We start from the raw sequence: 57,671 nt of genomic DNA, 5'->3' as shown, positions 1-57,671 counted from the left end.
GGCGACGTCAATTAAGTTGATACCCTGACTGACGGCGTAATCGAGCTGTGCGTGGGCGTCGGCTTCACTATTTTGTTCACCAAACGTCATAGTGCCCAGCCCAAGAGTACTTATCTCAAGTGAGCTGTGGGGGATACGGTGGTAGTGCATAGCCAGCTTCCTTTTTCTTAACAACGTCAGGAATATCCCGACAAAGGAATATAAAAATGGCAGAGGGAGAGGGAAAGTGGAAGCAAAAAGATCAAAAAAGGCCAGCAGGCGGCTGACCTCATTTTCTTAGCGTTTAATGATTTGCGAAACGTCGTCGCGATTAATCTGCATTCTGTTGCCCTGCTGATCTTCGTAGCTAATCAGCCCGGTGTCGTCATCGACCTCCGGTTTTCCGTCCGTCAGGATCATCCTGCCATCCTTGGTTGCCATCACGTAATCACTGCTGCAACCCGATACAGCAAAAGCCAAACCCACTGCGGAAATCAACACTGCCCATTTTTTCATCCTTAATCCCCTTTTATGGCCGCACGTTTATCATTGTAGTAATAACTCAATATTTTGAGAGGATAAAGCAGTAAAGTCTTAAAAAAATAAGACTCAGCCCTCAAAAGAGGGCTGAAGAGAGGGATTAAAGCGGATTCTTTTTATTGCGGATGAGGTTCAGGCTTTCTACGGCGATTGAGAAGAACATCGCGAAGTAGATGTAACCTTTCGGCACGTGAACGTCGAAACTTTCCAGAATCAGGGTGAAACCCACCAGAATCAGGAACGACAGCGCCAGCATTTTGACCGACGGATGGCGGTCAACAAAATCGCCAATTGGACGCGCGGCAAACATCATCACACCGACTGCAATCACCACGGCGGCCATCATAATAAACAGGTGATCGGACAGCCCCACCGCCGTAATCACCGAATCAAGGCTGAAAATAATGTCCAGCAGCATAATCTGCACAATGGCGCCCATGAAGGAGTGAACGTTGGTTTTCAGCCCCTCTTCATCGCCTTCAATAGACTCGTGGATCTCTTTACTGGCTTTCCAGATGAGGAATAGCCCACCGACCAGCAAGATGAGATCGCGCAGCGAAATTTCCTGTCCCATCACGGAGAACAGTGGGTTTGTCAGTTTGACGACCCAGGCGATGGAAGCCAGCAGGCCCAGACGCATAATCATTGCGCCCAGCAACCCTAAGCGACGGGCGTGGGCACGTTGTGCGGTGGGAAGTTTCGCGACAACCAAAGAGAGGAAGATAATATTGTCGATCCCAAGGACGATTTCCAGAAGCGTCAGTGTTCCAAGCGCCAGCCAGGCGTTGGGATCGGTTATCCATGCAAATAACATCTATAAAGTCCTGCCAAAAACGAAAGCGTTAATTATAAGCTTGTGCGGCGGCGGGGTAAAAAGATTAATACGTTTGTAGCATGAAGTGACGGGCCAGCAGGGCGGAGGTGAAGTTTTTCTTCAGATAAAAACCGCGCGGAAGCGTCAGAATGGGTTCGCCGTGTGCGCCAATGGCTTCGGTCAGCGCTTTACTGTTGGCGGCTTTGGGGCGCAGTTGCAGCACTTCGCCGTGGCGGGCGGTGATCTTCTCGACCTGTCCGAGCACGATAAGATCCATCAGTTCCTCCCAGTCCATCTGCAACTGTCTCTCTTCTTCAGCGCTCGGCGTCCACAGCAGCGGCGATCCCACCCGGCGTTCGGCCAGCGGAATGGAACGCTCGCCTTCAACCGGGATCCACAAAACGCATTTCAGTTTATGCCGAACGTGACTGTTCTCCCAGGTCACCCCGGTATTGCCGGTGAGCGGTGCAACACAGACAAACGTGGTTTCCAGTGGGCGGCCCAGACTATCAATCGGAATCGTTTTAAGCTCGACGCCGAGCGCAGCGAAATCTTGCTCAGGTTTACTGCCGGCGCTAGCCCCCAGCCAAAGCTCCAGAAGAATGCCAATCCAGCCTTTATCGCGTTTCAAATCTTTCGGAATGGGTAGCCCTGCCATCGCCGCCAGTTCCCCCAGTGAATACCCGGCAAGACGTTGCGCTTGTGTTAACAACTCAAGCTGAGTTTGCGGGGAAGTGGTCAATGGAATCAGGGCGGACATGGGGTTAAACCTTTTGGTCAAAAAATGAACGAGAGTTTTGCACACTGTGGATAGAGTTTAACTTTTTCTGAGTAAATATACCAATACCATGATTAATATGGTTTTTTTCTCAGTCTTTGCTCATGAAAAAGTTGTAGGAAAAAGGTTTTCCAATTCTGGTCACTGGCAATGAACAGGATCTTACACCATGTTATCCACAGAAAAGTGGGATAACTGGGGAAAAGCCCCACTACTGTTTCGATTTACAGCCTTGACGTGCGACGAAAATCGAATTTTCGCACAAAAGATGCCTAAGATATTGGCACAATCTGTGGATAAAACCTACGTTGCTCGATCTTTCATCAATCAAAGGATCGGTGATGTGATGATCATCACGTTATGCTGTAATAACTGATAAATGATGATAATAACTTTATGAAAAATAGCGTTTTCCTGAGATGCTCTCATCCCTGTTGATTAGGACTACTCCGGGTTTTCCCTGGTTAATTCCATACTTCTTCACAACTCTATCCACAGAAAAAGTGAATAAAATCGCCTTTGTGCTCGCGCCTCTGTTTATAACTCGGGTCATTACTGTGAGTTATTCAAATGTTATTCGTTGTGAGCGGGGTGATAGAGTGGTTTACCGTTTCCGGGGAGTATGAAACAATCATTCACATTGAAGCTTATTTTGAGGTAGTCCGGTGATTGATGACGATGGCTACCGCCCAAATGTTGGTATTGTAATTTGCAACCGTCAGGGCCAGGTCATGTGGGCTCGGCGCTATGGTCAGCACTCCTGGCAATTCCCGCAGGGCGGGATAAATCCAGGAGAAACCGCAGAGCAGGCGATGTATCGGGAACTGTTTGAAGAAGTAGGATTAAGCCGCAAGGATGTGCGGATCCTCGCTTCAACCCGAAACTGGTTGCGTTACAAGTTGCCGAAACGTTTGGTGCGTTGGGACACAAAGCCGGTTTGTATCGGCCAGAAGCAGAAGTGGTTTCTCTTGCAGTTGATTGGCAATGACGCAGATATCAATATGCAAACTAGCAGCACGCCGGAATTTGATGGCTGGCGCTGGGTGAGTTACTGGTATCCGGTGCGTCAGGTCGTCTCGTTTAAGCGCGATGTATACCGCCGGGTGATGAAAGAGTTCGCCAGTGTTGTGATGGCGCTTGCGGAAAGCAATTCCAGACCGCAAAGCGCACCAGCTTATCGACGTAAAAGAGGTTAAGCCACGCACATTATGCTCACTCGCTTACGCGAAATTGTCGAGAAGGTTGCCAGTGCGCCGCGTTTAAACGAGGCGCTGGATATCCTGGTTACGGATATATGCCTGGCGATGGAAACCGAGGTGTGCTCGGTTTACCTGGCCGACCACGACCGACGCAGCTATTACCTGATGGCGACGCGCGGCTTAAAAAAACCGCGCGGTCGTACGGTCACGCTCGCCTTTGATGAAGGTATTGTCGGCCTGGTTGGCCGACTTGCCGAACCCATCAACCTGGCCGATGCGCAGAAACACCCCAGTTTTAAATATATTCCCTCCGTAAAAGAAGAGCGTTTCCGCGCCTTCCTTGGCGTGCCGATTATTCAGCGGCGACAGCTGCTTGGCGTGCTGGTCGTTCAGCAGCGCGAGCTGCGTCAGTACGATGAAAGTGAAGAGTCTTTCCTGGTCACCCTCGCGACGCAAATGGCGGCGATACTTTCGCAGTCGCAGCTGACGGCGCTGTTTGGCCAGTATCGCCAGACGCGTATTCGCGCGCTTCCGGCGTCGTCCGGGGTGGCGATTGCCGAAGGCTGGATGGATGCCACGCTGCCATTAATGGAGCAGGTCTACGAAGCCTCGACGCTCGACACCGCGCAAGAGCGCGAACGCCTGACCGGCGCGCTGGAGGAGGCGGCCAATGAGTTCCGTCGCTACAGCAAGCGTTATGCCGCTGGCGCACAGAAAGAAACAGCGGCGATTTTCGACCTTTACTCACACCTGCTTTCCGATGCCAGCCTGCGCCGGGCGCTGTTTGCCGAAGTGGATAAAGGCTCGGTCGCTGAGTGGGCGGTCAAAAAAGTTATAGAGAAGTTTGCCGAACAGTTTGCAGCGCTGAGTGACGGCTATCTGAAAGAGCGCGCGGGCGATCTGCGTACGCTGGGCCAGCGTCTGCTGTTCCATCTCGACGATACCATTCAGGGCGCAAATGCCTGGCCGGAACGTTTCGTGCTGGTGGCGGATGAACTCTCGGCCACCACGCTTGCGGAAGTGCCGCAAGACAGACTGGTGGGCGTGGTCGTTCGCGATGGCGCAGCAAACTCGCATGCGGCGATCATGGTGCGCGCACTCGGCATTCCTACCGTCATGGGCGCGGATATTCAGCCGTCGGTGCTGCATGGTCGCAACCTGGTGGTGGATGGCTATCGCGGTGAATTGCTGGTTGACCCTGAACCGATCCTGATTCAGGAATATCAACGCCTTATCAGCGAAGAGCATGAACTCAGCCGCATCGCCGAAGATGATGTGGAACGCCCGGCGCAGCTTAAAAGCGGCGAACGGGTAAAAGTCATGCTCAACGCCGGTCTTAGCCCGGAACATGAAGAGAAACAGGGGCGGCGCATTGACGGCATTGGCCTCTACCGCACCGAAATTCCGTTTATGCTGCAAAGCGGCTTCCCGTCGGAAGAGGAACAGGTCGCCCAGTATCAGGGCATGTTGCAGATGTTCAACGACAAACCGGTAACCTTGCGTACGCTTGATGTTGGTGCGGATAAACAGCTGCCGTACATGCCCATCAGCGAAGAGAACCCGTGCCTGGGCTGGCGTGGGATCCGCATAACGCTCGATCAGCCGGAGATCTTTCTGATCCAGGTGCGCGCCATGCTGCGTGCCAACGCCGCGACCGGCAACCTCAGCATTTTGCTGCCGATGGTCACCAGCCTTGAAGAGGTTGATGAAGCGCGAAGGCTTATCGACCGCGCCGGGCGGGAAGTGGAAGAGATGATCGGCTACGCGATCCCGAAACCGCGTATCGGCATCATGCTGGAAGTGCCGTCGATGGTCTTTATGCTGCCGCATCTGGCGAATCGCATTGACTTTATTTCCGTCGGGACCAACGATCTTACCCAGTACATTCTGGCGGTCGATCGTAACAATACACGCGTGGCGAGCATCTACGATAGCCTGCATCCGGCCATGCTGCGCGTGCTGTCGATGGTGGCGCAGGAAGCGGAGCGCTACGATATCGATCTTCGTCTGTGTGGTGAAATGGCGGGCGACCCAATGTGTGTGACGATTCTGGTTGGGCTGGGTTTCCGGCATTTGTCGATGAATGGCCGCTCCGTAGCGCGCGTGAAGTATTTGCTTCGCAACGTTGAGCTTGAAGAGGCGCAAACGCTGGCGCAGCGTAGCCTGGAAGCACAACTCACCACAGAAGTACGCCATCAGGTGGCGGCGTTTATGGAACGTCGCGGGCTGGGTGGGTTAATTCGCGGCGGGCGGTAAATCGGGGGAGTGGGCACGCTTTTGCCCGCTCCCTATACACATCTTTTACATCTTCCCGGCATCCTCTCCTGCAAGCCTTGTGCTATCATTCTGCCCTTTGGCGCGCTCGTTTCACGTAGGCGCACATCCATACCGCTGACCACTTTCGGCGGAATAACAAGAACTTGTGGTGACAGATGAATAGTGGGTATCTGCGTTTCCCGGAATTTGACCCGGTAATTTTTTCGATTGGACCGGTCTCGCTGCACTGGTATGGCGTGATGTATCTGGTCGGCTTCGTCTTTGCGATGTGGCTGGCGGGCCGCCGGGCGAATCGCCCTGGCAGTGGTTGGACGAAAAACGAAGTTGAAAATCTGCTGTATGCGGGCTTCCTCGGGGTATTCCTCGGCGGGCGTATCGGTTACGTGTTGTTCTATAACTTTGACCTCTTCCTGAGCGATCCGCTGTATCTGTTCCGCGTCTGGGATGGCGGCATGTCCTTCCACGGCGGCCTGATTGGCGTGATTATCGTGATGATCGTCTTCGCGAAACGCACCAAACGTACCTTCTTCCAGGTTTCTGACTTTATTGCTCCGCTGATTCCGTTTGGTTTGGGTGCCGGGCGTCTGGGCAACTTTATCAACGGCGAACTGTGGGGGCGCGTAGACCCCGGCTTCAAGTACACCATGCTCTTCCCGAATTCACGCGCGGAAGACCTGGCGCTGCTGCCATCACACCCGGAATGGCAATCGCTGTTTGATACTTATGGTTCGCTGCCGCGTCATATGTCTCAGCTGTATGAAATGGCGCTGGAAGGTGTGGTGCTGTTCCTGATCCTCAACTGGTTTATCCGCAAACCGCGCCCGGCGGGGTCGGTCTCCGGTTTATTCCTGATCGGCTATGGCCTTTTCCGTATCATCGTCGAATTCTTCCGCCAGCCGGATCAGCAGTTCACCGGCGCGTGGGTACAGTACATCAGCATGGGACAGATCCTTTCCATTCCAATGGTGCTTGCGGGTATCATTATGATGGTTTGGGCATTCCGCCGTCCGCAGCAACACGTCTCCTGAGGAATCATGAAACAGTATCTTGAACTGATGCAGAAGGTGCTTGATGAAGGCACCCAGAAAAATGACCGTACCGGCACGGGCACGACCTCTATTTTTGGCCACCAGATGCGCTTTAATCTGCAGGATGGCTTCCCGCTGGTGACGACGAAACGTTGTCATTTACGCTCCATCATCCACGAACTGTTGTGGTTCCTGCAGGGCGACACCAACGTGGCGTATCTGCGTGAAAATAACGTCACCATCTGGGACGAATGGGCCGATGAAAACGGCGATTTAGGCCCGGTTTACGGCAAACAGTGGCGCGCCTGGCCGACGCCGGATGGCCGTCACATCGACCAGATCGCAACAGTAATGAATCAGCTGAAAAACGACCCGGATTCCCGCCGCATTATTGTGTCGGCATGGAATGTCGGCGAGCTGGATAAAATGGCGCTGGCGCCGTGCCACGCGTTTTTCCAGTTCTATGTTGCAGATGGCAAACTCTCCTGCCAGCTCTATCAGCGCTCCTGCGATGTGTTCCTCGGCCTGCCGTTTAACATCGCCAGCTATGCGCTGCTGGTACATATGATGGCGCAGCAGTGCGATCTTGAAGTGGGCGATTTTGTCTGGACGGGGGGCGACACGCACCTGTACAGCAACCATATGGAGCAGACCGCGTTGCAGCTGACGCGTGAACCACGCGCGTTGCCGAAGCTGGTCATTAAACGTAAGCCAGAATCTATCTTTGATTACCGTTTCGACGATTTCGAGATTGAAGGCTACGACCCGCATCCGGGAATTAAAGCGCCTGTGGCGATTTAATCGCAGTGCATGAAAAACCGGCACCTTTTGCGTGCCGGTTTTTTTATGTCTGGAATTCGTCTTCCCATTTTTTTGCAAGCCGCTGCAATCACGTAAATTCACTGGAAAGCGCCTCGTAGAAATGCAATCTGCCCCTCGCAACGCATCTCCGGTTTGCTGATACTCCCCGTCATGAACAAGCAAACGGGTTATACCCTGATTGAAACATTGGTGGCGGTCTCGCTGGTTATCATCCTTAGCGCGGGTGGACTATACGGCTGGCAACGCTGGCAGCAGCAACAGCGGCTATGGCAAACCGCGATGCAGCTGCGGGATTACCTGCTATTTCTGCGTAATGACGCTAACTGGCATAACCGCGATCGGATGATTAAAGCCCATTATGTTGATACGCGATGGTGTCTGGTGGCGGATGACATCGTGATGGAAGGTTGCCCATCGGCTAATCCGCTGGTTTTTCTGCCACCGTGGGCTGAGGTGCAACTGGCGAGCATCACACCGTCTTTTGGCTTTTTTGGATTACGTAATACCGCGTGGGCCGGGAGTATTTCAGTTCAAAGCGCAGCCGGACACTGGGAGGTGATTCTCTCAAGTTTTGGGCGATTACGTTTGTGCGAGCGTGAAGGAGGCAACGAGTGCCAGTGATGATGCGCGGTTTTTCGCTGCTGGAAGTACTGATTTCAATGGCTATCAGCAGCGTATTGCTGCTGGGGGCATCGCGTTTTCTACCCGCGCTACAGCGAGGCATTTTACAACAGACCCGCCAGCAGGCGCTGGACGATGAGGTCTGGCAGCGGCTTTACACAGTGGCGAAGCATCTTCAGCGCGCCGGATACTGCTACGGCGAATGTCAGGGCGAAGCGCTGGAACTTGCACAGCAGGGGCAATGCGTCATTATTCGCTGGGATGCTAACAGCGACGGTATCTGGCAGGCGTCACCGATGACCGATGCCGACAGCATCGGGTTTCGCCTGCAAAAGGGCGTGCTGGAAACCTTACGCGGCGCATCGAGCTGCGAGGGAAAAGGCTGGGATAAAATGACCGACCCGGCGACGGTAACCATCACCCACTTTCAGGTTACGCGGCAAAACAGCGCCGGTTTTCCACCGGAGTTAACGGTCGCGCTAAGTGCGTCCGGTATACATGGCGCGGGTAACGTTAACGCGTTGTATAGCGTGACGGGATATAACCTGTGAATCGCCAACGGGGGGCATCGTCACTGGCGCTGGTTCTGTTACTGCTGGTGTTAGGCAGTTTGATGTTACAGGGGCTAAATCAGTCCCAGCGTCGGCAAGTCGCAATGGTGAATGATGAAACGCTGGCCTTGCGCGATACGGCGCGGGCACACTCAGCACTTCAGTGGGGGAAAACCTTATCATGGCAGATGGCGATGAGAGTCCAGTGCCGGATAAACAGCGACGGCGCTCGCGCGTGTCTGCGGCAGCTTAATGATGACGCCATACTGCTGATGGCGGAGAGTAACGGCATTCAGCTTTGGCTATCCGGCACCTGGCAGGATAACGGCGTGGTGTTTTCACCTCACGGCTGGAGCGACTTTTGCCCCTTACAGGAGAAAACCCTATGCCAGATGCCTTAGCCAAAATGCGCGGCTTTAGCCTGCCAGAAGTGTTACTGGCGATGCTGCTGATGGTCAGCGTCATTACGGCGTTGGGCGGATATTATCGTAGCCTGGCGCTGAGCAACCATCAGCTTAATCAGTATCGCCAGCTTTGGCGCTATGCATGGCTGCAAACGCAGCGGCAGGCTCAACCCCTGCCGGAAGGCTGGAGTAGCCAGCGTGTGCAGACAACAAGCCAACGTTGTGTCAGCATCAATGTTACTATTACTGCCCCGCTGGGTAAGCAAGGTCACATGACGCGGCTGCATTGCCCCGTCAATCTGTAGTCAGGAGCGAATATGTTACGGGTCTACCACTCCAACCGTCTGGATGTGCTGGAAGCATTAATGGAGTTCATTGTTGAGCAACAGCGGCTCGATGACCCCTTCGAGTCTGAAATGGTGCTGGTGCAAAGCACCGGGATGGCGCAATGGCTACAGATGACCCTGTCGCAACGCTTTGGCATTGCCGCGAATATCGACTTCCCGCTGCCCGCCAGCTTTATCTGGGATATGTTCACCCGCGTGCTGCCGGATATTCCCGGCGAAAGCGCCTTCAACAAGCAGAGCATGAGCTGGAAGCTGATGACCCTGCTGCCGCAAATGCTGGATGACGACGCATTTACCCCGCTGCGTCACTATCTGCACGATGATGCTGACAAGCGCAAACTGTTCCAGCTTGCCTCACGGGTGGCGGATCTCTACGACCAGTATCTGGTGTATCGCCCGCAGTGGCTAACTGACTGGGAAAATGACAAGCTGGTGGATGGCCTCGGTGAGGCGCAGCTCTGGCAGGCACCGTTGTGGAAATCGCTGGTGGCGCACACCGAAGCGCTAGGCCAGCCGCTGTGGCACCGCGCCAATTTGTATCAACGGTTTATCGATATCCTTGAACACAGCGAGACGTGCCCGGAAGGCCTGCCGTCGCGTGTATTCATCTGCGGTATTTCGGCGCTGCCGCCGGTTTATCTCCACGCCTTACAGGCGCTGGGCAAGCACATTGATATTTACGTGCTGTTCACCAACCCTTGCCGTTACTACTGGGGCGATATTCAGGACCCGGCGTTTCTGGCGCGGTTGCAGGCGCGTCAGCGTCGGCATTTCCGTGAAGAACGCGAGTTGCCGCTGTTTCGTGACGCCGACGCCGCACCGGGTTTGTTTAATGACGACGGCGAGCAGAACGTCACTAACCCGATGCTGGCTTCCTGGGGCAAGCTGGGGCGCGATTATATTTACCTGCTTGCTGGCCTGGAGCGTTATCAGGAGCTGGAAGCGTTTGTGGATATCGACCCGGATAACCTGCTGCACAACCTGCAACATGACGTTCTCGAATTAAAAAATTCCGCCATCGCCGGGCGCACGGCGCAAGAGTTTGCCCACAGTGGTGCCAAACGCGTGTTGAAGCCCGACGATCGCAGCCTGACGGTTCATGTCTGCCACAGCCCCCAGCGTGAAGTGGAAATATTGCACGATCGCCTGCTGGCGATGCTGGAAGCAGACCCGACCCTGACGCCGCGCGATATCATTGTAATGGTGGCAGACATCGACAGCTACAGCCCCTTTATTCAGGCGGTGTTTGGCAGCGCCACCGGCGAGCGCTATCTGCCGTATGCAATTTCAGACCGTCGCGCACGCCAGGCACATCCGGCGATGCAGGCCTTTATCACGCTGCTCTCGCTGCCTGATAGCCGCTTTGTCAGTGAAGACGTGCTGGCGCTACTGGACGTACCGGTGCTTGCTGCCCGCTTCAATATTGATGAAGAGGGGCTGCGTTACCTGCGTCAGTGGGTAAATGAGTCTGGTATTCGCTGGGGCCTCGATGACGATAACGTGCGAGAGCTCGACCTTCCTGCCACCGGGCAACATACCTGGCGCTTTGGCCTGACGCGTATGCTGCTTGGCTACGCGATGGAAAGCCAGCAGGGCGAGTGGCAATCTGTCTTACCTTATGATGAGTCCAGCGGTCTGATTGCCGAACTGGTGGGGCATCTGGCCTCGCTGTTAATGCAACTTAACCACTGGCGGCAGGGCTTGTCGCAGGATCGTCCGCTGGAAGAGTGGCTACCGGTGTGTCGCGATATGCTTAACGACTTCTTCCTTCCGGATCAGGATACGGAAGCCGCGCTGGCACTGATTGAGCAGCAGTGGCAGGCGATTATTGCGCAGGGAACACAGTCTCAATACGAGGGCATGGTCCCGCTGTCACTGCTGCGCGACGAGTTAGCTTCGCGGCTCGATCAGGAGCGTATCAGCCAGCGCTTCCTGGCGGGGCCGGTGAACATTTGTACCCTGATGCCGATGCGTTCAATACCGTTCAAAGTAGTGTGCCTGCTGGGCATGAACGACGGTGTGTATCCACGTGCGCTACCGCCACTGGGGTTCGATTTGATGAGCCAGAAACCGGTGCGCGGCGACCGCAGCCGTCGCGATGACGACCGCTATCTTTTCCTCGAAGCGTTGATGTCTGCCGGGCAGACGCTCTATATCAGCTACATTGGCCGCTCTATTCAGGATAACAGCGAACGCTATCCGTCAGTATTGGTACAGGAACTGCTGGATTACATCGGGCAAAGCCATTGTCTGGAAGGCGATGAAGCGCTGAACTGCGACGAGAGCGATAAGCGCGTGAAAGCGCACATCATGCACCAGCATACGCGCATGCCGTTTGATGCCGAGAACTTCACGTTCAATGAACGACAAAGCTACGCCCGCGAATGGCTGGCGGCGGCCAGCCAGCAAGGCGAGGCGCATTCGCCGTTTATCCAGCCACTCGCTCCACTCGATATCACGCATCTCCCGCTGGAGCAGCTTCAGCGCTTCTGGCAGCACCCGGTACGCGCCTTCTTCCAGATGCGCTTACAGGTGAATTTCCGTTCCGAAGAGAGTGAAATCCCTGAAACCGAACCGTTTACCCTGGAAGGACTAACCCGTTATCAGCTCAATCAACAGCTACTGAATACGTTGATTGAAGAGCAGGACGCCGGGCAGATGTATCGCCGTTATCGGGCAGCGGGGACGCTACCTTACGGTCCTTATGGGGAAATCGCCTGGGAGGTGCAGCGTCAGGAAATGGAGGCGCTGGCCTCGCGCGTTATCGAGCTGCGCGAGCCTGCGCAAAGCATGGAGATCGACCTTGATTGTGCGGGCGTTAACATTACCGGCTGGCTGGCGCAAGTGCAGTCGAGCGGATTGTTGCGCTGGCGCCCATCTTTACTTAGCGTTTCACAGGGAATGCAACTTTGGCTGGAACACCTTGTCTACTGTGCCAGTGGCGGAACCGGCGAGAGCCGTCTGCTGCTGCGCAAAGAGGGGGAGTGGCGCTTCCCGCCGCTGTCGGTCACACAGGCGAATGGCTATCTTGCTGAACTGGTTGAAGGTTACCGACTTGGCATGACGCAGCCGCTACTGTTCCTGCCAGAAAGTGGCGGTGCCTGGCTTAAAGCCTGCTTTGACGCCGAGAGCAACACGCTCCTGATGGACGACGAAACGCAGCAAAAAGCGCGAAGTAAGTTCCTTCAGGCGTATGAAGGGAATATGGTAGTCAATGGCGAAGGCAGTGATTTATGGTATCAACGCCTGTGGCGCACGCTCGAAAATGAGCAATATGAAGCCATTATCGAACAGACGCAGCGCTACCTGTTGCCCGTTTTTCGTTATCACCAGTCATAATGACTGTATAAAAATTGCGCAATTAAAACCCTTCGTTTACTATGCGCAAGAAGTCACGGACTGATGCGCATACGATACACCGGCTGACATGTTCAGCCGCCGGTTTGTTAATGATGAGGTCCGTGAATGCCCCGTAGTATCTGGTTGAGTGTTGTTGTTTTGATTACCGCCCTTTGGGCACCCATTAGTCAGGCAGACACAGGATGGCAACCCATACAGGAGACCATCCGCAAAAGTGAAAAAGATCCTCGTCACTATCAGGCTATCAAGCTCGATAACGGCATGGTGGTACTGCTGGTTTCCGATCCTCAGGCGGTGAAATCCCTGTCGGCACTGGTTGTGCCTGTAGGCTCATTGCAGGATCCCGAATCTCACCCGGGCCTTGCGCACTTCCTCGAACATATGACGCTGATGGGCTCGAAAATGTATCCGCAGCCTGACAGCCTCGCTGAATATCTGAAAATGCACGGTGGCAGCCACAACGCCAGTACCGCGCCTTACCGCACGGCTTTTTATCTGGAAGTTGAAAACGATGCGTTGCAGGGCGCGGTTGACCGTCTTGCCGACGCGATCGCATCACCTAAACTCGATAAAAAATATGTTGAGCGTGAGCGCAATGCGGTGAACGCCGAGCTGACCATGGCCCGCTCTCGTGACGGCATGCGCATGGCGCAGGTGAGCGCCGAAACTATTAACCCGGCACACCCTGGTTCACGTTTCTCCGGCGGTAACCTTGAAACGCTGAGCGATAAACCTGGCAGCCCGGTACACCAGGCGCTGCTCGCCTTTCGCGATCAATACTACTCTGCCAACCTGATGAAAGCGGTTATCTACAGCAATAAACCGCTGCCGGAGCTGGCGCAGATGGCGGCGCAAACCTATGGTCGCGTGCCCAACAAATCCATTACCGTGCCGCAAATTGATGTGCCCGTGGTGACCGACGCGCAAAAGGGCGTATTGATTCACTACGTCCCGGCGCTGCCGCGTAAAGTGCTGCGCGTGGAATTTCGCATCGACAACAACACCCCCCAGTTCCGCAGTAAAACCGATGAGCTGGTTACCTACATGATTGGCAACCGTAGCCCGGGTACGCTGTCCGACTGGCTGCAAAATCAGGGGCTGGTGGAAGGCATTCGCGCCGACTCTGACCCGGTGGTGAACGGCAACAGCGGCGTGCTGGCGATTTCCGCGACCTTAACCGATAAAGGCCTCGCGCATCGCGATGAGGTTGTCGCCGCTATCTTTAGCTATCTCAATTTGTTACGTGAAAAAGGCATCGATAAACGTTACTTCGATGAGCTGGCCCACGTGCTGGATCTCGACTTCCGTTATCCGTCAATCAACCGCGATATGGGCTATGTCGAATGGCTGGCGGATACCATGATCCGCGTGCCGGTCCAGCATACGCTGGATGCGGTGAATATCGCCGACCAGTTTGATGCACAGGCGGTAAAAGCGCGTCTGGCGATGATGACGCCGCAGAATGCGCGCGTCTGGTATATCAGCGAGAAAGAGCCGCATAACAAAACGGCTTACTTTGTGAATGCGCCGTATCAGGTCGATAAAATCAGCGCACAGACGTTTAGCGAGTGGAAGCAAAAAGCAGAAAAAATTTCGCTGAAGCTGCCGGAACTGAACCCCTATATCCCGGATGATTTCACCCTGATTAAGCCGGAAAAAAGCTATACGCACCCCGAACTTGTCATTGATGAGCCGACGCTGCGTCTGGTGTATATGCCGAGCCACTACTTTGCCAGCGAACCGAAGGCCGATGTCACGCTGATTCTGCGTAATCCGAAAGCGATGGATAGTGCCCGCAATCAGGTAATGTTTGCGCTTAATGATTATCTGGCAGGTATCTCGCTGGACCAGCTCAGCAATCAGGCGGCGGTAGGCGGCATCAGCTTCTCAACCGGCGCAAATAATGGCCTGATGCTGAACGCTAACGGGTATACCCAGCGTTTGCCGCAGCTGTTTGATGCGCTGTTGCAGGGCTATTTCAGCTATCAGACAACGGAAGAACAACTGGCTCAGGCGAAATCCTGGTACGCGCAGATGATGGATTCCGCCGATAAAGGCAAAGCCTACGAACAGGCGATTATGCCGGTGCAGATGCTTTCTCAGGTGCCGTACTTCCAGCGTGAAGAGCGTCGCGCATTGTTGCCGTCCATTACATTGCAAGAAGTGATGGCCTATCGCGATCGCCTGAAAACCAACGCCCGCCCGGAATTTATGGTGATTGGTAACCTGAGTAAAGAGGCCTCCAGCACGCTGGCGCACAATATCCAGACGCAGCTTGGCGCAAAAGGGACCGAATGGTGTCGTAACAAAGATGTGCTGATTGATAAAAAACAGTCGGCGATTTTTGAAAAAGCGGGCCCGAGTACGGACTCCGCCCTGGCGGCCGTTTTCGCACCGGTGAATGCCGATGAGGCCAGCACCTCCGCGACCAGTGCCGTCCTGGCGCAAATTGTTCAACCGTGGTTCTACACGCAGTTGCGCACGGAAGAGCAGTTGGGTTACGCGGTATTTGCCTTCTCGATGAACGTGGGTCGGCAGTGGGGTATGGGCTTCCTGCTGCAGAGCAGCGACAAGCAACCGGCCTTCCTGTGGGAGCGTTTTAAAGCGTTCTTCCCAACGGCGGAAGCGAAGCTGCGTGCCATGAAACCGGAAGAGTTTGCCCAAATTCAGCAGGCCGTGATTGCACAAATGCTGCAGGCCCCGCAAACCCTGAGCGAAGAAGCATCACAGCTCAGTAAAGATTTCGACAGGGGTAATATGGCGTTCGATTCACGTGATAAAGTAGTGGCCCAGATTAAGTTACTGACGCCGCTTAAGGTTGCCGACTTCTTCCATCAAACGGTGGTTGAGCCGCAGGGTATGACCGTACTGTCGCAGGTTTCCGGGAGTGATAACGGAAAACAGGACTATGCGCATCCTGAAGGCTGGAAAGTATGGCAAAGCATCAGTGAATTGCAGCAAACCTTACCGTTGAGACGAGAGAACGAATGACCGATACCGCCGAGTCCCTTGATCCCCTGCGCTTGCCCCTTTATGGCGAGCGTCTGATTGAAGCCTCTGCGGGCACCGGAAAAACCTTCACCATCGCCGCACTCTATCTGCGGCTCTTATTAGGCCTGGGCGAAAGCGCCGCTTTCCCCCGGCCTGTCAACGTCGAAGAACTGCTGGTTGTGACCTTCACCGAAGCGGCGACAGAAGAGCTTCGCGGGCGTATCCGCAGCAACATTCATGAGCTGCGTATTGCTTGTCTGCGCTATAACCCCGATGAACCTGAAACCACCGTTGACCCCCTGTACGCCCGGCTGCTGAATGAAATCGCCGATAAACAGCAGGCGGCAGAAGTGCTGCTGCTGGCCGAGCGGCAGATGGACGATGCGGCGGTCTTTACCATTCACGGCTTCTGTCAGCGCATGCTTAGCCTAAACGCTTTTGAGTCAGGCATGCTGTTTGAACAACAGCTCATTGAAGATGAATCTCAGCTTCGCTACCAGGCCTGTGCCGATTTCTGGCGACGTCACTGCTACCCGTTGAAGCGCGAAATCGCGCAGGTGATTTTTGATACCTGGAAAGGGCCGCAGGATCTCCTGAAGTCCATTGACCGATACTTACAGGGCGAAGCGCCAAATATCAAGCGCCCGCCGGACGACAGCGAGACGCTGGAGTCGCGGCATGAAAAAATCGTCGCCCACATTGATGCGGTTAAAAGCCAGTGGCTGGCCGCGGTTAGCGAACTGAATGATGTGCTGGAAAACTCCGGTATTGACCGGCGCAAATTTAATCGCGGCAACCAGGGAAAATGGATTGATAAAGTCAGCGCCTGGGCGAGCGAGGAAACCCGGGGCTATCAGCTTCCGGATGCGCTGGAAAAGTTCTCGCAGGCCTTTTTAGCCGAACGAACCAAAGCAGGCGGTGAGGTGCCGACGCATCCGCTGTTCAGTGCCATTGAGGCACTGCTTGCCGCGCCGCTCAGCCTGAACGACCTGGTGATCACTCAGGCGATGGTAGAAATTCGTGATGCGGTGGCGCAGGAGAAACGCCGCCGCGGCGAACTGGGTTTTGACGACATGCTTAGCCGTCTGGACACCGCGCTGCAAAGCGAAAGCGGCGACGCGCTGGCCGCGGCGATTCGTCAGCGTTTTCCGGTGGCAATGATTGATGAATTCCAGGATACCGACCCCCAGCAGTACCGTATTTTCCGCCGTATCTGGCGACAGCAACCAGAGACAGCGCTGCTGCTGATTGGCGACCCGAAACAGGCGATTTACGCGTTTCGCGGTGCGGATATTTTTACCTATATGCGCGCGCGCAGCGACGTGGCGGCGCACTATACGCTGGACACCAACTGGCGTTCCGCGCCGGGCTTAGTAGCAAGCATCAACAAGCTCTTCACCACGGTTGATAACCCCTTCATGTTCCGCGACATCCCGTTTTTGCCGGTAAAATCCGCCGCGAAAAACCAGTCGCTGAAATTTGAAATTAATGGCGAAACGCAACCGGCGATGAACGTCTGCCTGATGCCAGGGCAGGGTGTTGGCGCGGGCGATTATCAGGCCTTTATGGCACGCCAGTGCGCGGCGCAAATTCGTGACTGGCTGACTGGCGGGCAACGGGGCACGGCGCTGCTATGGCGCGGTGAAAAAGCCCGTCCGGTACAGGCGTCCGACATCACGGTGCTGGTGCGTAATCGCCAGGAAGCATCATTGATTCGCGATGCGCTCAATGCGCTGGCGATCCCTTCGGTTTATCTCTCCAACCGTGACAGCGTGTTTGAAACGCCGGAAGCGCAGGAATTGCTTTGGGTACTGCAGGCAGCATTAAGCCCTGAGCGTGAAACCACGCTGCGCAGCGCACTGGCGACGGCGATGTTTGGTCAAAACGCGCAGGATATCGAGCGCCTGAATCAGGATGAAAATGCCTGGGATGCGCTGGTGGAAGAGTTCAGCCAGTACCGCGATATCTGGCAAAAGCGCGGCGTGATGCCGATGCTCCGCGCTCTGATGAGCGCGCGAAACATTGCCGAAAACCTGCTGGCGACCCACGGCGGCGAGCGCCGATTAACTGACATTCTGCATTTAAGCGAACTGTTGCAGGAAGCGGCGACTCAGCTTGAGAGTGAGCACGCGCTGGTGCGATGGCTAAATCAACAAATCGCCGAGCCCAACACCAACGCCTCGAATCAACAGATGCGTCTGGAAAGTGACAAGCACCTGGTGCAAATCGTCACCATCCACAAATCGAAAGGGCTGGAGTATCCGCTGGTCTGGCTGCCGTTTATTGCCCGTTTTCGCAAACAGGATCAGGCGTTTTACCACGATCGTGAATCCTTCTCGGCGGTGCTGGATCTCCAGCAGGGCGAAGAGAGCCTGGAACTGGCAGAAGCGGAACGGCTGGCGGAAGATTTGCGACTGCTCTACGTGGCGCTAACCCGCGCTGTCTGGCACTGTAGTCTTGGCATGGCACCGCTCACTTCGCGGCGCAGCGACAAAGCGACCGAAACCGATATCCACCACAGTGCGCCGGGCCGCCTGTTGCAAAAAGGCGAGCCGCTTGACGCCGCCGGGCTGGAAGCTGCACTGCGCGCGCTGTGTGATGAACATATTGCGCTGACGATTGCCAGCGAACCCGACGACACCCGCTGGCAGGCGTTACAGCCAGAGGTGCCTGAACTGACGGCGCGCCAGGTTATGCGCCGGATGGTCGATGACTGGCGTGTTACCAGCTACTCCGGCCTGCAACAGCGCGGCCATAGCATGGCGCAGGATCTGCTGCCGCGTCTGGATATCGACGCCGCAGGCGTAGGGGAGGCGATGGAAGAGGAGGCGCTCACGCCGCATCATTTCCCGCGCGGCGCATCGCCGGGCACTTTCCTGCACAGCCTGTTTGAAGATCTCGATTTTACGCAGCCGGTTGCTGCCGAATGGATGCGCGAAAAACTGCTGATTAATGGCTTTGAAGCGCACTGGGAACCGGTGCTGACGCGCTGGATTTCCCAGGTGCTGGCAACGCCGCTTACGCCAGATGGTATGGCGCTGAATCAACTGGATGCACGGCAAAAACAGGTGGAGATGGAGTTCTATCTTCCTATTGAAAAGTCGCTCGATCCGGTGGCGCTGGATGCCGTGGTGCGCCGCTACGACTCTCTTTCGGCGGGCTGTCCGCCCCTTGATTTCCGCCAGGTGCGCGGGATGCTGAAGGGCTTTATCGACCTGGTCTTTCGCCACAACGGGCGCTATTACCTGCTTGACTACAAATCGAACTGGCTGGGCGCGAACAGCGATGCCTACACCCAGCAGGCGATGGCACAGGCGATGCAGTCGCATCGCTACGATTTGCAGTACCAGCTCTATACGCTGGCGCTGCACCGCTATTTGCGCCACCGTTTAGTCGATTACGATTATGAGCAACATTTTGGCGGCGTGATTTATCTCTTCCTGCGCGGCGTGGACGGTGAGCCGGGTCAGCAGGGGATTTTCAGCACTCGTCCTCAACGGGAACTGATTGATGCAATGGACGCCCTGTTTGCCGGGCAGACGCAGGAGATGGCATCGTGAGCCTGGAAAATTTACTGATTGAAGCCGCAGAGCTAAAGCTGCTGCGCCCGCTGGATGTGCAGTTTGCGCTGACAATCGCCCGCAATGAGCATCCCGCCGTAATGCTGGCGGCGGCGATTCTGAGCCGTGACGCCGGAGAGGGGCACGTTTGCCTGCCGCTCAGCCATTTGCAGCACGCGCCGACGCTGAATGGTCGGGCAAAAGTCTTGTGGACGCAACTGCTGGACGCGGTCGAAATACCCGACGACTGGGCGGCTCTGCTATTGGTCTCGCAGGCGGTGAGCCAGGGCGAACGCCCGACGCCGCTGATTCTCTGCGGGGACCGTCTTTACCTGAACCGCATGTGGGGCAATGAACGTAGCGTGGCGCGTTTCTTCCGCGATGCACAGCTTGCAGAGAATATTGACGAATCGCTGATTACCGAGACGCTCACCGATCTTTTCCCGCCATCCGACACCATCGACTGGCAAAAAGTCGCTGCCGCCGTCGCGCTTACCCGACGTATTTCGGTGATCTCAGGCGGGCCTGGCACCGGGAAAACCACCACCGTCGCAAAACTGCTGGCGGCGCTGGTGCGCATTGCGGGCGAAAACAAATGCCGTATTCGCCTGGCCGCGCCGACCGGGAAAGCCGCGGCGCGACTTACTGAATCGCTGGGTGCTGCGCTGCGCAAATTGCCGCTGAGCGAAAGTCAGAAAGCGATGCTGCCAACCGATGCCAGTACGCTGCATCGTCTGTTAGGCGCGCAGCCGGGCAGCCAGCGCATGCGATATCATGGCGGAAACCCGCTGCATCTGGATGTGCTGGTGGTGGACGAAGCGTCCATGATTGACCTGCCGATGATGGCGCGCTTGATTGACGCGCTGCCGCGTCACGGGCGGGTGATTTTCCTTGGTGACCGCGACCAGTTAGCATCGGTGGAAGCCGGCGCGGTACTGGGCGATATTTGCGCGTGGGTTAACAGCGGCTATACACCAGAACGTGCGCTGCAGCTTAGTCGCCTGACGGGCACGACGGTGCCGGCAGGAGAAGGTGAGACGGCTGGCGCATTGCGTGATAGCCTCTGTCTGCTGCGTACCAGCTATCGCTTCGGCAGTGATTCCGGAATTGGGCAACTGGCACGCGCGGTGAATCAGGGCGATCGCGCGGCTGTGCGTGAGGTCTTTGCACGCGGCTTTACGGATATTGAACTGAAATCCCTGCGCACCAGCGACGAGTATGAAACGATGCTCGACGATGCGCGCGCGGGCTATGGGCGTTATCTGCAATGCCTGCGCCAGCAGGCCGAGCCGGCTGAAATTTTGCAGGCTTTTGGTGAGTATCAACTCTTGTGCGCGCTGCGCGAAGGGCCGTGGGGCGTTAGCGGACTGAATCAGCAGCTTGAACTGTCGCTGGTGCGCCATCGCATGATTGCGCCGCAGCGGCATTCTCGCTGGTATGAAGGGCGTCCGGTGATGATCGCCCGAAACGACAGTGCGTTGGGGCTGTTTAATGGTGACATTGGCGTGGCGCTCGATCGTGGACAGGGGTTGCGCGTCTGGTTCCCGATGCCGGACGGAACCATTAAGTCGGTGCAGCCGAGTCGTTTGCCTGAGCACGATACGGCATGGGCGATGACGGTGCATAAATCGCAGGGTTCTGAATTTGACCACGCTGCGCTGGTCTTGCCAACGCAGCCCGTGCCGATTGTGACGCGGGAGCTGGTGTATACGGCGATTACGCGTGCGAAATCACGTTTGTCGATGTATGCCGATGCTGCGTTGTTAGGTCAGGCGATCGTCGCCAGAACCGAGCGTCGCAGCGGGCTTGCGGCGATTTTCGCCGAGGATTAATGGGGTTGTCGGATGGCGCTAACGCTTATCCGACCTACATCGTGAAGTCTTGTAGGCCGGATAAGCGTTAGCGCCATCCGGCGTAAAACGTTACCCCAAATCCGCCATCAGCACTTTTGAGCGTCGCTGGTAGTTATACATCTGCTTTTTGCTTTCCGGCAGCAGCTCAACGTCCACCGGCTGGAACCCACGTTCCTGGAACCAGTGAATGCTGCGGGTGGTCAGCACAAACAGTTTGCTCAGCCCCATCTGCTTTGCCTGCGTAGAGATACGCTGCAACAGCACTTCCCCGCGCGATGAACTTTGATAATCCGGATGTACCGCCACGCAGGCCATCTCGCCGATTTTCTCTTCCGGGAACGGATAAAGCGCCGCACAGGCGATGGTGGTGTTATCGCGCTGAATAATGGTGAATTTGTCGATTTCCATCTCCAGTTGTTCGCGGGAGCGGCGCACCAGAATACCCTGCTGTTCCAGCGGATGGATGAGATCGAGGATGCCGCCAATATCGTTGATGGTGGCGCGGCGGATCTGCTCGGCGCTCTCCATGACAATTTGAGTACCAATACCGTCGCGGGAGAACAGTTCCTGTAACAGCGCGCCATCTTCCTGATAGCTGATTAAGTGGCTACGGCGCACGCCGCTGCGGCAGGCTTTGACCGCTCCGCGCAGGAAACGCACGGTGCCAGATAAGTAATCGCCTTCTTGCTCAAGCTCCTCTACGCGGGCCTGAGCTTCGTTAGGGAACAGCTCTGGTACGATGTTACCCTCACGGTCAAAAACCCCCTGAGAAGAGCAGAAGCCAATCATCTTTTCCGCTTTCAGTTTGATAGCCAGCTGGGTAGCAATCTCTTCAGAGGTCAGGTTGAAGCTTTCGCCGGTGACGGAAACGGCGACCGGCCCCATCAGAACGATTGCGCCGCTGTCGAGCTGACGATGAATCGCTTCTTCATCGATACGACGAATGCGCCCGCTGTGGCAGTAATCGACGCCATCATCAACGCCCAGCGGCTGGGCAATGATAAAGTTACCGCTAACCACGTTGATATGCGCACCCTGCAACGGTGTGTTGTTGAGGCTCATGGATAAACGCGCGGTGATATCGAGCTGTAACAACCCCGCTGCCTGTTTAACCAGTTCCAGACTTTTCGCGTCGGTCACGCGAATTTGTTTATGGTAGAGAGGCTCATGATGATGCGCTTCAAGATTGGCATCGATTTGCGGACGCGCACCATAGACCAGCACCAGGCGAATGCCCAGGCTATGCAGCAGGCCAATGTCATTGACAATGCTGGAGAAATTGTCATGTTCGATGGCTTCTCCGCCCAGCATGATGACAAACGTTTTTCCCCGATGGGCATTGATATAGGGAACTGAATGACGAAACCCTTCGACCAGTTCGGTTTTACGTTCCTTCACCACGGCATAACCTCTCAGTGCATTTTTATTCGCAATAAATGTATTTTTATTCTGTTTTGGCCGCGAGTGCAAGCGCGAATTTTCCGCGAAAGGGCAAAATGAATTCCGAAAAAGGGCTTAGCAAAAGAATGTTTACCCTTTTATAGATGACAGTTTATGCGCCTTTGGTTAAAGTTTTTGGTCAAACTTATTATGCGTAATACCAAAGTAAACATTATTGGCTCGGGAGAAGCATGTCGGGAAGTCAGTCATTTAGCCGCCGCCGCTTGTTAAAAGGGGCGGGCGCCATGTGGTTATTAAGCGTCAGTCAGGTAGGTATGGCTGCCACAAGCCAGGTGGTGGCCGTGCGCGTCTGGCCTGCGTCCAGCTATACGCGTGTGACGGTTGAGTCGAATCGGGAACTGAAATACCGACAGTTTGCGCTGAGCAACCCGGAACGTCTTGTCGTCGACCTTGAAGGCGTGAATCTGAACTCGGTGTTAAAACGCATGACGGCGCAAATCCGCGCTGACGATCCCTTTATTAAATCCGCACGTGTCGGGCAGTTCGATCCGCAAACCGTGCGGATGGTCTTCGAACTCAAGCAGAATGTCACGCCGCAGCTGTTTGCGCTGGCGCCTGTTGCCGGATTTAAAGAGCGTCTGGTCATGGACCTGTACCCGGCGAATGCGCAGGATGTGCAGGATCCGCTGCTGGCGCTGCTGGAAGATTACAACCGTGGCGATCTCGATAAGCAGGTGCCGCCTGCTCAGAGTGGGCCGCAACCGGGTAAGGCCGGGCGCGATCGTCCTATCGTTATCATGCTCGATCCGGGGCACGGTGGGGAAGACTCCGGCGCGGTGGGTAAATATAAAACACGTGAAAAAGATGTCGTGCTGCAAATTGCCCGACGCCTGCGCTCTCTTATAGAGAAAGAAGGCAACATGAAGGTCTACATGACGCGAAATGAAGATATCTTTATTCCGCTGAAGGTGCGTGTGGCAAAAGCTCAGAAGCAGCGCGCAGATCTGTTTGTCTCGATTCACGCCGATGCTTTCACCAGCCGTCAGCCGAGCGGATCATCGGTTTTTGCGCTCTCAACCAAAGGCGCAACCAGTACCGCCGCGAAATACCTTGCTCAAACCCAGAACGCCGCCGACTTAATTGGTGGGGTGAGTAAAAGCGGCGATCGTTACGTCGACCACACCATGTTTGACATGGTGCAGTCCCTGACCATCGCCGATAGCCTGAAATTCGGCAAAGCGGTGCTTAAACACATGGGCAAGGTGAATAAGCTGCATAAGAATCAGGTTGAGCAGGCGGGCTTTGCCGTGCTGAAGGCACCGGATATTCCGTCGATCCTCGTCGAAACAGCGTTCATCAGTAACGTTGAAGAGGAGAGAAAACTTAAGACGGCAGTATTCCAGCAGGAAGTTGCGGAGTCGATTCTGGCGGGAATAAAAGCCTATTTTGCCGATGGCGCGACGCTGGCGAGGCGATAAAGTACAGGAAGAGGGCGCTACGGCGCTCTTTTTTATGGCTGGGCTAAATGACAGGCAAAAAAAAACACCCAAATGGGTGCTTGATTTTGTTGGTTGCGGGGGCCGGATTTGAACCGACGACCTTCGGGTTATGAGCCCGACGAGCTACCAGGCTGCTCCACCCCGCGTCCGTCTGTTACTCTCTTTCAAGTAACTCTTTTCACATTGTAATTGGTTGCGGGGGCCAGATTTGAACTGACGACCTTCGGGTTATGAGCCCGACGAGCTACCAGGCTGCTCCACCCCGCGTCCGTGGATGCGCACTATACTCTGCTCGCTTATTGATGCAACTATTTTTTGATTTAAATGGTTATTTTTTCCGAAAACGCGTTAAAAAGCGTCAGTTTGGTTCGTTTTTTATACGAAATTGCGCTCAGGGGACGTTATCACGTTTCAATAGGCCTGGCGGTTTGTTATCTTCTTCGGGCATTCACGATTTACGTAGAAGACGAGATACCATGAAAGGACGTTGGGCAAAGTATGTGGTGACGGGCGCAATGCTGGCGATGCTGGCTGCCTGTTCTTCCAAACCGACCGATCGCGGTCAACAGTATAAAGACGGGAAATTTACCCAGCCTTTCTCACTGGTCAATCAACCTGAAGCCGTCGGCGCGCCAATCAACGCCGGTGATTTTGCAGAACAGATTAATCAAATTCGCAGCGCGTCGCCGCGCCTGTACGGCAACCAGAGCAACGTGTATAACGCCGTACAGCAGTGGCTACGTGCCGGAGGCGATACGCGCAACATGCGCCAGTTCGGCCTCGACGCCTGGCAAATGGAAGGTGCCGATAACTACGGTAACGTCCAGTTTACCGGTTACTACACGCCGGTGATTCAGGCGCGTCATACCCGTCAGGGCGAGTTCCAGTATCCGATTTACCGTATGCCGCCGAAGCGCGGAAAACTGCCGTCGCGCGCCAGCATTTATGCCGGTGGCCTGAGCGACAGTTACATCCTGGCCTACAGCAACTCGCTGATGGATAACTTCATTATGGATGTGCAGGGTAGCGGCTATATCGATTTTGGCGACGGTTCGCCGCTCAACTTCTTTAGCTACTCCGGCAAAAACGGCTGGCCGTATCGCAGCATTGGTAAAGTGCTGATCGATCGTGGGGAAGTGAAACGCGAAGATATGTCGATGCAGGCGATCCGTGAGTGGGGCGAAAAACATAGCGAAGCCGAAGTGCGTGAGTTGCTGGAACAGAACCCGTCGTTCGTCTTCTTTAAACCTCAATCGTTTGCGCCGGTGAAAGGGGCAAGCGCGGTGCCGCTGATTGGTCGCGCTTCTGTGGCATCGGACCGTAGCATCGTTCCGGCAGGCACCACGCTGCTGGCGGAAGTGCCGCTGCTGGACAACAACGGCAAGTTTAACGGTCAGTACGAGCTGCGTCTGATGGTTGCCCTGGATGTGGGCGGGGCGATTAAAGGTCAACACTTTGATATCTATCAGGGAATTGGCCCGGATGCCGGACACCGCGCAGGCTGGTATAATCACTATGGCCGTGTGTGGGTGCTGAAAACCGCGCCAGGCGCGGGGAATGTGTTTAGCGGCTGATGCAGTCACCCTCACCCCGCCCTCTCCCTGAGGGAGAGGGAGAAAAGCGGTGAGAGTTGTCACTCCGCGCTCGATCGGTTCCCTCTCCCTCAGGGAGAGGGTTAGGGTGAGGGTAACCATCCACTCCCACTCTTAATGTTTTTCAACTCCGAGGTTCTATGTCAGTTGTCATCAGTGACGCCTGGCGCCAGCGTTTTGGCGGCACGGCGCGGTTGTACGGTGAACAAGCGTTGCAGCTCTTTGCGGGCGCGCACGTTTGCGTGGTGGGGATCGGCGGCGTCGGCTGCTGGGCGGCAGAAGCGCTGGCGCGTACCGGTATTGGCGCAATCACGCTTATCGATATGGACGACGTCTGTGTGACCAACACCAACCGTCAGCTTCATGCGCTGACTGGCAATGTCGGGCAGGCTAAGGCGGAAGTGATGGCTGAGCGTATTCGCCAGATCAACCCGGAATGCCGCGTCACGGTGATAGATGATTTCGTTACCCCGGAAAACGTCGCACAGTATATGAGCGCAGGCTATGACTACGTGATTGATGCCATCGATAGCGTTCGACCTAAAGCGGCGCTGATTGCTTACTGTCGCCGTTATAAAGTGCCGCTGGTGACCACCGGCGGGGCGGGCGGGCAAATCGATCCAACGCAGATTCAGGTGACCGATCTGGCGAAAACGATTCAGGATCCGCTGGCAGCTAAACTGCGTGAGCGGCTGAAGAGTGAGTTCAACGTGGTGAAAAACAGTAAAGGGAAGCTGGGTGTGGACTGCGTATTTTCCACCGAAGCGCTGGTATACCCACAATCGGATGGTTCAGTCTGTGCGATGAAAAGCACGGCAGAAGGGCCAAAACGAATGGACTGCGCCTCTGGATTTGGCGCGGCGACGATGGTCACCGCAACCTTTGGCTTTGTTGCGGTATCCCATGCGTTGAAAAAAATGATGGCGAAAGCGGAGCGTCAGGCAAGTGCCTGACGTGCAGCGTGCGTAACCGCCTCACTCAGGGCCGCGAGGCCCTGCGTGCGCGAGGCGCTCAACTGACCACGCAGCCCCAGTTCATCAAACAACGCCAGCGGGTCTGCTGTTGCTAAGTCACTCGCGCTACGTCCTTCTACCGCTGTCAGCAAGACCGCCAGCAATCCGCGCACAATTCTGCCTTCACTGTCACCAAAGAAATGCATTGCGCCATCCGGCGCAACACGATAGCCCAGCCAGACGCGATTTTCACAGCCGGGAATTTCCTGTGCCTGTGCTTTGAGATAGTCACTGAGTGCCGGAAGCTGCTTGCCCAGCAGAATCACCTGTCGGTATTTCTCTTCCCACTGCTGCAATGGGGCAAAAAGCTGGCGCAGCGAGTCGGGCGTCACGGTTGTGCCGAACGGATGTCCGGCGAGTAGGGAAGCTGTCATTAATCCACCAGTAATTCGAGCGCCCGATCAACAGCGTTGACCAGCGCGTAAACGTCATCCTGCGTATTATAAGGCGCAAAGGAAGCTCGCAGCGTGCCGCTTACGCCGAGTGCGGCCAGCAGCGGCTGTGCGCAGTGCTGCCCGGCGCGCAGGGAGATACCGTACTCTGCCAGCAGCGTAACCATATCGCTATGGTGAACGCCTTTAAAATCGAAGGCCAGCAGGCTGGAATCCTGGCAGCGGAAGGAACGGAACCCCGGTCGCTTTGCCAGTTCGTCTTCCGCAAGCGTTGCCAGCCCACGGCTCCAGTTTTCTGCCTGCACGATATCGATATCTGCAAGCCACTCCAGTGCGGCGCTCAGGCCAATGACCCCCGCGACGTTTGGCGTACCTGCTTCAAGGCGATAAGGTACCGGTTGCGTGGTAAATCCGTCGAAGGTGACTTCACTGATCATCTTGCCGCCGCCAAGCCATGGCGACATATCGTCGAGAAGGTCGCTTTTGCCGTACAGTGCGCCGATGCCGGTCGGGCCATACAGTTTATGCCCTGAAAAAGCGTAGAAATCGATATCCAGAAGTTGCACATCCGCCGGGCAATGTACTGCGCCCTGGGCTCCGTCGACCATCACAACCATATTTGCCTGATGAGCAAGGGTAATGGCGCGAGCTAAATCCGGACAGCCGCCGGTCACGTTGGACATTTGCCCCAGCGCCAGAAGCTTACTGCGCGGTGTAATAAGCGAAGGCAAAAGGCTGAGATCGGGCAGACGATCGCTTCCCAGTGGGAGCTTAACGATTTTCGCCCCGGTCTGCTGCGCAACCATCAGCCACGGTACCAGGTTGGCGTGGTGTTCTGCTTCGCTGACAATTATCTCGTCACCTGCCTGTAAACGAGGCCGTGTATAACACTGTGCCACCATGTTGATGGCTTCTGTCGTACCGCGCGTCCAGACGATATTTTTACCGGAGGGCGCGTTCAGCAGTGCGGCAACCTTTTCTCGCGCCGCTTCATAACGCGCGGTCAGTTTTTGCGCCTGTGAAAACTGGCTGCGGTGGACATTGCCTGCGCTGAGCGAATAGAAGTGCTGCGTGGCTTCAATGACAGCCTGCGGCTTAAGGGCCGTGGCGGCACTGTCGAGATAGACACCTGCGTCTGCCAGTGCAGGGAACTGGGCGCGAAACTGTGCGGGGTTAAAAGCGTTCATGTTATTCCTCGGTTCAGTTATACGATCGTGGCGTAAAACGGACCCGGTGACAAGGTTTGTACTAACCACCAGAATAATCTGGATATGCTGGCGAAATCTGACCAGTGACATATGCTAAATAATGTTAGGCAAATGTTTTTGCCTGTTACGGAAAATGAACTATCTGGCATAAATCGCTTAAAGGAGTAGAAGATGAAAAAGACTGCCGCAATTATTTCAGCTTGTGTAATGACCTTTGCCCTGGGCGCCTGTTCTTCCCCGAACTACGTCATGCACACGAATGATGGCCGTAGTATCGTCTCTGATGGTAAGCCGAAAACGGATGACGAAACCGGGATGATTTCTTACAAAGATGCCAACGGTAATAAGCAGCAGATTAACCGTACCGATGTGAAGGAGATGGTTGCCCTGGAAGACTAATGCCTGTTTACAGGCAAAAAAAAGCACCGCAATTGGGCGGTGCTACATTAATCACTATGGACAGACAGGGTAAATGTACAGGAAGTGAAAAAGGGTAGCGTTGCTACCGTGGTCTGAATCGCAGACCAATTGCAAACACAACAACACAACATCACAACCGTAAGCCAAAAGCCCATCAGAACACGCATTCCGAAAAAAGCTTCTCGTTCCGGCTCAGGAAGTGCCGCCACTATAGGTATTTGCTGGTAGAAGCTCAACGGACAATTTATAATGGCTCAGATAAAAAAAACTAATAGGTTAAACGTTGTTTCCTATTTGTTAAATCCTATTAACATTCAGGTTCTGGGACCATGTCGAAGCGATTGCCACCTCTGAATGCATTACGTGTATTTGATGCAGCAGCCCGCCATTTAAGTTTTACTCGCGCCGCCGATGAGCTTTTTGTGACACAGGCCGCAGTAAGCCACCAAATCAAGTCACTTGAGGATTTTTTGGGGCTGAAGCTGTTCCGACGTCGCAATCGTTCGCTGTTGCTCACGGAAGAGGGGCAGAGCTATTTCCTCGACATCAAAGAGATCTTTTCGCAATTAACCGAGGCTACGCGTAAACTACAGGCACGAAGTGCAAAAGGGGCGTTGACGGTCAGTTTATTGCCCAGTTTTGCCATTCAGTGGTTGGTGCCTCGTCTTACAAGCTTTAACTCAGCTTATCCGGGAATCGACGTAAGAATCCAGGCTGTTGACCGTCAGGAAGACAAGCTGGCTGACGATGTTGACGTGGCTATTTTCTATGGTCGCGGTAACTGGCCGGGGCTGCGTGTCGAAAAATTGTACGCAGAATACCTGCTGCCGGTTTGCTCTCCGTTACTGCTGACGGGTGATAAAGCGCTTAAAACGCCGGCAGATCTCGCAAAGCATACGTTATTACACGATGCATCGCGTCGCGACTGGCAAACCTACACTCGTCAGTTGGGGCTTAACCACATCAACGTTCAGCAGGGACCGATCTTCAGCCATAGCGCGATGGTGCTGCAGGCTGCCATTCATGGACAAGGCGTTGCGCTGGCGAATAACGTCATGGCGCAGTCGGAAATAGAAGCAGGCCGCCTGGTCTGCCCGTTTAATGATGTCCTGGTCAGTAAAAACGCTTTTTATCTGGTTTGTCATGACAGTCAGGCTGAACTGGGTAAAATAGCTGCCTTCCGGCAATGGATACTGGCGAAAGCGGCCAATGAACAAGAGACATTCCGCTTTCGCTACGAACAATAAATGAATGTAGGGTAATCGCATGACCAGCCGTTTTATGCTGATTTTCGCCGCCATTAGCGGCTTTATCTTTGTTGCACTGGGCGCATTTGGCGCGCACGTGCTAAGCAAATCTCTGGGTGTTGTTGAGATGGGCTGGATCCAGACCGGCCTCGAGTACCAGGCGTTCCATACGCTGGCGATCCTCGGCTTATCTGTTGCGATGCAGCGTCGCATCAGCATCTGGTTCTACTGGAGCAGCGTCTTCCTGGCATTAGGGACCGTGTTATTCAGCGGTAGCCTTTACTGCCTGGCGCTCTCTCATTTACGCCTGTGGGCGTTTGTTACCCCGGTGGGCGGCGTAAGCTTCCTCGCGGGTTGGGCACTGATGTTGGTCGGTGCTATTCGCCTTAAACGTAAGGGTGTTGTTCATGAATAAGGTTGTGCTCTATTGCCGCCCTGGGTTTGAGAAAGAGTGTGCTGCGGAAATTACTGATAAGGCCGCACGCCGCGAAGTCTTTGGTTTTGCACGAGTAAAAGATAACTCGGGCTATGTGATTTTTGAGTGTTATCAGGAAGGCGAGGCCGATAAACTGGCCCGTGAGCTGCCGTTTAGCTCACTGATTTTCGCGCGTCAGATGTTTGTTGTCGGTGAGCTACTCAAAGATTTGCCGCCGGAAGATCGCATTACGCCGGTTGTCGGTATGTTGCAGGGCGTGGTCGAGAAAGGCGGCGATCTGCGTGTGGAAGTGGCCGACACCAACGAAAGTAAAGAGCTGATGAAGTTCTGCCGTAAGTTCACTGTACCGCTGCGTTCGGCACTGCGTGAGGCTGGTGTATTAGCTAAATACGACACGCCGAAGCGCCCGGTGGTGCATGTGTTCTTTATCGCACCGGGTTGCTGCTACACCGGTTATTCCTACAGCACCAATAATTCCCCGTTCTATATGGGTATTCCGCGTCTCAAGTTCCCATCCGATGCGCCAAGCCGTTCAACCTTGAAGCTGGAAGAGGCGTTCCACGTCTTTATTCCCGCCGATGAGTGGGACGAACGTCTCGCAAATGGCATGTACGCGGTTGACCTCGGGGCGTGCCCTGGCGGCTGGACCTATCAGCTGGTGAAACGCAACATGTGGGTTTCCTCGGTCGATAACGGCCCGATGGCACAAAGCCTGATGGATACCGGGCAGGTGACCTGGCTGCGTGAAGATGGTTTCCGTTATCGCCCGAGTCGCAATAACATCTCGTGGATGGTGTGCGACATGGTCGAGAAACCGGCGAAAGTCGCCGCGCTGATGGCGCAGTGGCTGGTAAATGGCTGGTGTCGCGAGACTATCTTTAACCTCAAGCTGCCAATGAAAAAGCGCTATGAAGAAGTATCGTCAAACCTTGCCCACATTGAGCAAGCGCTGCAAGAACACGGCATCAACGCAGAGATTCAGGCGCGTCAGTTGTACCATGACCGTGAAGAAGTGACGGTTCACGTGCGTCGCTGGTGGGCTGCGGTCGGTGGACGTCGCGATGAGCGGTAAAGCCTGCACCCCCTAACCCTCTCCCGCAGGGAGAGGGAACCGATTGTGCATATCTGACAGACCCGAGCCGGTTTTCTCCCTCTCCCTGCGGGAGAGGACGGGGTGAGGGGGCTTTCTACCGCACCAACCGCAACTGCTGCAAATTCCCATCCAGTTGTAGATTCGTCTCCAGTCGCGCAACGTCGCGGCAGATAAATGCCATCTCTTTATGCTCTTCCAGCTTTTTGCGCCACTTTTCCGGCACGTTATCCAGATGCGCGTAAATGCCTTCCAGCGAACCAAACTCATTCAGCAACTGCGTGGCGCTCTTTGGCCCGATTCCCGCAACGCCCGGTACTTTTGAACTGCTAATTCCCGCCAGCCCCCAGTAATCCGGCAATTGTTGCGGCGTGACGCCAAATTCGCTGGCGATAAACGGCGCATCCAGCCAGCGTTTCTGGAAGTAATCACGAATGCGAATCGTGGGTGAGAGCAACTGACAGTAGCCTTTATCCGTTGACACAATCGTCGCCTGATGCCCGGCCTGCGCGACTTTCACCGCAAGCGTCGCTGCAAGGTCATCGGCTTCACTGCCCGGTAGCGCCCAGCACCGGAAGCCGCGCTGTTCGAACGCTGTACGCAGTGCTGGCATCTCTTCTATCAGCGTGTCCGGCATCGGCGCACGGCCCGCTTTATAGTCGGGCAGACGCTGGTGCCGCCAACCCTGACCCCGCTCTTCATCATCAAACACGGCGACCACGTGCGTGGGTTGACTATGGGCAATCAGTTGCTCCAGCGCCCGCAGACACGTTTCACCGCAGGGAGAACCCTGTACGGCATGAATGCGGCGAATCAAGTTGAGTGCGTCGACGATAAGCAGATGAACGGACACCGGGACCTCCTTGTAACAATTGAGGCTAGGGTAACATTTGCATCAGGGGGAGGCTACGCGGGATAAAAAAACAGGAAGGAGACTCGCAAAAAACTGCCCGGCGCAGCGTGCCACCGGGCAGTTGGGGGATTAATCGCAGGCAACCACTTTCATTGCCAGGCCGCCGCGAGAGGTTTCACGGTACTTGGCGTTCATGTCTTTGCCGGTTTCATACATGGTTTCGATGACCTTATCGAGGCACACGCGCGGCTCGCTGGTACGGCGCAGCGCCATACGGGCAGCGTTGACCGCTTTGACAGAGGCGATCGCGTTACGCTCGATGCATGGCACCTGAACCTGACCGGCAACCGGGTCGCAGGTCAAACCGAGGTTATGCTCCATGCCGATTTCAGCGGCAATGCACACCTGTGCCGGGCTACCGCCCAGCAGTTCCGCCAGACCTGCTGCGGCCATGGAACAGGCCACGCCCACTTCGCCCTGACAGCCGACTTCGGCACCAGAGATTGACGCGTTCATCTTGTAGAGCGAGCCAATTGCGCTGGCCACCAGCATGTAGCGCGCCAGCGAGTTGGCGTTCACTTCGCGGATAAATTTGTCGTAGTACGCCAGCACAGCCGGAACGATCCCGCAGGCGCCGTTCGTTGGCGCAGTGACGACGCGCCCGCCCGCAGCGTTTTCTTCGTTGACCGCCAGTGCGAACATGTTGATCCAGTCAACGACCGCCATCGGGTCACTGCTGATTTTATCCTGGCTGACCAGCATACGGCGCAGCGCGGCGGCACGGCGCGGTACGCGCAGTTTGCCCGGCAGAACGCCTTCGGTGGTGGTGCCATGTTCGATACCGCCTTTCATGACCGCCCAGACGTCAGCAAAGTGCTTTTCCAGCTCTTCTTTGCTGTGTAACGCCAGTTCGTTCTGCATCATCAGGCCAGAGAGGGAAAGCCCTGTCTCGCTGCAATGACGCTGTAAATCTGCCGCGCTGCTATAGGGATAAGGCACGGCGACCGGCGCTTCAGTCTGTTGACCGAAATGCTCTTCATCGACGATGAAACCACCACCGATGGAATAATAGGTTTTGCTGTAAACCGCTTTATCGCCCACCAGTGCGGTGATGCGCATGCCGTTTTCATGCAAAGAGAGGTTGTCGGCATGGAAGTTCATGCACTTATCAACCGGGAATTCCACTTCGTGCTGACCGTTTGCCAGCAGTAAACGACCGTGGGTATTCACGTCCTGGATAAAGCCAGGAATGCTATCGATATCAACGGTGTCCGGCAGGTTACCCGCCAGGCCCATGATGATGGCGATATCGGTATGGTGGCCTTTCCCGGTGAGGGAGAGTGAACCATATACATCGACGACGACGCGGGTGATGTCGGTCAGGATCCCACGCGCAATCAAGTCGTCCGTGAATTGTTTGCCTGCTTTCATTGGCCCGACAGTATGAGAGCTGGAGGGACCAATGCCGATTTTGAAAATATCGAATACGCTGATCATGATGCATCCATTGCTGTAGGAGAAGAAGAGACGCGCCGCCCGAAGGCGGCGCGGGGGGAATTAGCTGAACAGAGAGTAGAAGATAGCGGAGATAGCAATCAGACCCATAACCACAACGAAGACGTTGCTGATGTGGCCGCTGTATTTACGCATCGCCGGTACTTTCTGAATCGCATACATCGGCATCAGGAACAGAATCATCGCGATAACCGGGCCACCCAGGGTTTCAATCATACCCAGGATGCTTGGGTTCAGGGTCGCCACAATCCAGGTGGTAACCAGCATGAACAGTGCAGTGATTTTGTTCAGTTTATTGATTTCGATGGATTTGCCTTTGCCACGCAGAGACTTAATCACCATCCCGTTGAAGCCTTCACGTGCACCCAGGTAGTGGCCCAGGAACGATTTAGTGATAGCAATAATCGCGATGATTGGCGCCATCCATTCGATGAAGGAGACGTTAAAGTGGTTCGCCAGGTAAGACAGGATCGAGATGTTCTGTGCTTTCGCCGCTGCCAGGTCTGCCGGAGTCAGGCTCAGTACACAGCTGAAGACGAAGAACATTACGGTCAGCACCATCATGATGTGTGCACATGCCAGAATTTTGGAGCATTTCTTCTCTGCGCCCTGGCCGTATTCTTCACGTTTCGCAACAGCGAAAGAGGAGATGATCGGCGAGTGGTTGAAGGAGAAGACCATAACCGGGATAGCCAGCCACAGCGTCATCCACAGACCGTTACCGGTAGAGGAGGCAGAGCTAAAGGACAGGGTTTCCAGCGCCGCACCACTCCACTGAGGGATAAGGTACAGAGCCAGCAGCATCAGGGCTGCAACGAACGGGAACACCAGAATACTCATCGCCTTAACAATCATCTGCTCACCGAAGCGAACGATGGTCATCATACCGACAATCAGAATCAGTGACAGAATCGCACGCGGCGGCGCGGTCATCTGCAGCTGGTGCGTCATGAAGCTTTCTACGGTATTGGTGATGGCTACGCTGTACACCAACAGAATCGGGTAGATAGCGAAGAAGTAGAGCAGGGTAATCAGTTTACCTGCGCCCACGCCGAAGTGTTCTTCAACCACTTCCGTGATGTCTTCACCCGGGTTTTTACCGGACAGCACGAAGCGGGTCAGACCGCGGTGTGCGAAGAAGGTCATCGGGAAGGCAAGGATTGCCATGATAATCAGCGGGATCATACCGCCGACGCCTGCGTTGATCGGCAGGAACAGAACGCCCGCGCCGATTGCTGTACCGTACAGACCCAGCATCCACATGGTATCTGTTTTGCGCCATCCGCTAGCGGATTGTGTTGACGCGATGGTGCTGGTTTGAGTGCTTTCCATCTGTATCTCCTGGAGGACTAAAATTGCCGGTTTTTAGTTAAATCCAATGGAATTAAGACCGACAGTAATATGAAATCTTTTCAGTGACGGTTTTTTTATGATTTTCCACCCATCACTACGACGGGGCGGAAAGATACATTTAACTGATGAATCTATCAGTGATCATGATCCCAAATGTAATAATTCACTCCTCTTCGCTGTGTTTGCAGTTCATCTGCCTGTGATTGTTATTTGGGCAGAAATTTATGGGCGCGAAACCTAGCATTAGCAGTATGGGTGGTAAATAGGCAGGAGTGTAAATACGCGGTTTGCACTGATAAAAGTGTCAAAAATAGCGTTTTAGACGGTTTATTTATCTTTGTTGCTAATAATTCACGCTTTGTGTGAAGCACAAACGATTGAGGGAAAGCGATTAACGATAAGGGATTGTTGTCATTTTTTGTTCAACGCCCTCAGCACAAGTGAGGGGATAAACGAAACGGGGTGGCGTTTTATACTAATAGATTCAATGGGCCAGAAGGGATAAGTCGCCCGGCGAGCGGGCGACGGGGTGACGGGCCTATCAGGCCATGATTTCGTAGCAAGGGATATAAGCAGAGCCTGGCAGCTTCATACGGTGCTGGGCGACGAAACCCTGTAAGAGATCGTCCATGCGGCGCATCATCTCTTTATCGCCGTGGATCTTAAACGGCCCATGCTCCTCAATGGCGCGGATACCGACTTCTTTCACATTACCGGCAACGATGCCCGAGAATGCGCGACGCAGGTCCGCGGCCAGCACTTCAACCGGCTGGTCCGGATAAAGCTTCAGATTCGCCATGTTTTCGTGGGTCGGTTCGAACGGCATCTGGAGATCCGGTGCGATTTTAATCGACCAGTTAAAGCTGTAGGCATCGCCTGTATCGCGACGATTTTCTTTCACCAGCGGCATCGCTTTCTTCATCTGACGTGCCACTTCCGCCGCATCGTCGATGATGATTTTGTAGTGGCGACGTGCGTTTTCACCCAGCGTGTGGACGATAAACTCATCCAGCACGCGGAAGTAATCGGCGCTCTCTTTCGGGCCGGTGAGAATGAGCGGCAGCACCTGGTTCTTATTCGCCGGGTTCATCAGGATACCGAGCAAATACAGCAGCTCTTCCGCCGTACCGACACCGCCGGGGAAGATAATGATGCCGTGAGCGATACGGACAAACGCTTCGAGACGTTTTTCGATATCCGGCATAATGATCAGCTCGTTAACCAGCGGGTTAGGCGGCTCAGCGGCAATGATTGACGGTTCAGTCATGCCAATGAAACGGCCTTCTTTGTAACGCTGCTGTGCGTGACCGACCGCCGCGCCTTTCATTGGTGCTTCCATCGCCCCCGGACCGCAGCCGGTACAAATGTTCAGCTCACGCAGGCCAAGTTGATTCCCCACGCGACGCGCGTAGAGGTATTCGTTTTCGTTAATGGAGTGACCACCCCAGCACACGACCATGCTCGGGGCTTCGCCGACGTGGAGCGCACGCGCGTTACGCAGAATGCTGAAAACCAGGTTGGTGATGTGCGTAGAGCTTTCCAGATCAAGATTCGGGAAGCGCACGGCGTTATGAATCTGGCCGTAAACGAACAGAATATCGCGCAGAACGGCAAACAGGTTCGCCTGCAACGAGCGAATAATATGGCCATCAACGAACGCCTCTTCCGGCGGGTTGATGAGTTCCAGCTTCACGCCGCGCTCGCGGCGCAGCACGTTAATATCGAAATTCTCAAAACGTGACAGCAGTTCTTTACTGTTATCGGTCAGGCTGCCTGAATTCAGTACCGCCAGCGAGCAGTTACGAAACAGATGGTACAGGTCGCTGCTGGCCGTGCGTTTAAGCATGTCGACTTCCAGCTGCGACAACATATCCATTGAGCCAAGCGGGCTAATATGTGTAATCAAGTGAGCTCCTTACGGGACGAGAATCGTCTTCCCTGCTGATTACAATAGCCTTGCCTGTAGGAATACTACAACCATCCTGTGTGGGAGAATGGTTGCAAATTGAGAAATTATTTAGGTTTGTGAGGAAAGGGCCCTCGCCCCGGCCCTCTCCCACGGGGAGAGGGAGAAAACCGCGCTGAACGTAACAATGTGCACAATCGGTCCCCTCACCCCGCGGGAGAGGGTTAGGGTGAGGGGGAATTTACTGCCTGACCAACCGCCCAATCGCCGGCACAAACTCCGTATTCGAACGCCACGGATTAATATCCAGCCCCCCGCGACGGGTATAGCGCGCATAGACGCTCAGACTTTCCGGCTTACAGAAGCGCAAAATATCGCTAAAAATACGCTCGACGCACTGCTCGTGGAACTCATTATGATGACGGAACGACACCAGATAGCGCAGCAGCTTTTCGCGGTCAATCTGCGGCCCGCGATACTGGATTTGCACCGAGCCCCAGTCTGGCTGGTGGGTAATCAGGCAGTTGGATTTCAGCAGATGGCTGACCAGCGTCTCTTCCACTTTCTTGCTGCCGGTTGAGTTCAGCAGGTAATCGGCACTGAACTGATAGTTATCGATTTCGATATCCTGATTATCAATGCAGGTACCGTGGAAGCGGGCAATAGGCTGCCCTTCGATTTCATCCAGACGATAAAGCGAAACGGTGACATCGCCTTGCGCGCAGGCGCTGAGATCGCGCTCCAGCGTATGGCGGACATCTTCCCATGAGCCAAATCGCGTCTGGTTAAAACTGTTGAGATACAGCTTGAAGCTTTTGGACTCAACCAGGTTGACGGTAGTGTGGCTCAGCTCAACGTGACCCACCGCCACCTGCGGCAACCCTTTGGCGTTGAGCCAGGAGAGTTCATACAGCGTCCAGATGTCAGCGCCGTGAAACGGCAGCGCGTTGGCATGCAGGCCCAGCGGATCGCGGTTGAGGCTACGCGGAACGCCCTGTAATAACCCGGCATCGTAAGTGTCGCGGTAATCCGTTGATTTACCGAGCGTCAGGCCCGTCAGCGCCTGATGATTCTCATAAGAAGACATGTTTCACCGTTATAAAGCAGGTAGACTATGCGCCAAGTGTAACCTGACTAACCAGAAGAGAGAAATCGGTGGACCATCAGACCGCAGAAGCGCTTAAAGCCTTTACCCAACGTTATTGCGACGCCTGGCAGCAGCAGAATCGCTGTTGGCCGCGCAGCGAAGAGCTGTTTGGCGTAGCGTCTCCCTGCATCGTTAATACCACCGACGACGCGGTTTTTTGGCAACCGTTGCCGTTTAGCGGTGAACAAAATGTAAATGGCGTTGAACGTGCGTTGGACATTGTGGTACAACCACCTCTTCATACTTATTATACCACTCAGTATGCTGGCGACATGGAAGCCCGTTTTGCCGGACAACGACTGACGTTGCTACAGGTATGGAGCCCGGACGATTTTCGTCGCGTGCAGGAGAATCTGATAGGCCATTTAGTCACTCAGAAACGCCTGAAGCTTTCGCCGACGCTGTTTATCGCCACGCTCGACAGTGAACTGGACGTGATTTCCGTCTGTAATCTGACCGGCGAAGTGGTTAAAGAGACGCTCGGCACCCGCAATCGCCAGACGCTCGCCCCCTCTCTTGAGAGCTTCCTCAATCAATTAGCCCCCGATTTGTAATCCAGTTTGCCCGAATGCTTGTGAGAGATCTCTTACAAGCCTTGTAGGAGATCGCCAGGCTGTAAGTAGGACAGGTACTGATAGATTATTATGTTTTCCTTATAAATCAGCTTATTAAGATTTTTCTTAGGCTCTTTCATATGAAAATGTCCTTACAGGATTGCCTGAAGGGCCCTTGTAAGACGGGGCGGAATAAGCGATTCTATGTCCGTCGACAAGGAGTCGCACAACGAAGTGAACATCAGGATGATGACACTTCAAACAGGACACACCAGGATGGTGCTTCAGGGATAGGCCTCAGGATGAGGTAAGTGGATACGCCAGGATGGTGTAACAAGGAAAGGCTTCAGGACGAGGCAAAAGGATAACGCAGGACGCGTTAAAGGACACCTCCAGGACGGAGAATGAGAGCCAGACAGGATGGATGCCTGGTGGAGCAAGAAGTTCAGGACATACTCAGGGATTGGGTAGGTTCGCATCGGGGTGGTGTGAGCAGGACGCAAAAGTTTACGGATGAACAGGTCGCAAGGCCGCAGGAAAAGTTGTCACGGACGAGCAGGGAGCACGAAAAGTAGCTGGAATGCTGCGAAACGAACCGGGAGCACTGTTTATACAGTGCTCCCTTTTTTTGTTTTGCGTCCGGCTGGTGTATCCTGCACGCGATTTTGTTTCTACCGAGGTAGCCATGACCCTTCACCATAATTTGCGCGAACAACTTCAGGCCATCGAAGCGATGCTGCGTCTGCATCAACACTGGCAGGATGAAGCGCCGCATGCCAGCAAATTTACCAGCGATCAACCCTTTTGTATGGACACGCTGGAGCCGCTGGAGTGGTTGCAGTGGGTATTGATTCCACGCATGCATCAATTGCTGGATAACGGTCAGCCGCTGCCGCAAAGCTTTGCCATCGCGCCGTATTATGAAATGGCGCTGGATGCACAGCATCCGCAGCGCGAGATTATTCTGCTGGAGCTGCAAAAGCTGGACGCCTTTTTTGCCGATGATGCCCACTGATGCTGGAAATAATTTACCAGGATGAGTGGCTGGTGGCCGTTAACAAACCTTCCGGCTGGCTGGTTCACCGCAGTTGGCTCGATCGCGATGAAAAAGTGGTGGTGATGCAAACGGTGCGCGACCAGATAGGTCAGCACGTGTTTACCGCACATCGTCTCGATCGCCCGACCTCCGGCGTTCTGCTAATGGGGCTTTCCAGCGAGGCGGGGCGTTTGTTGTCTCAGCAGTTCGAACAGCATCAAATGCAGAAGCGCTATCATGCGATTGTGCGCGGCTGGCTAATGGACGACGCGGTGCTCGATTACTCGCTGGTGGAAGAGCTCGACAAAATCGCCGATAAATTCGCCAAAGAGAATAAAGATCCGCAGCCTGCGGTGACGCACTATCGTGGGCTGGCGACGGTCGAAATGCCGGTCGCCACCGGGCGCTATCCAACGACCCGTTACGGGCTGGTTGAGCTGGAACCGAAAACCGGGCGTAAACACCAGCTACGTCGCCACCTGGCGCATCTGCGTCATCCAATAATTGGCGACAGCAAGCACGGTGATTTACGTCAGAACCGTAGCGCGGCGGAACATTTCGGCTGCCAGCGCCTGATGCTGCACGCCAGCTCGCTTACGCTGACGCATCCGTTTACCGGCGAACCGCTTACGCTGCGCGCCGGGTTCGACGAGACCTGGATGCAGGCCCTGTCACACTTTGGCTGGCGCGGGCTTCTCCCCGATAACGAAAGGGTTGAGTTTGTCGCCAACAGCGGTCAGGATGAGAACATCTGAAAGTAAACAGGGAGTTAAATCATGGCTGAAGTAGGGATTTTTGTTGGCACCATGTATGGCAATTCGCTGTTAGTCGCTGAAGAGGCACAGGCGATTCTGGGTAATCAGGGCCATACCGCCAACGTGTTTGAAGACCCGCAGATCAGCGAGTGGGAAGAGTATGTCGGGAAATACGTGCTGGTGGTGACCTCCACGACCGGGCAGGGCGATTTGCCAGACAGCATCGTGCCGCTGTTTAACGATCTCAAAGATATGTATCAGCCGCATCTGCGCTACGGCATTATCGCGCTGGGTGACAGTACCTATGCTAATTTCTGCGGCGGCGGGAAAACGTTTGATGCGTTATTACAGGAACAGGGCGCGCAGCGTATCGGCGACCTGCTGATGATCGACGCCAGCGAAAATCCTGAACCAGAGGGGGTGTCGAACCCGTGGGTTGAGCAGTGGGCAACATTGCTTAAGTAAGGTGTCGCCCTCTCCCTACGCAGAGGGCGTTCCCTTAAATCGCCAGTTCGCTGCATTAGCAGCTTTCACTATCTTATTCCTGATTTTCCCCATCCGCTTCGGGCGAATGCCAATATTTCCCCATTTAATAATGGGTTAGCGCAGTGCATTTTCACTGCGTCAAGAGAGCAGTTTCACACTCTGCCTTTCTCCTTGCTTGTAACGGGCACTTCCCGCCAACACTTTTCATTTCCGTGAGGTATCTTCCAGCGCGTTGTGCATAAGCCATAAATCTCTTTTATTTACCGCGTGAATACTGTGAAGATGCACGGTGAGCCACAGGTAACCTCTTTTTATACTTCCTGAGCCAGTTATAAAACGCAGTCAGCAAGACATAACGACACGCTGCGATAAAAACACAAATACGTCATTCTGATTACCCTACAGGTTGTGCTGTTCAGAGTGAATGTAGCCCAAAGCTATAATTCAGGAGTACAACAATGAGTTCATTAAGTCAGGCTGCGAGCGCCGCTGAAAAGCGCACCAATGCTCGTTACTGGATAGTGGTAATGTTGTTTATTGTCACATCCTTCAACTACGGCGACCGCGCCACCTTGTCTATTGCCGGCTCGGAGATGGCGAAAGATATCGGTCTGGACGCGGTGGGTATGGGTTACGTTTTCTCCGCATTCTCCTGGGCCTATGTTATCGGCCAAATACCGGGCGGCTGGCTGCTTGACCGCTTTGGTTCAAAACGCGTTTACTTCTGGTCCATCTTTATCTGGTCGATGTTTACCCTTTTGCAGGGCTTCGTCGATATCTTTAGTGGTTTTGGCATTATTATCGCGTTGTTTACCTTACGTTTCCTGGTCGGTCTGGCGGAAGCGCCTTCCTTCCCAGGCAACAGTCGAATCGTCGCAGCATGGTTCCCGGCGCAGGAGAGGGGCACAGCAGTAGCGATTTTTAACTCCGCGCAGTATTTCGCCACGGTTATTTTCGCGCCGATCATGGGCTGGTTGACTCATGAGGTGGGCTGGTCGCACGTGTTCTTCTTCATGGGCGGGCTTGGGATCGTTATCAGTTTTGTCTGGCTGAAAGTGATCCATGAACCGAATCAACATCCGGGTGTGAACAAAAAAGAGCTCGAATACATCGCGGAAGGCGGTGCGCTGATCAACATGGATCAGGCGGGGGCAAAAGCCAAAGTTCCGTTCAGCGTGAAATGGGGGCAAATCAGGCAACTGCTGGGTTCTCGCATGATGATTGGCGTTTATATTGGCCAGTACTGCATTAACGCCCTGACCTACTTCTTTATCACCTGGTTCCCGGTTTATCTGGTGCAGGCGCGCGGCATGTCGATTCTGAAGGCGGGCTTCGTGGCCTCCATTCCGGCAATTTGCGGCTTCGCGGGCGGCGTGCTGGGCGGCATTATTTCCGACTGGCTCATGCGCCGTACCGGTTCGCTGAACATTGCGCGTAAAACGCCTATCGTCATGGGGATGCTGATGTCGATGGTGATGGTGTTCTGTAACTACGTGAACGTTGAGTGGATGATCATCGGCTTTATGGCGCTGGCCTTCTTCGGTAAAGGCATCGGTGCGCTGGGCTGGGCGGTGATGGCTGATACCGCACCGAAAGAGATTAGCGGTCTCTCCGGTGGCTTGTTCAATATGTTCGGTAACATTTCCGGTATCGTCACGCCGATCGCCATTGGCTATATCGTCGGGACCACGGGCTCGTTTAACGGTGCGCTGATTTATGTCGGTGTGCATGCGCTGGTGGCGGTACTGAGCTATCTGATACTGGTTGGCGACATTAAACGTATCGAACTCAAACCTGTTGCGGGGCAATCATCATGACAACGCAATCCAGCCCCGTCATTACGGACATGAAGGTCATTCCGGTCGCCGGGCATGACAGCATGCTGCTTAACATCGGCGGCGCACACAACGCGTATTTCACCCGTAATATCGTGGTGCTAACCGACAACGCCGGGAATATTGGCGTGGGTGAAGCACCGGGTGGTGAAGTGATTTACCAGACGCTGGTGGATGCGATACCGCTGGTGTTGGGCCAGGAGATAGCCCGGCTGAATAAAGTGGTTCAGCAGGTGCACAAGGGAAACCAGGCGGCAGATTTTGACACCTTCGGCAAAGGCGCGTGGACTTTCGAACTGCGAGTTAACGCGGTGGCAGCACTGGAAGCCGCGCTGCTCGACCTGCTTGGCAAAGCGCTCAATGTCCCGGTTTGTGAACTGCTGGGCCCTGGTAAGCAGCGTGATGCGGTGACGGTGCTGGGCTATCTCTTCTACGTTGGTGACCGTCGCAAAACGGATTTGCCGTATCTGGAGAGCACGCCGGGCAACCATGACTGGTATCATCTGCGGCATCAGGAAGCGCTCTCCAGCGATGCGGTGGTGCGTCTGGCAGAAGCCTCGCAGGACCGCTACGGCTTTAAAGATTTCAAACTGAAGGGCGGCGTCCTGCCGGGCGAGCAGGAAATTGAATCAGTGAAGGCGCTGAAAAAACGCTTTCCTGATGCGCGTATCACCGTCGATCCCAACGGGGCCTGGTTACTGGATGAAGCGATTTCCCTGTGTAAGGGGCTGAACGATGTGCTGACCTACGCGGAAGATCCGTGCGGTGCTGAGCAGGGGTTCTCCGGGCGAGAAGTGATGGCGGAATTCCGCCGCGCCACCGGCCTGCCGGTCGCCACCAATATGATTGCCACCAACTGGCGCGAAATGGGCCATGCGGTGATGCTCAATGCGGTGGATATCCCGCTGGCAGACCCACACTTCTGGACGCTTTCCGGCGCAGTGCGTGTCGCGCAGCTTTGTGACGACTGGGGCCTGACCTGGGGTTGCCACTCCAATAACCACTTCGACATCTCGCTGGCGATGTTTACCCATGTGGGCGCAGCCGCACCCGGTCATCCGACAGCGATTGATACCCACTGGATCTGGCAGGAAGGCGACGCGCGCCTGACCAAAAATCCGCTACAGATAACCAACGGCAAAATTGCCGTTCCCGATGCGCCCGGACTGGGTGTAGAGCTGGACTGGGATCAGGTGCAGAAGGCGCATGACGCCTACAAAAGCCTGCCGGGCGGCGCGCGTAACGACGCCGGCCCGATGCAGTATCTGATCCCCGGCTGGACATTTGACCGCAAACGTCCCGTTTTCGGCCGCAACTCATTAAAAAAGGACTGAATCATGTCTCACTATTCAACGCCAGTAGTTACTTCCATGCAGGTGATCCCGGTTGCGGGCCACGACAGTATGCTGATGAACCTGAGCGGGGCGCACGCGCCGTTCTTTACCCGCAACATTGTGGTAATTAAAGACAATTCCGGACATACAGGCGTGGGGGAAATCCCTGGCGGCGAGAAGATTCGTACTACGCTTGAAGATGCTATCCCGCTGGTTGTCGGTAAAACCCTGGGCGAATACAAGAACGTCCTGACGCTGGTGCGTAATACCTTTGCCGATCGTGACTCCGGCGGTCGCGGGCTGCAAACCTTCGACCTGCGTACTACCATTCACGTGGTTACCGGTATTGAAGCGGCAATGCTGGATTTGCTGGGCCAGCACTTAGGTGTAAATGTGGCTTCTCTGCTGGGCGATGGTCAGCAGCGTAGCGAAGTGGAAATGCTTGGCTATCTGTTCTTCGTTGGCGATCGCAAAGCGACGCCGCTACCGTATCAGAGCCAGCCGGATGAAAAATGCGACTGGTATCGTCTGCGTCACGATGAAGCGATGACCCCGGATTCCGTGGTCCGTCTGGCGGAAGCGGCGTATGAAAAATACGGTTTTAACGACTTTAAACTGAAGGGCGGCGTGCTGGCCGGGGAAGAAGAGGCCGAGTCTATCGTGGCGCTGGCAAAACGCTTCCCGCAGGCGCGCGTCACGCTTGACCCGAACGGAGCATGGTCTCTCAACGAAGCGATTAAAATCGGTAAATACCTGAAGGGCGTGCTGGCGTATGCGGAAGATCCGTGTGGCGCGGAGCAGGGCTTCTCCGGGCGCGAGGTGATGGCTGAATTCCGTCGCGCGACTGGCCTGCCGACCGCGACCAACATGATCGCCACCGACTGGCGTCAGATGGGCCACACGCTTTCGCTGCAATCTGTCGATATTCCGCTGGCGGACCCGCACTTCTGGACCATGCAGGGTTCCGTGCGCGTGGCGCAGATGTGTCATGAATTTGGCCTGACCTGGGGTTCACACTCCAACAACCACTTTGACGTTTCGCTGGCGATGTTCACCCACGTAGCCGCTGCCGCGCCGGGTAATGTCACCGCGATTGACACTCACTGGATCTGGCAGGAAGGAAATCAACGCCTCACCAAACAACCGTTTGAAATCAAGGGCGGGATGGTGCAGGTACCGACTACGCCGGGTCTGGGCGTTGAACTGGATATGGACCGCGTTATGCAAGCCAACGAGCTGTATAAGAAACACGGGCTGGGCGCACGCGACGACGCGATGGGCATGCAGTATCTCATCCCGAACTGGACGTTCGATAATAAGCGCCCTTGCATGGTGCGCTAATGAAAATGCCGATCCCTGCCGGGGTCGGCATTTTTTCTGATTCAGATGTAAGATCATGGCACTCCCAACGCATAAGGACAGCCAATGAAGATTGTAATTGCACCGGATTCATACAAGGAAAGCCTGAGCGCGCTGGAGGTGGCGAGTGCCATCGAGCGGGGTTTTCGCGAAATTTACCCCAACGCGGATTACCATAAACTTCCCGTTGCGGATGGCGGTGAAGGCACCGTCGAAGCGATGGTGGCCGCCACTCAGGGGCGTGTCGTTGAAGTAGAGGTGACCGGCCCGTTGGGCGACACGGTGCAGGGTTTTTACGGCCTGTCTGGCGATGAGCAGAGCGCCTTTATCGAAATGGCGGCGGCCAGCGGGCTGGAGCTTGTACCGTCCGACAAACGCTGTCCGCTTACCACAACGTCCTGGGGAACTGGTGAACTGATTCGCCACGCCTTAGATGCGGGCGTAAAGCATATTATTATTGGCCTCGGCGGCAGCGCGACCAATGACGGCGGCGCAGGCATGGCACAGGCGCTGGGCGTGAAGCTGCTGACGGCGGATAACCAGGCCATTTCCCCCGGCGGTGCGGGGCTTGAGACGCTAGAACGTATCGATACCAGTGAGCTGGATGCGCGGCTGGCTGAGTGCCGTATTGAAGTCGCCTGTGATGTCACCAACCCGTTAACGGGCGAAGAGGGCGCATCTGCCGTGTTTGGCCCGCAGAAAGGCGCAACGCCCGAGATGATCTCCCGCCTTGATACGGCGCTTGAGCACTATGCGCAATGTGTAAAGCGCTGTCTGGATATTGACGTACTGGCGCTGGAAGGAGGGGGCGCGGCAGGTGGAATGGGCGCGGCGCTGTATGCATTCTGCGGCGCAGAGCTTCGCCCAGGCATCGAAATTGTCACCGACGCGCTGCATCTCGATAAGCTGGTAGCAGACGCTGACCTGGTCATTACCGGGGAAGGACGTATCGACAGCCAAACCATTCACGGCAAAGTACCGGTAGGCGTGGCGCGCGTGGCAAAGCGTTATAACGTGCCAGTTATCGCGATTGGCGGCAGCCTGACGCCGGATGTCGGCGTCGTGCATGAGCATGGCTTAGAAGCGGTGTTTAGCGTGTTGTATCGCATCTGCACGCTGGAAGATGCTTTGCGGAATGCTGAAGAGAATCTGTTTATGGCAGCGCGGAATATCGCGGCGGTGTTGAGGATGGGGCAGGGGATGTGAGGTTGGATGCATTACCCCTCACCCCGGCCCTCTCCCACAGGGAGAGGGAGAAAACCAGCGCAGTTCTACAACATCAGCACGGTCAGTCCCCTCTCCCTTGAGGGAGAGGGCCAGGGTGAGGGGGAAAGCAGGTACTCACCCCAACATCTTCTTCGTTTCCCGCGTCACGTTATCCATCTCATCCAGCAATTCCAGGAACTCCGGCTCCAGATCTTCCGCAGGCGTTCCGTTGCGCAGTTGTCCTTCAATCAGATGGCATAAGTGTTTCAGGCGCGGCACGCCGCTGTAACCACAGCTACCGTGCAGTTTATGAATGGCGTCCACCAGATTTTCCGGCTCTTCCCCCACCAGCTGCTCTTCCACCTTGTTACGCACCTCTGGCAGGAACGCGACCAGCATTTGCAGCATCTCGCGCGCAAGGTCTGGTTTATACGCGGCCTGACGCAGTGCCAGCTGCCAGTCGAGCGTGGTGTTGAGATCGATAGCAGGTTCTACGGGTTCAGACGCGGTTGGCAGCGTCGCCGCAGATAACCCCGGCTTGTAACGCAGCAGAAGATTATGAAGTTTATCTTCCTCAATCGGTTTCGCCAGATAATCGTTCATGCCCGCGCTCAGTAGTTTCTCTTTCTGCCCGGCCATGGCGTGCGCGGTCACCGCAATCACCGGCGTTTGCTGCTGATGCGGCAACTGACGAATCAACTCGCAGGCGCGAATACCATCGATATCCGGCATCTGAATGTCCATCAGAATCAGGTCAAACTGCATTTCGCGGGCGCGCTCAATGGCCTGTTTGCCGCTTTCGCACAGTTCAACATGCTGTACCTGATCGCTAAGCAGTGCACCAATCAGCTTGAGGTTGGCCGGGTTATCGTCCACCGCCATCACCGTCATGGCAATGCGCGAATCATCATCCTGTAAGGTGAGCGCTGGTTCGGTGAGGTGGCAATAATCCGTCAGCGCGGGAAGAAGACGCGTGGAGGTGAGCGGTTTTAACAGACAGGCCGCCGCGCCCTCTTTTTTCAATGCTTCGGCATCAACCTGCGCGTGGCATGGCAAGGCAAGCAGCAGATAGTCGGTCATTGCGCGCGCCTGAGCGAGTTTCTCACGATGATGGGCCAGGTCGCGTACTGATACCGGAATCGCTGCCAGCATCATGTCGTAATGTTCTACCGGCAGCGCCGAGAAGGTCTGGCTGTAGATGACTTCCAGCGGCGTGGAGGCCAGCATATCAAGCGTTGCCTGCGCTGCCGCTGCGTTAGCTTCAACATATGCAAGGCGCTTGCCTTTCAGACACTGTGTGGGTGGCCCGTCGGAGAGAACATTTGGGTTGAGATCCAGATTGATGTTGAACCAGAAGGTTGAGCCGCGATTGGGCTGGCTGTGGAAGGAGATATCTCCGCCCATCTCTTTGACCAGTTTCTGGGTAATCACCAGCCCCAGCCCGGTGCCGCCGTGGCGGCGAGAAATGCTGGCATCGGCCTGACGGAATGCCTGAAACAGTCGCGACTGATCGCGCTCCGGAATGCCAATTCCTGTGTCGCGAATTTGCACTTCGATTTGCACTTTGTTGTTGCTGAGCGCGCGTTTCTCAACCAGCACATCAATGTTGCCGTGTTCAGTAAATTTAATCGCATTTCCGACCAGGTTGGTGATCACCTGCTGTAAGCGTAGTGGGTCGCCAATTACGTTATCCGGCACATCGTTTTTAATATTAAGAGTGAGCTCCAGCCCTTTGTCATGGGCAGAGTGGGCAAGCAGCGTCACGACCTCATCCAGCGAGTTACGCAGCGGGAACGGGATGCTTTCCAGAATCAGCTTACCGGCTTCCAGTTTCGAGAAGTCGAGGACATCGTTAATGATCGCCAGCAGATTATTCGCCGAACGCTCAATGGTGTTCAGGTGGTCACGCTGGGTGGGATTCAGCTCGCTTTTCAGCGTCAGGCGGGTAAAGCCAATGACCCCGTTGAGCGGCGTACGCAGTTCGTGCGACATGTTGGCAAGAAACTCGGACTTAATACGCGCCGCTTCCTGAGCGCGCTTTTTCGCCAGATCCAGCTCGACGTTCTGAATTTCCATCTGCTCCAGCGTTTCACGTAGATCGGAGGTCGCCTGGTCGACGTTGTGCTGCATCTCTTCGTGATACGCTGCCAGCGACATCGCCATCGAGTTAATGCCGTTTTTCAGCATATCCAGCTCGCCCAGCATAAAGCCTTCCACGCGGCTATCGAGTTGCCCGCGTCGGATGCGGTCAACCGTATTCACCATGTTGCGAATGGGTCCAGTGACATCGCGCATTAAACGCCAGCCGAAGATCAGCGCAATGCCAATACAGAACAGCATCATCACGCTGGAGATGAATATCTCTTTGTATTGCTGAAGCCGCACGGAACGGAGATCCAGTTCCAGCGCGACATAGCCCAACATATTGATCGGGGTTTTTGCCTCTGATTGTGGCGATTCATCCGGTGAATAGTGTTCGGAGATAATCGGCGTGCGTAAAATCATGATATCGCCGTGACGTACTACACTCAGCCGCCGGGGAAACGACTGGCCGTTGGGCAAACGCAGTTCGGTTGGGTCAAGCTGGTAGTTTGAGGTGACGAACAGTTTATTATGTTCGTCATACACGGAAATCGCCCGCACGATATCCGAATGGCGGCGATGTAATACGCTGATGAGCTGGCCAATGGATTCGCGGTTCTGCAAATTCATTCCATATTCGCTGGAGACGGCCAGCGGTTCGATAATGCTGGCGCCAGCGTCTTCGAGTTGACGCTGCAGGTCGTTATAGCGGTGAACGACAAAGAAGATGCTGAGCAGTAAACCGATAAGTACGGTCGGGGCCAGGATCAAAATCATCATGCGCGCACGCAGGCTGTAGTTGGTCATGAAGGTCCGTTGTGGGAGAATCAGGGTAATATGTTTGATTGAGAAAAATCTCTACGATGGCGCAATTCTACTCTGCAAAACGGCGCGTGACGACGCGCCAGATCATAACTGTGACAGTCAGTGACCTCGATCCCTTCGGTCAGGGTGTTGCGCGTAACAACGGTAAGACGCTATTTATCAGTGGGTTACTTCCTGATGAAAGCGCAGAAATTACCCTGACGGAAGATAAAAAACAGTACGCCCGTGGGCAGGTAAAACGGCGCTTAAGCGACAGCCCGGAGCGTGTGAAACCGCGTTGCCCGCATTTTGGCGTCTGCGGTGGGTGCCAGCAGCAACACGCCTCAATTGCACTACAGCAGCGCAGTAAACAGGCCGCACTGGCTCGTCTGATGAAGCGCGATGTAGAAGACGTGATTGCGGCCCAGCCCTGGGGCTACCGCCGCCGCGCGCGCCTGAGCCTGAACTACCAGCCTAAAACACAGCAGTTGCAGATGGGTTTTCGCAAGGCCAACGCCAGCGATATCGTTGATGTGGTGCAGTGCCCCGTTTTGGTGCCCACTCTTGAGGCGTTGTTGGTGCCGTTGCGCGAATGTCTGAATACGCTGCAAGGCAAACGCAGCCTGGGGCACGTTGAGTTAGTGAGCGCTGACAACGGCCCGCTGCTGGTGCTTCGCCATACCGCGCCGCTGAGTGCGCAAGATAGAGAAAAACTGGAACGCTTTTCGCATTCTTCAGGTCTTTCCCTGTATCTCGCGCCCGAAAGCGAGATACTTGAACGCGTAAGCGGCGAAGCGCCCTGGTATTCCTCAGACGGACTACGCTTAACGTTCAGTCCGCGCGACTTCATTCAGGTGAACGATGGCGTAAACCAGAAAATGGTCGCCACGGCGCTTGAATGGCTCGATATACAGAAAGAGGACCACGTGCTCGATCTGTTCTGCGGTATGGGCAATTTCACGCTGCCGCTGGCAAAACGCGCCGCCAGCGTGATTGGCGTAGAAGGCGTTCCGGCGCTGGTGGCGAAAGGCCAGGAAAATGCGGCGCTGAATAATTTACAGAATGTCACATTTTTCCATGAGAATCTGGAAGAGGACGTGACGCGTCAGAGCTGGGCGAAGCACGGTTTTGACAAAGTTTTACTCGATCCTGCCCGCGCAGGCGCACCGGGCGTGATGCAACATATTATAAAATTAGCGCCAACGCGGATGGTCTATGTGTCCTGTAACCCCGCTACGCTTGCGCGTGACAGTGAAGCGCTTTTACGTGCGGGTTACCAAATTCAGCGTATGGCAATGCTTGACATGTTCCCGCACACTGGGCATCTGGAATCAATGGTGTTGTTTGAGCGTAAGTAATAATTGTGGCTTGTCGACTTCGACAGGCCCGGTCCCTTAAGGAGAGGACAATGGTTGCGGTAAGAAGTGCACATCTAAATAAAGCTGGTGAGTTTGACTCACAAAAATGGATCTCAAGCCTGGGAATTTCCAGCCAGCAGTCGTGTGAGCGCTTAGCCGAGACCTGGGATTATTGTCGACAGCACACCCAGAATCACCCGGATGCCGAGCTTCTGCTCTGGCGCGGGGTGGAGATGGTAGAGATTCTGTCGATGCTCAGTATGGATAACGACACCCTGCGCGCCGCCTTGCTGTTCCCGTTGGTGGACGCTAACGTGGTTTCTGAAGAGGTGCTGACCGAAAGTGCCGGGAAATCCGTCGTCACCCTGATCCACGGTGTGCGCGATATGGCGGCTATTCGCCAGTTGAAAGCCACCCACACGGATTCCGTTTCTTCAGAACAGGTTGATAACGTACGCCGCATGCTGCTGGCGATGGTGGATGACTTCCGCTGCGTGGTTATCAAGCTGGCAGAGCGCATTGCCCATCTGCGTGAAGTGAAAGACGCGCCGGAAGATGAACGCGTGCTGGCGGCGAAAGAGTGTACCAACATCTACGCGCCGCTGGCGAACCGACTCGGTATCGGCCAGTTGAAGTGGGAGCTGGAAGACTACTGCTTCCGCTATCTGCACCCGGCGGAGTACAAACGCATTGCTAAACTGCTGCACGAACGCCGTATCGACCGCGAACACTACATTTCTGAGTTCGTGGGTCACCTGCGCGCCGAAATGAAAACCGAAGGCGTGAAAGCGGAAGTGTACGGGCGACCAAAACACATCTACAGCATCTGGCGCAAAATGCAGAAAAAACAGCTCGCGTTTGATGAGCTGTTTGATGTGCGCGCGGTGCGAATCGTCGCCGAGCGGTTGCAGGACTGCTATGCCGCACTGGGGATAGTACACACTCACTATCGCCACCTGCCGGATGAATTTGACGACTATGTCGCCAACCCGAAACCGAACGGTTATCAATCCATCCACACCGTGGTGCTGGGGCCTGGCGGCAAAACGATTGAAATTCAGATCCGTACCAAACAGATGCACGAAGATGCCGAGCTGGGCGTCGCCGCGCACTGGAAATATAAAGAGGGTACGGCGGCTCCAGGCCCGCGTAGCGGCCATGAAGACCGCATTGCCTGGCTGCGTAAGCTGATTGCGTGGCAGGAAGAGATGGCGGACTCCGGCGAAATGCTCGACGAAGTGCGCAGCCAGGTCTTTGACGACCGCGTGTATGTGTTTACACCGAAAGGTGATGTTGTCGATTTACCGGCAGGCTCGACGCCACTTGATTTCGCCTACCACATTCATAGCGATGTCGGCCACCGCTGCATCGGCGCGAAAATTGGCGGGCGCATCGTGCCGTTCACCTATCAGTTGCAGATGGGCGATCAGATTGAAATCATTACCCAGAAGCAGCCGAACCCAAGCCGTGACTGGCTGAACCCGAACCTGGGCTACGTCACAACCAGCCGCGGGCGTTCGAAAATTCACGCCTGGTTCCGTAAACAGGATCGCGATAAAAACGTGCTGGCCGGACGTCAAATTCTGGATGACGAGCTTGAGCATTTGGGTATCAGTCTGAAGGAAGCGGAAAAACATCTGCTGCCACGTTACAACTTCAACGACGTGGAAGAGCTGTTAGCGGCGATTGGCGGCGGAGACATTCGTCTCAACCAGATGGTCAACTTCCTGCAGGCGCAGTTCAACAAACCGAGCGCGGCAGAAGAAGACGCCGCAGCGCTGAAACAGTTGCAGCAGAAAACCTACACGCCGCAAAACCGCAGCAAGGATAATGGCCGTGTGGTAGTTGAAGGTGTCGGTAACCTGATGCACCACATTGCGCGTTGCTGCCAGCCGATTCCGGGCGATGAGATTGTTGGCTTTATCACCCAGGGGCGTGGGATCTCCGTGCACCGTGCCGACTGCGAACAGCTGGTCGAACTGCGTGCGCATGCGCCGGAACGCCTGGTGGACGCCGTTTGGGGCGAAAGCTACTCAGCGGGTTACTCGCTGGTGGTGCGCGTCACGGCGAACGACCGTAGCGGCCTGCTGCGTGATATCACTACCATTCTCGCCAACGAAAAGGTCAACGTTCTCGGCGTCGCCAGCCGCAGCGATACCAGGCAACAGATGGCGACCATCGACATGACCATTGAAATCTACAACCTGCAGGTGCTGGGCCGTGTGCTTGGCAAACTGAATCAGGTGCCGGATGTGATAGACGCGCGGAGATTGCACGGGGGGTAAATTCTTCCAGGCCGGATAAGGCGAAGCCGCATCCGGCACTATCGCAACGCCGGATGCGGCTTCGCCTTATCCGGCCTACATCTTTTCAATTTTCCAGGATTTTACATGGACCAAATCACCCGCCTTCTCACCATTATGCAGCGCCTTCGCGACCCAGAAACCGGCTGCCCGTGGGATAAAGAACAAACCTTCAGCACCATCGCGCCATACACCCTTGAAGAAACTTACGAAGTGCTCGACGCTATCGCCCGTGAAGACTTTGACGACCTGCGCGGCGAACTCGGCGACCTGTTGTTCCAGGTGGTGTTTTACGCCCAGATGGCGCAGGAAGAGGGGCGTTTTGACTTCAACGATATCTGCGCGGCCATTAGCGACAAATTAGAACGCCGCCACCCGCATATCTTTGGCGATGCGGCCGCAGGCAACAGCAGCGAAGTACTGGCGCGCTGGGAGCAAATCAAAACCGCTGAACGCGCTGAAAAAGCGCAGACTTCCGCGCTGGATGATATTCCGCACAGCTTCCCGGCATTAATTCGCGCGCACAAAATACAGAAACGCTGCTCGGCGGTTGGCTTTGACTGGGACACGCTCGGCCCGGTGCTGGATAAAGTGCATGAAGAAATTGACGAAGTGATGCACGAAGCGAAGCAGGCGGTGATTGATGAAGCCAAACTGGAAGAGGAAGTGGGGGATCTGTTGTTCGCCACGGTGAATCTTTCACGTCATTTAGGTGTAAAAGCCGAAACCGCGTTGCAAAAGGCCAATCTTAAATTTGAACGCCGTTTTCGTGAAGTTGAGCGAATCGTCGCCGCCAGGGGCCTGGAAATGACCGGAGTAGACCTGAATACCATGGAAGAGGTATGGCAGGAGGTAAAACGACAGGAACATGATCTCTAAGGAAATTTCGCGATCAAGCGCAATTTGTGTGATTTTTTAAATGACAAGCGCTTGATTTGCGTCAAAAACATTTAGCCAAAAGCGGCTATTTTCTCACTCCTTATCTCTGTTGAGACTCCATGCTGAGATGCATTCATCACTAATTCGTGAGACATCAAGGTGATAACGGAGTAATTCTCTGGGTGAATAGCAGTGTAATGCCCTGTTTAACCCGGAGAAAACCAACATTAACGCGGCCTGAAGAACACAGGGGAGGGAGAATGAAAGTTTGTGGCGCTCGTCATGTTCGGGTATACTGTTTTCCCGTCCTGGTTATTCCATCGTTTCACCCTAACTTCTCAGGTTCAGCATGACAACGAACTATATTTTTGTGACCGGCGGGGTCGTATCCTCTCTGGGTAAAGGCATTGCCGCAGCCTCCCTGGCAGCCATTCTTGAAGCCCGTGGCCTCAACGTAACCATGATGAAACTGGATCCGTACATCAACGTCGATCCAGGCACCATGAGCCCGATCCAACACGGCGAAGTGTTCGTTACTGAAGACGGCGCAGAAACCGACCTGGACCTGGGTCACTATGAGCGTTTCATCCGCACCAAAATGACTCGCCGCAATAACTTCACGACCGGCCGTATTTACTCAGATGTCCTGCGCAAAGAGCGCCGTGGCGACTATCTGGGCGCGACCGTACAGGTTATCCCGCACATCACTAACGCTATCAAAGAACGCGTACTTGCTGGCGGTGAAGGCCATGACGTGGTTCTGGTTGAAATCGGCGGTACCGTAGGTGATATCGAATCCCTGCCGTTCCTTGAAGCGATTCGCCAGTTGGCGGTTGATATCGGCCGTGAACACGCGCTGTTCATGCACCTGACCCTGGTGCCTTATCTGGCAGCGGCGGGTGAAGTCAAAACCAAACCGACTCAGCACTCTGTAAAAGAACTGCTGTCCATTGGTATTCAGCCAGACATTCTGGTTTGCCGTTCCGATCGCGCCATTCCGGCGAACGAACGTGCAAAAATTGCTTTGTTCTGTAACGTGCCAGAAAAAGCCGTTATTTCGATGAAAGATGTCGATTCCATTTATAAAATTCCGGGCCTGTTGAAATCGCAGGGGCTGGACGATTATATTTGTAAACGATTCAGCTTGAACTGTCCGGAAGCTAACTTGTCTGAATGGGAACAGGTTATCTATGAAGAAGCTAATCCGGCAGGCGAAGTAACGATTGGTATGGTCGGCAAGTACATTGAACTGCCGGATGCCTACAAATCCGTTATTGAAGCGCTGAAACACGGTGGCCTGAAAAATCGTGTAACCGTCAACATCAAACTGATCGATTCGCAAGATGTTGAAACACGTGGCGTCGAAATTCTGAAAGATTTAGATGCTATCCTGATTCCTGGTGGCTTCGGCTACCGTGGCGTTGAAGGTAAAATTGCTACCGCACGCTATGCGCGTGAAAACAATATTCCGTATCTGGGTATTTGCCTGGGTATGCAGGTTGCGTTGATTGAGTTTGCACGTAACGTGGCGGGTATGGATAACGCCAACTCTACGGAATTTGTGCCAGACTGTAAGTACCCGGTTGTGGCGCTCATTACCGAGTGGCGTGATGAAGAAGGCAATGTTGAAGTGCGCACCGAGAAGAGCGATCTCGGCGGCACCATGCGCCTGGGCGCGCAGCAGTGCCAGCTCTCCGACGATAGCCTGGTTCGTAAGATGTACAATGCGCCAACTATCGTTGAGCGTCATCGTCACCGCTACGAAGTCAACAATATGCTGTTGAAACAGATTGAAGCTGCAGGTCTGCGCGTTGCGGGCCGTTCCGGGGATGATCAGTTGGTCGAGATCATCGAAGTTCCGAATCACCCGTGGTTCGTTGCTTGTCAGTTCCATCCGGAGTTTACTTCTACACCGCGTGATGGGCATCCGCTGTTTGCAGGCTTTGTAAAAGCCGCCAGCGAGTACCAGAAACGTCAGGCGAAGTAAGTAAAAAAGTTAGAACGGCAACGCCCCATGAGGGGCGTTGTTTGTCTGGAGTTTTAGTTTAACTTGTACTGAGGAAAACCTAATGTCCAAAATCGTTAAAATCATCGGTCGTGAAATCATCGACTCCCGTGGTAACCCGACTGTTGAAGCAGAAGTTCACCTGGAAGGTGGTTTCGTCGGTATGGCAGCTGCTCCGTCAGGTGCTTCTACTGGTTCCCGCGAAGCTCTGGAACTGCGCGATGGTGACAAATCCCGTTTCATGGGTAAAGGCGTACTGAAAGCTGTTGCAGCTGTTAACGGCCCAATCGCTCAGGCTCTGCTGGGTAAAGATGCTAAAGATCAGGCTGGCATCGACAAAATCATGATCGACCTGGACGGTACTGAAAACAAATCTAACTTCGGTGCGAACGCAATCCTGGCCGTTTCTCTGGCTGCAGCTAAAGCTGCTGCTGCTGCTAAAGGTCTGCCGCTGTATGCTCACATCGCTGAACTGAACGGCACCCCGGGTAAATACTCCATGCCGGTTCCGATGATGAACATCATCAACGGTGGTGAGCACGCTGACAACAACGTCGACATCCAGGAATTCATGATTCAGCCGGTTGGCGCTAAAACCCTGAAAGAAGCTGTACGTATGGGTTCTGAAGTGTTCCACAACCTGGCTAAAGTTCTGAAAGCTAAAGGTATGAACACTGCAGTTGGTGACGAAGGCGGCTACGCGCCGAACCTGGGTTCCAACGCTGAAGCGCTGGCTGTCATCGCTGAAGCGGTTAAAGCAGCAGGCTACGAACTGGGCAAAGACATCACCCTGGCGATGGACTGCGCAGCGTCTGAATTCTACAAAGACGGTAAATACGTTCTGGCTGGCGAAGGCAACAAAGCGTTCACCTCTGAAGAATTCACTCACTTCCTGGAAGAACTGACCAAACAGTACCCGATCGTCTCCATCGAAGATGGTCTGGACGAATCTGACTGGGATGGTTTCGCATACCAGACCAAAGTACTGGGCGACAAAATCCAGCTGGTAGGTGACGATCTGTTCGTAACCAACACCAAGATCCTGAAAGAAGGCATCGAAAAAGGCATCGTTAACTCCATCCTGATCAAATTCAACCAGATCGGCTCCCTGACCGAAACTCTGGCTGCGATCAAAATGGCGAAAGACGCTGGCTACACTGCTGTCATCTCTCACCGTTCTGGCGAAACTGAAGACGCTACCATCGCTGACCTGGCGGTCGGTACTGCTGCAGGCCAGATCAAAACCGGTTCTATGAGCCGTTCTGACCGTGTTGCTAAATACAACCAGCTGATTCGTATCGAAGAAGCACTGGGCGAACAAGCTCCGTACAACGGTCGTAAAGAGATCAAAGGCCAGGCTTAATCGCCCCGCTTTTAACTCTTAATAAAAACCCGCTTCGGCGGGTTTTTTTATGTCCACAAATTTTTTCTGCCAGCTCATTTTTACGCAATTTGATCTTTCTCACATCGTTATTATTT

Annotated in this window: 46 protein-coding genes and 2 tRNA genes (1 of these 48 running past the window's edge); 32 read left to right on the top strand and 16 right to left on the bottom strand. The window is 54.8% G+C overall.

Annotated elements, in window-relative coordinates:
• The 5 genes from NMC31_RS09745 to NMC31_RS09725 all read right to left on the bottom strand — a co-directional run.
• Positions 1 to 150: the beginning of an NADP(H)-dependent aldo-keto reductase gene (locus NMC31_RS09745; RefSeq protein WP_253897787.1), read on the bottom strand. 891 nt of this gene lie to the left of the window's left edge; 150 of the gene's 1,041 nt are visible here — the first part of the coding sequence; it begins with the start codon at positions 148 to 150; its stop codon lies off the left edge, out of view.
• A 126-nt stretch (positions 151 to 276) separates the two neighbouring features.
• A complete protein-coding gene (locus NMC31_RS09740) occupies positions 277 to 495 on the bottom strand; it encodes a YgdI/YgdR family lipoprotein (RefSeq protein ID WP_015963194.1) in 219 nt (72 codons plus the stop codon).
• A gap of 124 nt (positions 496 to 619) precedes the next feature.
• Positions 620 to 1,333: a TerC family protein gene (locus NMC31_RS09735; protein WP_149463361.1), complete on the bottom strand. Its 714-nt coding sequence runs from the start codon at positions 1,331 to 1,333 to the stop codon at positions 620 to 622.
• A 64-nt stretch (positions 1,334 to 1,397) separates the two neighbouring features.
• Positions 1,398 to 2,093 carry a DNA mismatch repair endonuclease MutH gene (gene mutH, locus NMC31_RS09730; RefSeq protein ID WP_149463362.1) on the bottom strand — a complete coding sequence of 232 codons (696 nt, stop codon included), beginning with the start codon at positions 2,091 to 2,093 and terminating at the stop codon, positions 1,398 to 1,400.
• Between the two features lie 92 nt (positions 2,094 to 2,185).
• The gene (locus tag NMC31_RS09725; protein ID WP_188016858.1) at positions 2,186 to 2,323 is read right to left on the bottom strand and encodes a hypothetical protein; all 138 of its coding nucleotides are present in this window, start codon (positions 2,321 to 2,323) and stop codon (positions 2,186 to 2,188) included.
• 453 nt (positions 2,324 to 2,776) lie between these two features.
• Here NMC31_RS09725 and rppH point away from each other — a divergent pair, with 453 nt between their 5' ends.
• The 12 genes from rppH to recD all read left to right on the top strand — a co-directional run bounded on the left by rppH (position 2,777) and on the right by recD (position 21,103).
• Positions 2,777 to 3,307 (top strand): RNA pyrophosphohydrolase, encoded by a 531-nt coding sequence (gene rppH, locus NMC31_RS09720; protein ID WP_015963199.1) that lies wholly within the window; start codon positions 2,777 to 2,779, stop codon positions 3,305 to 3,307.
• Between the two features lie 12 nt (positions 3,308 to 3,319).
• Positions 3,320 to 5,566: a phosphoenolpyruvate--protein phosphotransferase gene (ptsP, locus tag NMC31_RS09715; RefSeq protein ID WP_149463364.1), complete on the top strand. Its 2,247-nt coding sequence runs from the start codon at positions 3,320 to 3,322 to the stop codon at positions 5,564 to 5,566.
• 176 nt (positions 5,567 to 5,742) lie between these two features.
• Entirely contained in the window at positions 5,743 to 6,615 is an 873-nt protein-coding gene (gene lgt, locus NMC31_RS09710) for a prolipoprotein diacylglyceryl transferase (protein ID WP_149463365.1), read from the top strand.
• A gap of 6 nt (positions 6,616 to 6,621) precedes the next feature.
• Positions 6,622 to 7,416 (top strand): thymidylate synthase, encoded by a 795-nt coding sequence (gene thyA, locus NMC31_RS09705; RefSeq protein WP_149463366.1) that lies wholly within the window; start codon positions 6,622 to 6,624, stop codon positions 7,414 to 7,416.
• A gap of 171 nt (positions 7,417 to 7,587) precedes the next feature.
• Positions 7,588 to 8,058: a prepilin peptidase-dependent protein gene (locus NMC31_RS09700; RefSeq protein ID WP_253897786.1), complete on the top strand. Its 471-nt coding sequence runs from the start codon at positions 7,588 to 7,590 to the stop codon at positions 8,056 to 8,058.
• Positions 8,049 to 8,609, top strand: coding sequence for a prepilin peptidase-dependent protein (locus NMC31_RS09695; RefSeq protein ID WP_253897785.1), 561 nt, complete (start codon positions 8,049 to 8,051; stop codon positions 8,607 to 8,609). Before NMC31_RS09700 ends, NMC31_RS09695 begins: the two co-directional genes overlap by 10 nt.
• Positions 8,606 to 9,010, top strand: coding sequence for a DUF2509 family protein (locus tag NMC31_RS09690; RefSeq protein WP_253897784.1), 405 nt, complete (start codon positions 8,606 to 8,608; stop codon positions 9,008 to 9,010). Before NMC31_RS09695 ends, NMC31_RS09690 begins: the two co-directional genes overlap by 4 nt.
• On the top strand, positions 8,995 to 9,318 hold the full coding sequence (locus NMC31_RS09685; protein WP_253897783.1) for a prepilin-type N-terminal cleavage/methylation domain-containing protein: 324 nt from the start codon (positions 8,995 to 8,997) through the stop codon (positions 9,316 to 9,318). The genes NMC31_RS09690 and NMC31_RS09685 overlap by 16 nt, the downstream gene beginning before the upstream one ends.
• 12 nt (positions 9,319 to 9,330) lie before the next feature.
• The gene (recC, locus tag NMC31_RS09680) at positions 9,331 to 12,699 is read left to right on the top strand and encodes an exodeoxyribonuclease V subunit gamma (RefSeq protein WP_253897782.1); all 3,369 of its coding nucleotides are present in this window, start codon (positions 9,331 to 9,333) and stop codon (positions 12,697 to 12,699) included.
• Between the two features lie 126 nt (positions 12,700 to 12,825).
• Positions 12,826 to 15,711 carry a pitrilysin gene (gene ptrA / locus NMC31_RS09675; protein WP_253897781.1) on the top strand — a complete coding sequence of 962 codons (2,886 nt, stop codon included), beginning with the start codon at positions 12,826 to 12,828 and terminating at the stop codon, positions 15,709 to 15,711.
• Positions 15,708 to 19,271 carry an exodeoxyribonuclease V subunit beta gene (gene recB, locus NMC31_RS09670; protein WP_253897780.1) on the top strand — a complete coding sequence of 1,188 codons (3,564 nt, stop codon included), beginning with the start codon at positions 15,708 to 15,710 and terminating at the stop codon, positions 19,269 to 19,271. The genes ptrA and recB overlap by 4 nt, the downstream gene beginning before the upstream one ends.
• Complete coding sequence (recD, locus tag NMC31_RS09665; RefSeq protein WP_253897779.1) at positions 19,268 to 21,103, top strand: exodeoxyribonuclease V subunit alpha; 1,836 nt, start codon at positions 19,268 to 19,270, stop codon at positions 21,101 to 21,103. Before recB ends, recD begins: the two co-directional genes overlap by 4 nt.
• A 90-nt stretch (positions 21,104 to 21,193) precedes the next feature.
• On the opposite strand, the gene argA is transcribed toward recD, so the two are convergent.
• Entirely contained in the window at positions 21,194 to 22,525 is a 1,332-nt protein-coding gene (argA, locus tag NMC31_RS09660) for an amino-acid N-acetyltransferase (RefSeq protein ID WP_149463375.1), read from the bottom strand.
• A 230-nt stretch (positions 22,526 to 22,755) separates the two neighbouring features.
• Between argA and amiC the strand changes: the two genes are divergently transcribed.
• Positions 22,756 to 24,003: an N-acetylmuramoyl-L-alanine amidase AmiC gene (gene amiC / locus NMC31_RS09655; RefSeq protein ID WP_253897778.1), complete on the top strand. Its 1,248-nt coding sequence runs from the start codon at positions 22,756 to 22,758 to the stop codon at positions 24,001 to 24,003.
• Between the two features lie 90 nt (positions 24,004 to 24,093).
• Here the strand turns inward: amiC and NMC31_RS09650 are convergent.
• Together NMC31_RS09650 and NMC31_RS09645 are read right to left on the bottom strand one after the other, a co-directional pair.
• Positions 24,094 to 24,170 (bottom strand) — tRNA-Met (locus tag NMC31_RS09650).
• Positions 24,171 to 24,214: 44 nt separating this feature from the next.
• Positions 24,215 to 24,291, bottom strand: a tRNA-Met gene (locus NMC31_RS09645).
• A gap of 209 nt (positions 24,292 to 24,500) precedes the next feature.
• Between NMC31_RS09645 and mltA the strand changes: the two genes are divergently transcribed.
• A complete protein-coding gene (mltA, locus tag NMC31_RS09640; RefSeq protein WP_149463377.1) occupies positions 24,501 to 25,598 on the top strand; it encodes a murein transglycosylase A in 1,098 nt (365 codons plus the stop codon).
• Between the two features lie 158 nt (positions 25,599 to 25,756).
• Positions 25,757 to 26,569, top strand: a complete 813-nt coding sequence (gene tcdA / locus NMC31_RS09635) for a tRNA cyclic N6-threonylcarbamoyladenosine(37) synthase TcdA (RefSeq protein WP_253897777.1) — start codon at positions 25,757 to 25,759, stop codon at positions 26,567 to 26,569.
• Here tcdA and csdE read toward each other — a convergent pair.
• Positions 26,554 to 27,003, bottom strand: a complete 450-nt coding sequence (csdE, locus tag NMC31_RS09630; RefSeq protein WP_253897776.1) for a cysteine desulfurase sulfur acceptor subunit CsdE — start codon at positions 27,001 to 27,003, stop codon at positions 26,554 to 26,556. The two genes, tcdA and csdE, sit on opposite strands and share 16 nt — an antisense overlap.
• Positions 27,003 to 28,208 (bottom strand): cysteine desulfurase CsdA, encoded by a 1,206-nt coding sequence (gene csdA, locus NMC31_RS09625; protein WP_253897775.1) that lies wholly within the window; start codon positions 28,206 to 28,208, stop codon positions 27,003 to 27,005. The genes csdE and csdA overlap by 1 nt, the downstream gene beginning before the upstream one ends.
• Positions 28,209 to 28,400: 192 nt before the next feature.
• On the opposite strand from csdA, the gene NMC31_RS09620 reads away from it, so the two are divergent.
• The 4 genes from NMC31_RS09620 to rlmM all read left to right on the top strand — a co-directional run bounded on the left by NMC31_RS09620 (position 28,401) and on the right by rlmM (position 31,404).
• On the top strand, positions 28,401 to 28,628 hold the full coding sequence (locus NMC31_RS09620) for a YgdI/YgdR family lipoprotein (protein ID WP_015963218.1): 228 nt from the start codon (positions 28,401 to 28,403) through the stop codon (positions 28,626 to 28,628).
• Positions 28,629 to 28,978: 350 nt separating this feature from the next.
• Positions 28,979 to 29,896 (top strand): glycine cleavage system transcriptional regulator GcvA, encoded by a 918-nt coding sequence (gene gcvA, locus NMC31_RS09615; RefSeq protein WP_015963219.1) that lies wholly within the window; start codon positions 28,979 to 28,981, stop codon positions 29,894 to 29,896.
• A gap of 19 nt (positions 29,897 to 29,915) precedes the next feature.
• The gene (locus NMC31_RS09610; protein ID WP_108477165.1) at positions 29,916 to 30,311 is read left to right on the top strand and encodes a DUF423 domain-containing protein; all 396 of its coding nucleotides are present in this window, start codon (positions 29,916 to 29,918) and stop codon (positions 30,309 to 30,311) included.
• Positions 30,304 to 31,404, top strand: coding sequence for a 23S rRNA (cytidine(2498)-2'-O)-methyltransferase RlmM (gene rlmM / locus NMC31_RS09605; protein ID WP_149463381.1), 1,101 nt, complete (start codon positions 30,304 to 30,306; stop codon positions 31,402 to 31,404). Before NMC31_RS09610 ends, rlmM begins: the two co-directional genes overlap by 8 nt.
• A 115-nt stretch (positions 31,405 to 31,519) precedes the next feature.
• Here the strand turns inward: rlmM and xni are convergent, their stop codons facing one another.
• From xni to queF, 5 genes are all read right to left on the bottom strand, one after another.
• Positions 31,520 to 32,275, bottom strand: a complete 756-nt coding sequence (gene xni, locus NMC31_RS09600) for a flap endonuclease Xni (RefSeq protein ID WP_253897774.1) — start codon at positions 32,273 to 32,275, stop codon at positions 31,520 to 31,522.
• Between the two features lie 129 nt (positions 32,276 to 32,404).
• A complete protein-coding gene (locus tag NMC31_RS09595) occupies positions 32,405 to 33,772 on the bottom strand; it encodes an L-serine ammonia-lyase (protein ID WP_253897773.1) in 1,368 nt (455 codons plus the stop codon).
• Positions 33,773 to 33,832: 60 nt separating this feature from the next.
• The gene (locus NMC31_RS09590) at positions 33,833 to 35,122 is read right to left on the bottom strand and encodes an HAAAP family serine/threonine permease (protein WP_149463384.1); all 1,290 of its coding nucleotides are present in this window, start codon (positions 35,120 to 35,122) and stop codon (positions 33,833 to 33,835) included.
• 562 nt (positions 35,123 to 35,684) lie between these two features.
• Positions 35,685 to 37,049, bottom strand: coding sequence for a nucleotide 5'-monophosphate nucleosidase PpnN (ppnN, locus tag NMC31_RS09585; RefSeq protein ID WP_149463385.1), 1,365 nt, complete (start codon positions 37,047 to 37,049; stop codon positions 35,685 to 35,687).
• Positions 37,050 to 37,290: 241 nt separating this feature from the next.
• Positions 37,291 to 38,136 carry an NADPH-dependent 7-cyano-7-deazaguanine reductase QueF gene (gene queF, locus NMC31_RS09580; protein WP_253897772.1) on the bottom strand — a complete coding sequence of 282 codons (846 nt, stop codon included), beginning with the start codon at positions 38,134 to 38,136 and terminating at the stop codon, positions 37,291 to 37,293.
• A gap of 68 nt (positions 38,137 to 38,204) precedes the next feature.
• Between queF and syd the strand changes: the two genes are divergently transcribed.
• The 8 genes from syd to NMC31_RS09540 all read left to right on the top strand — a co-directional run bounded on the left by syd (position 38,205) and on the right by NMC31_RS09540 (position 46,761).
• Positions 38,205 to 38,750: a SecY-interacting protein gene (gene syd / locus NMC31_RS09575; protein WP_253897771.1), complete on the top strand. Its 546-nt coding sequence runs from the start codon at positions 38,205 to 38,207 to the stop codon at positions 38,748 to 38,750.
• Positions 38,751 to 39,435: 685 nt separating this feature from the next.
• Entirely contained in the window at positions 39,436 to 39,765 is a 330-nt protein-coding gene (locus NMC31_RS09570) for a YqcC family protein (RefSeq protein WP_149463388.1), read from the top strand.
• Complete coding sequence (truC, locus tag NMC31_RS09565; protein ID WP_253897770.1) at positions 39,765 to 40,541, top strand: tRNA pseudouridine(65) synthase TruC; 777 nt, start codon at positions 39,765 to 39,767, stop codon at positions 40,539 to 40,541. The genes NMC31_RS09570 and truC overlap by 1 nt, the downstream gene beginning before the upstream one ends.
• Positions 40,542 to 40,562: 21 nt before the next feature.
• Positions 40,563 to 41,006: a flavodoxin gene (locus tag NMC31_RS09560; RefSeq protein ID WP_253897769.1), complete on the top strand. Its 444-nt coding sequence runs from the start codon at positions 40,563 to 40,565 to the stop codon at positions 41,004 to 41,006.
• Positions 41,007 to 41,485: 479 nt separating this feature from the next.
• Positions 41,486 to 42,844: a galactarate/glucarate/glycerate transporter GudP gene (gudP, locus tag NMC31_RS09555; protein WP_149463391.1), complete on the top strand. Its 1,359-nt coding sequence runs from the start codon at positions 41,486 to 41,488 to the stop codon at positions 42,842 to 42,844.
• On the top strand, positions 42,841 to 44,196 hold the full coding sequence (locus tag NMC31_RS09550) for a glucarate dehydratase family protein (protein WP_253897768.1): 1,356 nt from the start codon (positions 42,841 to 42,843) through the stop codon (positions 44,194 to 44,196). The genes gudP and NMC31_RS09550 overlap by 4 nt, the downstream gene beginning before the upstream one ends.
• Positions 44,197 to 44,199: 3 nt before the next feature.
• On the top strand, positions 44,200 to 45,537 hold the full coding sequence (gene gudD, locus NMC31_RS09545; protein WP_436649982.1) for a glucarate dehydratase: 1,338 nt from the start codon (positions 44,200 to 44,202) through the stop codon (positions 45,535 to 45,537).
• 84 nt (positions 45,538 to 45,621) lie between these two features.
• The gene (locus NMC31_RS09540) at positions 45,622 to 46,761 is read left to right on the top strand and encodes a glycerate kinase (RefSeq protein WP_253897767.1); all 1,140 of its coding nucleotides are present in this window, start codon (positions 45,622 to 45,624) and stop codon (positions 46,759 to 46,761) included.
• A gap of 135 nt (positions 46,762 to 46,896) precedes the next feature.
• Here the strand turns inward: NMC31_RS09540 and barA are convergent, their stop codons facing one another.
• A complete protein-coding gene (barA, locus tag NMC31_RS09535; RefSeq protein WP_253897766.1) occupies positions 46,897 to 49,650 on the bottom strand; it encodes a two-component sensor histidine kinase BarA in 2,754 nt (917 codons plus the stop codon).
• Between the two features lie 56 nt (positions 49,651 to 49,706).
• On the opposite strand from barA, the gene rlmD reads away from it, so the two are divergent.
• The 5 genes from rlmD to eno all read left to right on the top strand — a co-directional run bounded on the left by rlmD (position 49,707) and on the right by eno (position 57,555).
• Complete coding sequence (gene rlmD / locus NMC31_RS09530) at positions 49,707 to 51,005, top strand: 23S rRNA (uracil(1939)-C(5))-methyltransferase RlmD (protein ID WP_253897765.1); 1,299 nt, start codon at positions 49,707 to 49,709, stop codon at positions 51,003 to 51,005.
• A 50-nt stretch (positions 51,006 to 51,055) separates the two neighbouring features.
• Entirely contained in the window at positions 51,056 to 53,290 is a 2,235-nt protein-coding gene (gene relA / locus NMC31_RS09525; RefSeq protein WP_253897764.1) for a GTP diphosphokinase, read from the top strand.
• A gap of 105 nt (positions 53,291 to 53,395) precedes the next feature.
• Positions 53,396 to 54,187, top strand: a complete 792-nt coding sequence (gene mazG, locus NMC31_RS09520) for a nucleoside triphosphate pyrophosphohydrolase (RefSeq protein ID WP_253897763.1) — start codon at positions 53,396 to 53,398, stop codon at positions 54,185 to 54,187.
• 349 nt (positions 54,188 to 54,536) lie between these two features.
• On the top strand, positions 54,537 to 56,174 hold the full coding sequence (gene pyrG, locus NMC31_RS09515) for a glutamine hydrolyzing CTP synthase (protein WP_253897762.1): 1,638 nt from the start codon (positions 54,537 to 54,539) through the stop codon (positions 56,172 to 56,174).
• Positions 56,175 to 56,256: 82 nt separating this feature from the next.
• Complete coding sequence (gene eno / locus NMC31_RS09510) at positions 56,257 to 57,555, top strand: phosphopyruvate hydratase (protein WP_005130911.1); 1,299 nt, start codon at positions 56,257 to 56,259, stop codon at positions 57,553 to 57,555.
• Positions 57,556 to 57,671 lie beyond the last annotated feature (116 nt).

The organism is Pseudocitrobacter vendiensis (assembly GCF_943590815.1).
Classification (GTDB): domain Bacteria; phylum Pseudomonadota; class Gammaproteobacteria; order Enterobacterales; family Enterobacteriaceae; genus Pseudocitrobacter; species Pseudocitrobacter vendiensis.
The sequence above is the reverse complement of the archived record's forward strand: the minus strand, read 5'-3'. Positions and strand labels throughout refer to the sequence as shown.

What these genes read in the sequence shown, in the direction of transcription:
- amiC (WP_253897778.1), top strand. Translation starts at nt 22,756, where the DNA reads ATGTCGGGAAGTCAGTCATTTAGCCGCCGCCGCTTGTTAAAAGGGGCG.
- mltA (WP_149463377.1), top strand. Translation starts at nt 24,501, where the DNA reads ATGAAAGGACGTTGGGCAAAGTATGTGGTGACGGGCGCAATGCTGGCG.
- NMC31_RS09610 (WP_108477165.1), top strand. Translation starts at nt 29,916, where the DNA reads ATGACCAGCCGTTTTATGCTGATTTTCGCCGCCATTAGCGGCTTTATC.
- rlmM (WP_149463381.1), top strand. Translation starts at nt 30,304, where the DNA reads ATGAATAAGGTTGTGCTCTATTGCCGCCCTGGGTTTGAGAAAGAGTGT.
- recC (WP_253897782.1), top strand. Translation starts at nt 9,331, where the DNA reads ATGTTACGGGTCTACCACTCCAACCGTCTGGATGTGCTGGAAGCATTA.
- csdA (WP_253897775.1), bottom strand. Translation starts at nt 28,208, where the DNA reads ATGAACGCTTTTAACCCCGCACAGTTTCGCGCCCAGTTCCCTGCACTG.
- NMC31_RS09740 (WP_015963194.1), bottom strand. Translation starts at nt 495, where the DNA reads ATGAAAAAATGGGCAGTGTTGATTTCCGCAGTGGGTTTGGCTTTTGCT.
- NMC31_RS09590 (WP_149463384.1), bottom strand. Translation starts at nt 35,122, where the DNA reads ATGGAAAGCACTCAAACCAGCACCATCGCGTCAACACAATCCGCTAGC.
- mutH (WP_149463362.1), bottom strand. Translation starts at nt 2,093, where the DNA reads ATGTCCGCCCTGATTCCATTGACCACTTCCCCGCAAACTCAGCTTGAG.
- NMC31_RS09685 (WP_253897783.1), top strand. Translation starts at nt 8,995, where the DNA reads ATGCCAGATGCCTTAGCCAAAATGCGCGGCTTTAGCCTGCCAGAAGTG.
- NMC31_RS09595 (WP_253897773.1), bottom strand. Translation starts at nt 33,772, where the DNA reads ATGATCAGCGTATTCGATATTTTCAAAATCGGCATTGGTCCCTCCAGC.
- NMC31_RS09700 (WP_253897786.1), top strand. Translation starts at nt 7,588, where the DNA reads ATGAACAAGCAAACGGGTTATACCCTGATTGAAACATTGGTGGCGGTC.
- csdE (WP_253897776.1), bottom strand. Translation starts at nt 27,003, where the DNA reads ATGACAGCTTCCCTACTCGCCGGACATCCGTTCGGCACAACCGTGACG.
- NMC31_RS09560 (WP_253897769.1), top strand. Translation starts at nt 40,563, where the DNA reads ATGGCTGAAGTAGGGATTTTTGTTGGCACCATGTATGGCAATTCGCTG.
- ptrA (WP_253897781.1), top strand. Translation starts at nt 12,826, where the DNA reads ATGCCCCGTAGTATCTGGTTGAGTGTTGTTGTTTTGATTACCGCCCTT.
- rlmD (WP_253897765.1), top strand. Translation starts at nt 49,707, where the DNA reads ATGGCGCAATTCTACTCTGCAAAACGGCGCGTGACGACGCGCCAGATC.
- truC (WP_253897770.1), top strand. Translation starts at nt 39,765, where the DNA reads ATGCTGGAAATAATTTACCAGGATGAGTGGCTGGTGGCCGTTAACAAA.
- barA (WP_253897766.1), bottom strand. Translation starts at nt 49,650, where the DNA reads ATGACCAACTACAGCCTGCGTGCGCGCATGATGATTTTGATCCTGGCC.
- thyA (WP_149463366.1), top strand. Translation starts at nt 6,622, where the DNA reads ATGAAACAGTATCTTGAACTGATGCAGAAGGTGCTTGATGAAGGCACC.
- NMC31_RS09735 (WP_149463361.1), bottom strand. Translation starts at nt 1,333, where the DNA reads ATGTTATTTGCATGGATAACCGATCCCAACGCCTGGCTGGCGCTTGGA.
- recB (WP_253897780.1), top strand. Translation starts at nt 15,708, where the DNA reads ATGACCGATACCGCCGAGTCCCTTGATCCCCTGCGCTTGCCCCTTTAT.
- ptsP (WP_149463364.1), top strand. Translation starts at nt 3,320, where the DNA reads ATGCTCACTCGCTTACGCGAAATTGTCGAGAAGGTTGCCAGTGCGCCG.
- pyrG (WP_253897762.1), top strand. Translation starts at nt 54,537, where the DNA reads ATGACAACGAACTATATTTTTGTGACCGGCGGGGTCGTATCCTCTCTG.
- NMC31_RS09620 (WP_015963218.1), top strand. Translation starts at nt 28,401, where the DNA reads ATGAAAAAGACTGCCGCAATTATTTCAGCTTGTGTAATGACCTTTGCC.
- NMC31_RS09550 (WP_253897768.1), top strand. Translation starts at nt 42,841, where the DNA reads ATGACAACGCAATCCAGCCCCGTCATTACGGACATGAAGGTCATTCCG.
- gudP (WP_149463391.1), top strand. Translation starts at nt 41,486, where the DNA reads ATGAGTTCATTAAGTCAGGCTGCGAGCGCCGCTGAAAAGCGCACCAAT.
- queF (WP_253897772.1), bottom strand. Translation starts at nt 38,136, where the DNA reads ATGTCTTCTTATGAGAATCATCAGGCGCTGACGGGCCTGACGCTCGGT.
- NMC31_RS09570 (WP_149463388.1), top strand. Translation starts at nt 39,436, where the DNA reads ATGACCCTTCACCATAATTTGCGCGAACAACTTCAGGCCATCGAAGCG.
- eno (WP_005130911.1), top strand. Translation starts at nt 56,257, where the DNA reads ATGTCCAAAATCGTTAAAATCATCGGTCGTGAAATCATCGACTCCCGT.
- tcdA (WP_253897777.1), top strand. Translation starts at nt 25,757, where the DNA reads ATGTCAGTTGTCATCAGTGACGCCTGGCGCCAGCGTTTTGGCGGCACG.
- mazG (WP_253897763.1), top strand. Translation starts at nt 53,396, where the DNA reads ATGGACCAAATCACCCGCCTTCTCACCATTATGCAGCGCCTTCGCGAC.
- gudD (WP_436649982.1), top strand. Translation starts at nt 44,200, where the DNA reads ATGTCTCACTATTCAACGCCAGTAGTTACTTCCATGCAGGTGATCCCG.
- lgt (WP_149463365.1), top strand. Translation starts at nt 5,743, where the DNA reads ATGAATAGTGGGTATCTGCGTTTCCCGGAATTTGACCCGGTAATTTTT.
- gcvA (WP_015963219.1), top strand. Translation starts at nt 28,979, where the DNA reads ATGTCGAAGCGATTGCCACCTCTGAATGCATTACGTGTATTTGATGCA.
- NMC31_RS09540 (WP_253897767.1), top strand. Translation starts at nt 45,622, where the DNA reads ATGAAGATTGTAATTGCACCGGATTCATACAAGGAAAGCCTGAGCGCG.
- relA (WP_253897764.1), top strand. Translation starts at nt 51,056, where the DNA reads ATGGTTGCGGTAAGAAGTGCACATCTAAATAAAGCTGGTGAGTTTGAC.